Annotated in this window: 43 protein-coding genes and 1 CRISPR repeat array; of the genes, 26 read left to right on the plus strand and 17 right to left on the minus strand. The window is 33.7% G+C overall.

The window, feature by feature from the left end; all coding sequences use genetic code 11:
• Positions 1-184: 184 nt before the first annotated feature.
• Together MV052_RS03670 and MV052_RS03675 are read left to right on the plus strand one after the other, a co-directional pair.
• Positions 185-883 (plus strand): Bax inhibitor-1/YccA family protein, encoded by a 699-nt coding sequence (locus MV052_RS03670; RefSeq protein WP_297441090.1) that lies wholly within the window; start codon positions 185-187, stop codon positions 881-883.
• Positions 873-1,310: a thiamine-phosphate pyrophosphorylase gene (locus tag MV052_RS03675; protein WP_297441092.1), complete on the plus strand. Its 438-nt coding sequence runs from the start codon at positions 873-875 to the stop codon at positions 1,308-1,310. The genes MV052_RS03670 and MV052_RS03675 overlap by 11 nt, the downstream gene beginning before the upstream one ends.
• Here the strand turns inward: MV052_RS03675 and MV052_RS03680 are convergent.
• From MV052_RS03680 to MV052_RS03695, 4 genes are read right to left on the minus strand one after another with little or no spacing between them, the layout of a single operon-like run.
• Complete coding sequence (locus MV052_RS03680) at positions 1,274-1,957, minus strand: methyltransferase domain-containing protein (protein WP_297441094.1); 684 nt, start codon at positions 1,955-1,957, stop codon at positions 1,274-1,276. The genes MV052_RS03675 and MV052_RS03680 overlap by 37 nt on opposite strands.
• Positions 1,954-2,751: a metal ABC transporter permease gene (locus MV052_RS03685; protein WP_297441096.1), complete on the minus strand. Its 798-nt coding sequence runs from the start codon at positions 2,749-2,751 to the stop codon at positions 1,954-1,956. The genes MV052_RS03680 and MV052_RS03685 overlap by 4 nt, the downstream gene beginning before the upstream one ends.
• An 8-nt stretch (positions 2,752-2,759) precedes the next feature.
• Positions 2,760-3,524: a metal ABC transporter ATP-binding protein gene (locus MV052_RS03690; RefSeq protein ID WP_297441098.1), complete on the minus strand. Its 765-nt coding sequence runs from the start codon at positions 3,522-3,524 to the stop codon at positions 2,760-2,762.
• Positions 3,521-4,480 carry a metal ABC transporter substrate-binding protein gene (locus MV052_RS03695; protein ID WP_297441100.1) on the minus strand — a complete coding sequence of 320 codons (960 nt, stop codon included), beginning with the start codon at positions 4,478-4,480 and terminating at the stop codon, positions 3,521-3,523. The genes MV052_RS03690 and MV052_RS03695 overlap by 4 nt, the downstream gene beginning before the upstream one ends.
• Before the next feature lie 85 nt (positions 4,481-4,565).
• Between MV052_RS03695 and secG the strand changes: the two genes are divergently transcribed.
• The 3 genes from secG to pyrE all read left to right on the plus strand — a co-directional run bounded on the left by secG (position 4,566) and on the right by pyrE (position 6,171).
• Positions 4,566-4,892, plus strand: a complete 327-nt coding sequence (gene secG, locus MV052_RS03700; RefSeq protein WP_297441102.1) for a preprotein translocase subunit SecG — start codon at positions 4,566-4,568, stop codon at positions 4,890-4,892.
• A gap of 108 nt (positions 4,893-5,000) precedes the next feature.
• Positions 5,001-5,558 (plus strand): ribosome recycling factor, encoded by a 558-nt coding sequence (gene frr, locus MV052_RS03705; protein ID WP_297441104.1) that lies wholly within the window; start codon positions 5,001-5,003, stop codon positions 5,556-5,558.
• Between the two features lie 4 nt (positions 5,559-5,562).
• Positions 5,563-6,171 (plus strand): orotate phosphoribosyltransferase, encoded by a 609-nt coding sequence (gene pyrE, locus MV052_RS03710; RefSeq protein ID WP_297441106.1) that lies wholly within the window; start codon positions 5,563-5,565, stop codon positions 6,169-6,171.
• A 23-nt stretch (positions 6,172-6,194) separates the two neighbouring features.
• On the opposite strand, the gene MV052_RS03715 is transcribed toward pyrE, so the two are convergent.
• From MV052_RS03715 to MV052_RS03725, 3 genes are read right to left on the minus strand one after another with little or no spacing between them, the layout of a single operon-like run.
• Positions 6,195-7,820 (minus strand): cation:proton antiporter, encoded by a 1,626-nt coding sequence (locus tag MV052_RS03715; protein ID WP_297441108.1) that lies wholly within the window; start codon positions 7,818-7,820, stop codon positions 6,195-6,197.
• A 9-nt stretch (positions 7,821-7,829) separates the two neighbouring features.
• Positions 7,830-8,210 carry a hypothetical protein gene (locus MV052_RS03720; RefSeq protein ID WP_297441110.1) on the minus strand — a complete coding sequence of 127 codons (381 nt, stop codon included), beginning with the start codon at positions 8,208-8,210 and terminating at the stop codon, positions 7,830-7,832.
• 8 nt (positions 8,211-8,218) lie between these two features.
• A complete protein-coding gene (locus tag MV052_RS03725; RefSeq protein WP_297441112.1) occupies positions 8,219-9,577 on the minus strand; it encodes a M6 family metalloprotease domain-containing protein in 1,359 nt (452 codons plus the stop codon).
• Between the two features lie 135 nt (positions 9,578-9,712).
• Between MV052_RS03725 and MV052_RS03730 the strand changes: the two genes are divergently transcribed.
• From MV052_RS03730 to MV052_RS03740, 3 genes are read left to right on the plus strand one after another with little or no spacing between them, the layout of a single operon-like run.
• Complete coding sequence (locus tag MV052_RS03730; protein WP_297441114.1) at positions 9,713-11,332, plus strand: CTP synthase; 1,620 nt, start codon at positions 9,713-9,715, stop codon at positions 11,330-11,332.
• Entirely contained in the window at positions 11,322-12,911 is a 1,590-nt protein-coding gene (gene recJ, locus MV052_RS03735; RefSeq protein ID WP_297441116.1) for a single-stranded-DNA-specific exonuclease RecJ, read from the plus strand. Before MV052_RS03730 ends, recJ begins: the two co-directional genes overlap by 11 nt.
• A 20-nt stretch (positions 12,912-12,931) precedes the next feature.
• Positions 12,932-14,911 (plus strand): WD40 repeat domain-containing protein, encoded by a 1,980-nt coding sequence (locus MV052_RS03740; protein WP_297441118.1) that lies wholly within the window; start codon positions 12,932-12,934, stop codon positions 14,909-14,911.
• On the opposite strand, the gene fliI is transcribed toward MV052_RS03740, so the two are convergent.
• From fliI to MV052_RS03765, 5 genes are all read right to left on the minus strand, one after another.
• Positions 14,905-16,215 (minus strand): flagellar protein export ATPase FliI, encoded by a 1,311-nt coding sequence (gene fliI / locus MV052_RS03745; protein WP_297441120.1) that lies wholly within the window; start codon positions 16,213-16,215, stop codon positions 14,905-14,907. The two genes, MV052_RS03740 and fliI, sit on opposite strands and share 7 nt — an antisense overlap.
• Positions 16,216-16,218: 3 nt before the next feature.
• On the minus strand, positions 16,219-16,803 hold the full coding sequence (gene folE / locus MV052_RS03750; RefSeq protein ID WP_297441122.1) for a GTP cyclohydrolase I FolE: 585 nt from the start codon (positions 16,801-16,803) through the stop codon (positions 16,219-16,221).
• Between the two features lie 102 nt (positions 16,804-16,905).
• Positions 16,906-18,876, minus strand: a complete 1,971-nt coding sequence (locus tag MV052_RS03755) for a ribonuclease J (RefSeq protein ID WP_297441124.1) — start codon at positions 18,874-18,876, stop codon at positions 16,906-16,908.
• On the minus strand, positions 18,815-19,657 hold the full coding sequence (gene rsmA / locus MV052_RS03760) for a 16S rRNA (adenine(1518)-N(6)/adenine(1519)-N(6))-dimethyltransferase RsmA (protein WP_297441126.1): 843 nt from the start codon (positions 19,655-19,657) through the stop codon (positions 18,815-18,817). The genes MV052_RS03755 and rsmA overlap by 62 nt, the downstream gene beginning before the upstream one ends.
• Positions 19,658-19,727: 70 nt before the next feature.
• Positions 19,728-20,201 (minus strand): CZB domain-containing protein, encoded by a 474-nt coding sequence (locus MV052_RS03765; RefSeq protein WP_297441128.1) that lies wholly within the window; start codon positions 20,199-20,201, stop codon positions 19,728-19,730.
• A gap of 150 nt (positions 20,202-20,351) precedes the next feature.
• On the opposite strand from MV052_RS03765, the gene hisF reads away from it, so the two are divergent.
• The 3 genes from hisF to rlmN all read left to right on the plus strand — a co-directional run bounded on the left by hisF (position 20,352) and on the right by rlmN (position 22,799).
• Positions 20,352-21,110 carry an imidazole glycerol phosphate synthase subunit HisF gene (gene hisF / locus MV052_RS03770; protein WP_297441130.1) on the plus strand — a complete coding sequence of 253 codons (759 nt, stop codon included), beginning with the start codon at positions 20,352-20,354 and terminating at the stop codon, positions 21,108-21,110.
• A gap of 67 nt (positions 21,111-21,177) precedes the next feature.
• Entirely contained in the window at positions 21,178-21,720 is a 543-nt protein-coding gene (locus MV052_RS03775) for a purine-nucleoside phosphorylase (protein WP_297441132.1), read from the plus strand.
• Positions 21,717-22,799 (plus strand): 23S rRNA (adenine(2503)-C(2))-methyltransferase RlmN, encoded by a 1,083-nt coding sequence (gene rlmN / locus MV052_RS03780; protein WP_297441134.1) that lies wholly within the window; start codon positions 21,717-21,719, stop codon positions 22,797-22,799. The genes MV052_RS03775 and rlmN overlap by 4 nt, the downstream gene beginning before the upstream one ends.
• Positions 22,800-23,316: 517 nt before the next feature.
• Here the strand turns inward: rlmN and MV052_RS03785 are convergent.
• The gene (locus MV052_RS03785; protein ID WP_297441136.1) at positions 23,317-24,228 is read right to left on the minus strand and encodes an RNA pseudouridine synthase; all 912 of its coding nucleotides are present in this window, start codon (positions 24,226-24,228) and stop codon (positions 23,317-23,319) included.
• A gap of 383 nt (positions 24,229-24,611) precedes the next feature.
• Here MV052_RS03785 and purB point away from each other — a divergent pair, with 383 nt between their 5' ends.
• The 6 genes from purB to MV052_RS03815 all read left to right on the plus strand — a co-directional run bounded on the left by purB (position 24,612) and on the right by MV052_RS03815 (position 33,217).
• Positions 24,612-25,940 (plus strand): adenylosuccinate lyase, encoded by a 1,329-nt coding sequence (gene purB, locus MV052_RS03790; RefSeq protein WP_297441138.1) that lies wholly within the window; start codon positions 24,612-24,614, stop codon positions 25,938-25,940.
• A 207-nt stretch (positions 25,941-26,147) separates the two neighbouring features.
• The gene (locus tag MV052_RS03795) at positions 26,148-28,514 is read left to right on the plus strand and encodes a ribonucleoside-diphosphate reductase subunit alpha (RefSeq protein WP_297441140.1); all 2,367 of its coding nucleotides are present in this window, start codon (positions 26,148-26,150) and stop codon (positions 28,512-28,514) included.
• Positions 28,505-28,846: a hypothetical protein gene (locus MV052_RS03800; protein WP_297441142.1), complete on the plus strand. Its 342-nt coding sequence runs from the start codon at positions 28,505-28,507 to the stop codon at positions 28,844-28,846. Before MV052_RS03795 ends, MV052_RS03800 begins: the two co-directional genes overlap by 10 nt.
• 9 nt (positions 28,847-28,855) lie before the next feature.
• Entirely contained in the window at positions 28,856-29,239 is a 384-nt protein-coding gene (fliW, locus tag MV052_RS03805) for a flagellar assembly protein FliW (RefSeq protein WP_297441145.1), read from the plus strand.
• 84 nt (positions 29,240-29,323) lie between these two features.
• Positions 29,324-29,746, plus strand: coding sequence for a thioredoxin TrxC (gene trxC / locus MV052_RS03810; protein WP_297441147.1), 423 nt, complete (start codon positions 29,324-29,326; stop codon positions 29,744-29,746).
• A 60-nt stretch (positions 29,747-29,806) separates the two neighbouring features.
• Entirely contained in the window at positions 29,807-33,217 is a 3,411-nt protein-coding gene (locus MV052_RS03815) for an FIST N-terminal domain-containing protein (RefSeq protein WP_297441148.1), read from the plus strand.
• Here the strand turns inward: MV052_RS03815 and MV052_RS03820 are convergent.
• Positions 33,214-33,531 carry a pyrimidine/purine nucleoside phosphorylase gene (locus MV052_RS03820; protein WP_297441149.1) on the minus strand — a complete coding sequence of 106 codons (318 nt, stop codon included), beginning with the start codon at positions 33,529-33,531 and terminating at the stop codon, positions 33,214-33,216. The two genes, MV052_RS03815 and MV052_RS03820, sit on opposite strands and share 4 nt — an antisense overlap.
• Positions 33,532-33,534: 3 nt before the next feature.
• A complete protein-coding gene (ruvC, locus tag MV052_RS03825) occupies positions 33,535-34,017 on the minus strand; it encodes a crossover junction endodeoxyribonuclease RuvC (RefSeq protein ID WP_297441150.1) in 483 nt (160 codons plus the stop codon).
• 128 nt (positions 34,018-34,145) lie between these two features.
• On the opposite strand from ruvC, the gene dnaA reads away from it, so the two are divergent.
• The 4 genes from dnaA (at position 34,146) to MV052_RS03845 (ending at position 40,491) form a co-directional block, all read left to right on the plus strand.
• A complete protein-coding gene (gene dnaA, locus MV052_RS03830) occupies positions 34,146-35,453 on the plus strand; it encodes a chromosomal replication initiator protein DnaA (RefSeq protein ID WP_297441151.1) in 1,308 nt (435 codons plus the stop codon).
• A 182-nt stretch (positions 35,454-35,635) separates the two neighbouring features.
• Positions 35,636-36,703: a DNA polymerase III subunit beta gene (gene dnaN / locus MV052_RS03835; protein ID WP_297441152.1), complete on the plus strand. Its 1,068-nt coding sequence runs from the start codon at positions 35,636-35,638 to the stop codon at positions 36,701-36,703.
• Between the two features lie 78 nt (positions 36,704-36,781).
• On the plus strand, positions 36,782-39,103 hold the full coding sequence (gyrB, locus tag MV052_RS03840; protein WP_297441153.1) for a DNA topoisomerase (ATP-hydrolyzing) subunit B: 2,322 nt from the start codon (positions 36,782-36,784) through the stop codon (positions 39,101-39,103).
• A gap of 8 nt (positions 39,104-39,111) precedes the next feature.
• The gene (locus tag MV052_RS03845; protein ID WP_297441154.1) at positions 39,112-40,491 is read left to right on the plus strand and encodes an EAL domain-containing protein; all 1,380 of its coding nucleotides are present in this window, start codon (positions 39,112-39,114) and stop codon (positions 40,489-40,491) included.
• Here the strand turns inward: MV052_RS03845 and MV052_RS03850 are convergent.
• Positions 40,452-41,720, minus strand: coding sequence for a CCA tRNA nucleotidyltransferase (locus MV052_RS03850; protein ID WP_297441155.1), 1,269 nt, complete (start codon positions 41,718-41,720; stop codon positions 40,452-40,454). The genes MV052_RS03845 and MV052_RS03850 overlap by 40 nt on opposite strands.
• A 112-nt stretch (positions 41,721-41,832) precedes the next feature.
• Here MV052_RS03850 and typA point away from each other — a divergent pair, with 112 nt between their 5' ends.
• Positions 41,833-43,635, plus strand: coding sequence for a translational GTPase TypA (gene typA, locus MV052_RS03855; protein ID WP_297441156.1), 1,803 nt, complete (start codon positions 41,833-41,835; stop codon positions 43,633-43,635).
• Between the two features lie 38 nt (positions 43,636-43,673).
• On the opposite strand, the gene MV052_RS03860 is transcribed toward typA, so the two are convergent.
• Positions 43,674-44,648 carry a hydrolase gene (locus MV052_RS03860; RefSeq protein WP_297441157.1) on the minus strand — a complete coding sequence of 325 codons (975 nt, stop codon included), beginning with the start codon at positions 44,646-44,648 and terminating at the stop codon, positions 43,674-43,676.
• 88 nt (positions 44,649-44,736) lie between these two features.
• Between MV052_RS03860 and MV052_RS03865 the strand changes: the two genes are divergently transcribed.
• From MV052_RS03865 to cas2, 4 genes are all read left to right on the plus strand, one after another.
• Positions 44,737-45,759 (plus strand): ribonucleotide-diphosphate reductase subunit beta, encoded by a 1,023-nt coding sequence (locus tag MV052_RS03865; RefSeq protein ID WP_297441158.1) that lies wholly within the window; start codon positions 44,737-44,739, stop codon positions 45,757-45,759.
• A 155-nt stretch (positions 45,760-45,914) separates the two neighbouring features.
• On the plus strand, positions 45,915-48,872 hold the full coding sequence (gene cas9, locus MV052_RS03870) for a type II CRISPR RNA-guided endonuclease Cas9 (protein ID WP_297441159.1): 2,958 nt from the start codon (positions 45,915-45,917) through the stop codon (positions 48,870-48,872).
• Positions 48,873-48,881: 9 nt separating this feature from the next.
• Positions 48,882-49,775: a type II CRISPR-associated endonuclease Cas1 gene (gene cas1, locus MV052_RS03875; protein ID WP_297441160.1), complete on the plus strand. Its 894-nt coding sequence runs from the start codon at positions 48,882-48,884 to the stop codon at positions 49,773-49,775.
• Entirely contained in the window at positions 49,772-50,095 is a 324-nt protein-coding gene (gene cas2 / locus MV052_RS03880; protein ID WP_297441161.1) for a CRISPR-associated endonuclease Cas2, read from the plus strand. The genes cas1 and cas2 overlap by 4 nt, the downstream gene beginning before the upstream one ends.
• A 173-nt stretch (positions 50,096-50,268) precedes the next feature.
• A CRISPR array of direct repeats spans positions 50,269-51,361; the repeat unit is 36 nt; unit sequence AGTATAGCACATCCGAGTGAGAAAGGGGGCTATAAC.
• The last annotated feature ends 23 nt before the right edge of the window (positions 51,362-51,384 follow it).

Genomic DNA, 51,384 nt, shown 5'->3' on the forward strand with positions numbered 1-51,384 from the left:
GGAAATGTTTTGAATTTGTTTATTTCAGAAATAGTACACATTTGTTTTTAAAACTTTTCATTTATATGTAAGCACTGTTTTTCTCACTTGTTACTGTCCATTAACTCTTTATATATAGAATAACTCTTACAAAAATATACCCTAATTACAAAAAATCTATAAGGGTATAAAAAAGGAAATAAATATGGGACTTTATGATCGTGATTACGCAAGAGCTAATACTTTTGCTAGCCAAACAAACAGTCGTAGTGAAGCACAAATAGTCTCTTTTGTTAAAGAGACATATAAGCTTTTTGCTGCATCAATGATGGCGGGTGCTGTAGGTGCTTATGTAGGTGTACCCTTAGCAGGAACAATACAAGCAATGTTTTGGCCTTTATTCTTTGTAGAGATCGGTCTTTTAATCGGTCTTCAATTTGTTAAAAATAAACCAGGCATTAATTTACTTGTAATGTTTGCTTTTGTATTTATGACTGGTCTAATGCTAGCACCTCTTTTATCTGTAACATTAGGTATGAGTGGTGGAGCTAGTATTATCGGGAATGCTTTTGCTATGACTTCAGTTGTTTTTGGAGCCATGAGTTTTTATGCTATCAAAACTACGAAAGATTTTACTGGATATGGAAAACCTTTAATGATTGCGCTTTTTGTAATCATTGGTTTTTCTATTCTTAATATTTTTCTTGGGAATCCAATGATTAATATTATTATTTCTGGAGTTGTTGTTATTTTGTTTAGTATATTAGTTATATTTGATACTCAAAACATCATGAATGGTGCTTATGAAACTCCAATTGATGGCGCGATTGCACTCTATTTAGACTTTTTAAATATTTTTACAGCATTACTTCAACTATTTGGAATATTTGGTAGTGAAGACTAATTCTTTATCACCCGAGCTCTATCGGGTGATAGATGCCAATCTTAACCGCCTCAAAGAGGGCATACGTGTTGTAGAAGATATCCTTCGTTATCGTGATAACAACAAAGCACTTGCAAAACAACTTAAATCACTTCGCCACAAAGCAAAAATCTCGGAAACTAAAGAACTTTTGACCTATCGTGATAGCATTAATGATGTACTCCGTAGTTCTACTAAAAGTGAACAAACGAGAACAGATATCGTAAGTATCTTATCTGCGAATTTTAAACGTTCACAGGAGTCCTCTCGAGTGCTTGAAGAGCTGTTTAAACTTGATAACATACAATACAGTGAAAACTTCAAAACGATACGCTATGAGCTTTATAACCTCGAAAAAGAAGTTATACTTAATTATGAAGAAATAAATGCAACTTCAAACTCTAAATAGTTGTGTGGATACTCTTTCATAACTCTTTTCATCTCTTTATAACTTAAAACATTTCGAGAACCGCTTACTCCACTGCGTTTAATGTAACGGAACATATCTCGTACACTGTCAAACTCCATCTTATAAGTCACTACCTCAAAATTTGCTTTAAAATACCTTCTTTGTAAAGCATCTAGCTGCTCTTTTGATATCAATAAAGCCTCCAAACCTGCAGTTTTATACAATGAAGAAAAAGTTTTTGAAGTGAAAATTGCCAAAGAGATGGGTGCATGAAGTTTTTTAATCTCACTAAAGACTCTCTCTATATCCTCTGCCCATTGCAAAGCTGATGATGAGAGTATATAATCATAGCTATACATCGAAAGATTTTCAAATAGAGTCATGTCATTAAAATTACCATAAATACACTCAATATTTTTAGACTTTGGATGAATCTCAAGCATACCAGGTGCGAAATCAACACCTATAAGTTTTTTATATTTCCAAGCAATCTTGTTTGCCAAAGCTCCATTGCCACAGCCTAAATCTAAAATATACTGAGGTTTTCCCTTCACCAATGAAAGGAGTTTGTTCGCTACTTTGTTTTGAATAAAATTATAAGAATCATAATGATTGGCATATTTAGAAAACTCAGAACTTACTTTCATTTTTTATTTGTCACTAAAGATAAAATAAAAATAGCAATGACACTCAGTACAATCGTAGCACCTGATGGCAAAGAGAAATAGTATGAAAGACTCATTCCAAAAATAACGCTAAAGAGTGCAAAAAAGAGAGAAATAAGCATTGTCCGTAAAAAACCTACCCGAAACTGCAATGCAGCTACTGTAGGGATTACCATAAGTGCTCCAATAAGAAGACTTCCAACTACTCGGATAGAAAGTGCAATAATAATAGCAACAACAGTGACAAGTAAAAAATTCAGAAACTTCACTTTAATACCGCTAGTTTTTGCTACTTCCTCATCGTATGCTATAAAATAAAGCTCTTTTGAAAAGATAAGTAAGAAGAATAAGGCAATACTTCCAAAACCGATAATCGTATAAACATCTTCATTACTTACAGAAAGAATAGAGCCAAACAAATAAGAAAAAAGTGAATTATTAAATGCACCGCCAAGAGAAACAATGATAACCGCTAAAGCGAGTGAACCTGATAACATGATAGAGAGTACAGCATCACTATAGATAGAAAAACTACTACGGAGATATTCGATAAGCCAAGCAGCACCAATAGCAATAATCACTGCTACCCATAAAGGATTGTATCCTGCAACTAAACCGACTGCTACTCCAACAAGAGCAGAGTGGGCTAAGGTTTCAGTCATTAAAGAATATCTTTTCAAAACTATAAATGTACCACTAATTGATGCGAGTATAGCTATGAAAAGCCCCGCTATAAAAGCTCTTTGCATAAAGTCATACTGTAACATTTCAATCATACTAATCCTTAATGCTCATGTTTATGATTATAAAGTGAATGTGCGTTAATGCCATATAGCTCACTCACTTCCTCACAGCTTAGTATCTGCTTTGGATCATTACAGATCGTTGCTTTTTGGTTAATAGTAAAAACTCTTCCTATATCATCTACTATGACACCAATATCATGTGTAATAAAAAGAATAGTGATATTTTCTTCTTTATTGAGTTTTGCCAAGAGTGTATAAAATCTTTGTTGTGAAAGCATATCTACGCCTGTATTTGGCTCATCTAAGATAAGTATCTTTGGAGAAGATGCCAAAGCTCTTGCAATCATAACACGTTGTCTTTGACCACCAGAGAGTGTACCTACCATTCGATTTTTCAAATCAAGAATATCCATCTTTACCATAGCGTCATGCACTTTTGCTCTATCTTCACTACTCGCACCAGCAAACAAACCTCTTTTTGCTATACGTCCCATTTTAACAATATCTTCCACTGTTGCAGGAAAATTTTCATCTACAAGGGTAGCACGCTGAGGAACATAGCCTATCTTGTGCCATTCTTTAAAATTTTTTAGTTTTTGTCCAAATATTTTAATTTCACCCGAGCTTGGTGTTTCAAGACCTAAAAGTAAACGAATAAGCGTTGTTTTTCCTCCACCATTTGGTCCAATAATAGCAATATACTCACCTTCATAAATCTCAAATGTTATATTTTCTAAGATTATTTGATCACGGATTTTAAAACTTAAATTTTTAACATCAAAGATTGGTAGTTTGAAACTCATTGACACTGCAATGCCTTACGTAGTTTTTTTAAATTTTCATACATAATGTCTTCATAACTCTTGCCTGCTTTTGCTTCATCTGCAGTAATGTTGCCTAATGGTTCAAACACATCAAAACTAATTCCAGCATCATGCGCAATACTTTTAATAAGTTTATCATTTACAAAATTTTCAAAAAAGATCGTATCTATACCGTGTTCTTTGATACCATTAAAAACACGATTGATGTCTTGTGCACTCGGCTGGGCTTCTGGAGAGAGTCCAGTAAGTGACTCTACATGAAATCCATACTTATCCGCAATGTAACCTAAGGCATTATGACTTACAACAACAGTATCATTTTTACACCCACTTAGCTGCGTTTGATAGGCTAAGTTTAGCTTATCAAGCTTTTTGATATAGGCATCCCTATTATTCATATAGAGTGCTCTGTTTTGCGGTAATAGCGCTATAAGCTTCTCTGTAATAACTGTAGAGATTATTTTCATATTATTAAAATCAAGCCAATAGTGTGGGTCTATCCCATTATGATGGTGCTGGTGATGTTCATGCTTATCTGCGTGCTCTGAGTGATGCTCTTCTTCATCCTCAGAGTGTTGTTCAAGCTTCCTTAGGTGTACATATTTGCTTAAATCAACAGCCTTCCCTTTAAAATCAAAATTTTGAACCCAAGGCTCAAGCCCTGCTCCGCTGTAAAAGACTAAGGCACTTTTTTCAATATTAACCATAAGTTTTGGAGTTGGCTCAAAACTATGTGGGTCAACACCAAAAGGTAAGATATTGACAACTTTACAAGTCTCACCAGCGATGTATTTTGTTGCATCATAAAGTGCAAAAGTAGTCGCACCAATTATGGGTTTTGTACTAGTTTGTGACTGCTGTTTAGTCGAAATAAATGCAAACAAAATAAGCAACGTGATGAATAAAACAGTTAATATAATCTTTAAATTTTTCATAGTGTAATTATACCCTCTTTTTATTAGTTTGATAATATAAGATTTTTTAGATATAATTCGCCACATTTATTTTAGGAACTTATATATGACTACAAGTCTTTTACTCATTATCCAAATTGTATTAGTTATTATTTTAGTAATAGCAGTACTTTTACAAAAAAGCTCAAGTATCGGTCTTGGTGCTTACAGTGGTTCCAACGAGTCTGTTTTTGGCGCCAAGGGACCAAATAGTTTTCTCGCTAAAGCTACATTTACTATTGGCTTTTTATTTGTTATTAACACAATAACATTAGGCTATATGTATTCACAATCAGCGCAAGCTTCTGTAGTAGACAACATAACTGAAGATACAAACATTGTAGCTCCAGCTGCTACAATACCTCCTATTAGCGAAACAAATACTACAAAATAGTTGCATTATTGCAACTATCCTCTCGCTAAACTTTCTCTTTTTACTCACTCTTAAAATATTTCTTGCTACAATAGCGAAACTTATTTTCATACTATTCAAGGAAATTCAATGCTTAACGAAATATTTAACGAATGTGAAACAAAGATGCAAGGTAGCATCGAACACATGCAAAGAGACTTTAAAACACTTAGAACAGGTAAGGTTGGTACTTCGGTATTAGATAATATAAAGATTGATTATTATGGAACACCTACATCCTTAGACCAAGTTGGCTCTGTAATAGCAACAGATGCTACAACTATAGTCATCAACCCTTGGGAAAAAAATCTCTTAAACGACATTGAAAGTGCTATAAGTGCGGCTAATATTGGTGTAAATCCTAACAATGACGGCGAACAAATCAAACTTTTCTTTCCTCCTATGACAGTTGAACAACGTCAAGAATCTGCTAAAAAAATGAAAGGAATGGGTGAAAATGCAAAAGTTTCTATTAGAAATGATAGACGTGATGCAAATGACAAAATCAAAAAACTTGAAAAAGATAAAGAAATCACACAAGATGAATCTAAATCTGCACAAGACAATATACAAAAAATCACAGACAAATACATAACAAAAGTTGACAGCATCTTAAAAGATAAAGAAGCTGAAATCTTAAAAGTTTAATCATATGGATGTTAAAAAAATATATATGGATGCAGATGCTCTTTTAGAGGGTCATTTTAAACTTAGTTCTGGAAATCATTCCCAGTTTTATCTTCAATCTGCAAAAGTTTTAGAAGACCCTAAAACTGCAAAACTTTTAGCTGATGCACTTGCATCTGAGATTAAAAAAAGTGGACTAAAAATAGACACTGTTTGTGCTCCAGCTCTTGGTGGTCTAATCGCTGGATTTGCTCTTGCTACTGCACTTGATGTAAGAAGTATCTTTGCTGAAAGAGTTGATGGTAAGATGACTATTCGTCGTGGTTTTGAGATAAAACCAGGGGAAAGAGTTTTGATGTGTGAAGATATCATTACAACGGGTGGAAGCGCTATGGAAGCTGCAGCTGTAGTCAAAGAACTCGGTGGTGAAATTGTTGGTGTTGCAGCCCTTGCAAATCGTGGTTTTTGTCATAGAGAAGGAAGTGATATAACTACAAAAGCTAACTGTAAACTTCCTCAAGATATTCCATTTTTTGCTCTTGCAGATTTTACATTTGAGATGTATGCACCTGATGCCTGCCCTCTTTGTAAAGATGGAAGCCAAGCTATCAAACCAGGTTCACGCGGAAATTAATTTTCTGCGTTTATCTTCTTCTTTTATTTATACTGTAACTGACAAGTCATCATTCTCTCAACCAAGACACGAGCAACTTCAACTTTTCCATCAACAATTGTTGTAATGTTTAAATCCTGAAGCATCTCTTTTTCTGCAAGAGAGGTAACTTTTACAATAAGATTTACATCCTTTGAATATTCTAAAACTGCTTCACAAAGAAGACGTTTCTTCTCAGGATTATCAAGAGTAACGATGATAGCAGCAGCTTTTTCTATATGCAATGCTTCAAGGATAGAAGCCTTGGTTGCATCCCCAAGATAGGCTTCAATACCATCATCTAAAGCCTCTTGAACATGCTTATTTGAGTTATCAATCACAACATAAGGTGCATCAATCTCTTCAAGGTGTTTGGTGACGAATTTTCCAACATAACTGTAACCACAAACAATCACATGATCTTCCCTTCTTTGAAGCGAAGACATATCTGTTACAACATCCTTCTCTTTTATTTTTGCATCTACAAAAGAGCTGATTTTAGAGATAAAAAATGGAGTGACAATCATCGAAAAAATAACAACAAGTACTAAAATAGAAGCTGTTCTTTCTTCAATTAACCCACCTGATGATGCCAGTGCAAAAATAACAAAAGAGAATTCTCCGACTTGAGAGAGGGAGAGTGCCGTCTTGAGTGCTGTAGCTGCGTTTGCCTTCGTTAAACGCAGCATAGCAAACATAACAAGAGTTTTAAGAAGAAGAATTGATATAAAAAGCCCTATAATCAAAACAATATTATTCATAAATAAAAGAAGATCTATTTTCATACCAACAACAACAAAAAAAGTTCCCAGTAAAATATCTTTAAAAGGTGAAATTTCAGACTCAACTTTATGATGGTATTTTGTTTCAGCTATAATCATACCAGCTACAAAAGCACCAAGAGAGTAGGTGAAACCCATATAATGAGCAAACAAAGAGGCGCTAATAACTATAAATAAAACAGAACCCATAAAGAGTTCATCCAGTTGACTTGAAGCAGAAAAATGTAACAACCATGAGACAACTTTTTTACCAACAGTAAAAAGGACTGCAATGACAACGACAACACTGAAAAGTGTATGCCCTAAAATCACATAAATACTCTCATGCCCTTCGCTTGTCAAAAAACCTATCAAAATTAAGATAGGAATAACAGCAATATCTTGAAAGATTAATATACCCGTTGCATTTTGTCCATATGGAGTATAGATCTCTTTAGAGCTTTTGAGGTAAGTCAGAACGACCGCTGTTGAAGAGAGGGAAAATGCAAGCGCTACGATGATAGAAGTCTTCTCATCTAAATGAAAAAGAAGATTAGCAAATAAATAAACAAGTAAAGTTGTAAAAGCTATTTGCATAAAACCATTGCCAAATATCTCTTTTTTCATTGAACCCATTTTAGCCAATGATATTTCAAGTCCTATAGTAAACATCAACAGAACAATACCAAATTCGCCAACTGTTTCAAGTTCATGAGAGTGTCCTGCTTCTTGTAATCCAAAGGCATACGATATGACTGTACCCGTTAAGATATAACCAATTATCTGTGAAATACCCAACTTTTTCAGTATGATATTGATAACAAGTGAAAAGCCTAATGCTGTGATGATGTAAAGTAAAATATAATCCATTATCCTACTTTATCTTGGGTAATTACCAGTTTTTGCTTTTTTATACAGTATATAAATATTTCTCTTATCTATTTCAGAAAGTGCCTTTTTAGCACTTTTTACTGCGTTTAAGCCCCTGAGCTCAGTTGTGAGTGCTGAGGGTTTTTCATCTGTCATTATCAAGCCTTTTGTTTTATCAACGATAGCTTTATAGTAATATTTGTCTTTAGGATTGTAGACGATAACATTCCCATCACTCTCTATCCAATGAAAAGAAGCATCTCCTTTGTATTGTCCCTGAAATGTTTCTCCATTAGGCTGTGTAAATGTCACTGTTCTTTTTAGTGCCGGCGAACTAAACGCAGCTACACTTAGTAAAAACATCATCAAAAATATTCTCATCAATTTCATTATCTTTCCTATTTTGTTATCTTAAAAGTCATCGTTCTATTTGTATAATCTTCATCTACAACTTCGACGGCATAGTTTGTAGATGAGCCACCATAAAGGTTTGTTTGAGATGATGAAATCACATCACCTAGAGTATAAACATCATCAAAATCAGCTTCTATACCTTCTGTAGAGGTCATATTTGGTGCTGTATCTTTTTCTACTAAAGCAACTTTATAGTGATTGTATCTTGATTGATATCCATCTTCATTATTTGTGCTTTTGTCTTCATCAACATGATAAAGCATTCCAAAAAGTCTGTTGTCTGTAAACCTATTATCAGCCTGCGCAAAAGAGATGTCAGAATTTTCTTTTTTCGTATCTCTACATTCAAGTAAAAAATATTCATTTGTTTTGGAAGTTTGCAATTTTACTAACTGTTCAGCATCACAAGAAATTGTAAGGACTGTACTCTTACTTACCTCAGTAAGATTTACATCCAGACCTGCGTCAATTTTATTAAATGCTGAGTATTGTGTCGGTGTATCGCCCGCATAGGTGTCACGTAAAGAATACGCCCAAGAACCACCACTCATAATATCGTACCAACCAAGACCCGAACCACCACCGTCATCATAATAGTCATCTAAACTAAAAAGCGCATGTCCAAGTTCATGACAAATAATTCCTATCGTAGCTTTATGCTCATCGTGCTTGGCTCCAAAACGGGTATAAGAGCCTGAAGTAGCATTATCTCCTGTATATTTCATCACTGTCACACCATCTACGCTAGGTGCATTATTACTTGAAAATGACCATTGGTGTGCCCAAATGGAGTGATCTGTAGGATCTCCATAAGACATTTCACCACCAGCAACGATGAAAATTATCTGCAACTCTTTAGCATCTACATTTCCATCATGATTTAAATCTAAGGCTGCAAAATCCATACTATTGACAAGGGCACTACTTGTGATAGCATTTCGTATTTCCGTGTCTCTAAACGCAGTATCATCACTCCCTCCGGGATGATTTTTCCCCATTGACACACTGATAATCCCATCATTAGCTGTCCCTGAAGACTCTTGTACGGGTACAAATTCAATCTCGCCTAAGGTATTCTCATCATACCACCTATTCACAGAGTTAAAAGATGTATTGAAAATCTTATCTTGCCAAACTTTCGGGTCGTTTTCACTATAATCATTCCAATTCATCAGCACAACGAGGGTTGGAACTCTTTGTATATTCGATCTAGACGCAGAAATAGGGTTCTCATTTTGAACTTGCGTATCGTTTGTTGTTTTCTCTTCTGACACTTCACAAGCACTAAAAACTAAACAAACACAGACCAATAACAGTGATTTAACTCTTTTTGTTATAAACATACACTTCCATTTTTCATCTTTAATAATTATATATAATAGTAGCAAAATCTGCTGAAATAAATCTGTAACTTAAATAAGAACTTAAAGGATTTTATATTATAATCGCGGTTAATTATTAACTATGGAGATTTTTATATGACGAAATACATTTTTGTAACTGGTGGGGTTTTAAGCTCCCTTGGAAAAGGGATAACAGCAGCTAGTATTGGTACTTTGCTTAAACACGCAGGCAAAAATGTAGGTATGCTAAAAATCGATCCATACATCAACGTTGACCCTGGAACGATGTCTCCTTTGGAACATGGGGAGGTTTTTGTAACAAAAGATGGGGCAGAAACTGACCTTGATATTGGGAACTATGAAAGATTTTTAGACAAAGCTTTTTTAAAATCAGCCAACTTCACAACAGGGCAGGTTTATTCAAGCGTTATCGAACGTGAACGTGCTGGTGGTTACCTGGGACAAACGATTCAAGTCGTACCACACATCGTAGGTGAAATCGTCAAACGTATCAAAGAAGCAGGTGAGGGGCATGACATCCTCGTTGTTGAGCTTGGTGGAACAGTTGGTGACATTGAAGGACTCCCATTTATGGAAGCTATTCGTCAAATGAAATTTGATGATGACGTATCTCAAACTCTTTTCGTTCATGTAACTTTGATTCCATACATCAAAGCGGCTGGAGAGATGAAGTCAAAACCAACACAACATTCAGTTCAAGAACTTCGTCGTATCGGTATAACACCACAAATGATTATTGCAAGAAGTGAAAATGCACTGCCAAAAACATTTAAGAAAAAGCTTGCAATGAGCTGTGATGTTGCCCCAGAATGTGTCATCGAAGCACTTGACGCTGCATCTATCTATGATGTGCCAATGTCATTTTTAAGACAAAATATTTTAAAACCTATCGCAAAAGAGTTAGATCTTGGTGAAATCGTACCAGATATGGAAGAGTGGGATGCACTTGTAAAGAAAATCGTACAACCTAAAGGTAAAGTAGTCATTGGTTTTGTAGGAAAATATTTAGCACTCAAAGAGTCTTATAAATCTTTAACAGAGGCACTTATCCATGCTGGAGCACACCTTGACACTCGTGTTGAGATATGTTGGGTTGACTCAGAAGAGGTAGAAGAAAGAGGAGCTGAGTCGCTCCTAGGAGACTGTGATGGTATCTTGGTTGCAGGTGGCTTTGGAAACCGTGGTGTTGAGGGTAAAATTCAAGCTATTGAGTATGCTCGTGTGAATAAAGTTCCTTATCTTGGCATCTGTCTTGGTATGCAATTAACACTTGTAGAGTACGCAAGAAATGTCCTTGGACTTGAAAATGCAAACTCAGTAGAGTTTGATGAAAACACAGCACATCCAATGATTTATCTTATCGATAACTTTCTTGACCAAAGCGGAGGAATGCAACTTCGAACACATAAATCACCAATGGGTGGAACACTGCGTTTAGGTGAATACCCATGTGACACAAAAGAGGGATCAATTTTACGAGAAGCATACAATGGTAAAAAAACAATTTTTGAGAGACACCGTCATCGTTATGAAGCAAATCCTGCCTACAGAGAACAACTTGAGAGTGCTGGTATGATTGTTACAGGTGAGTCCAATGGTCTTATTGAAACAGTTGAGATAGAAGGGCATCCATGGTTTTTAGGTGTTCAATTTCATCCAGAATTCACATCTCGCCTACAAACACCAAATCCTTCAATACTTGCCTTTGTAAATGCTAGTGTGAATGCTGAATAACACACAAGAACTTAGCAAATCAAATCTTTTTGAACTCCTTTCACAAAGGTTTGATTCTGAAGACAAAAAACTCTCACAGATTCCAAATCCTGCACTCTTACTAAATGCAACAAAAGCAGCACAAAAAATTGCTGAAGCAATTCAATCGAAAAAACGTATAACACTTGTTGGTGACTATGATGTTGATGGGGTGAGTTCAACCGCTATCATGGTTGATTTTTTTCGACAAATTCCTTATCCTCTTGAAGCTATCATTCCTAACAGGTTTCGTGATGGTTATGGTGTGAGTCCTAATGTCTTAGAGCGTATAGATGTAGACTTAGTCATCACAGTTGATAATGGTATATCAGCCATTGAAGCTGCTAAAATTTGCAAAGAGAGAGGCATTGAGCTTATCATCACAGATCATCACACACCCTCAGATGTTTTACCAGAAGCTTTTGCCATAGTTGATCCAAAACTACCAGATGACACGTATCCTTTCACTGAGATATGTGGAGCCGAGGTCGCATGGCTACTTTTAGCGCTTGTCAAAAAAGAGCTGCGTTTAAACATTGATATGAAACAGTTTTTAGATATTTTAGCCATTGCAATTATCGCTGATATTATGCCACTCGTCAACATCAACCGTACACTTGTCAAAGAGGGTTTAAAACTGATGATGACATCTAAGAGACCCTCTTCAGTTATTATCCGAGATTTTTTAAATAAATCAAAAATCACAAGTGAAGATATTGCTTTTCAAATTGCACCTAGAATAAACTCAGCTGGACGACTTGAAGATGCTTCTATCGCCTTGGAGTTTTTTACAGCCAAAGACAATCATGCTGCATATAAACAGTTTGAACTCTTAGGCAAGCTCAATGAACTTCGTAAAGAAACAGAGATACAAACAACACAAGAAGCTATCAAATCAGTAGATGCAGATGACCTTGTCATAGTTGTAGCAGGAGAGGGCTGGCATGAGGGTGTAGTAGGTATTGTAGCTGCACGTTTAGTTGATAAATTTGGGCGTCCGGCTATTGTTCTGAGTGTAGAAAACGGTAATGCAAAAGGGAGTGCAAGAAGTATTGGCGATGTCAATATTTATGAGCTTATCAAAGCAAATGAACACTTGTTAACTAAGTTTGGTGGACATAAAATGGCCGCTGGATTAGGGCTTTTAGAAGAAAACATTGCTGCCTTTAAAAAAGCTATCAACGAGACTGCAAAAAATATTCCTGATGAAGATTTTATCCCAAAAGAGCAGGTGAGTGGCATACTTTGCACTGATGATATCGACACAGAACTTTTAGGACTTTTAGAACAGTTTGAACCTTTTGGTGAGGCAAATCCCCGACCTACATTTTTAATAAAAGATGCTGAAGTAGTGAGCATAAAACTTATGGGCGCAGATAAATCTCACTCCAGGATTGAGATACGACAATACCCACATCAAAGAAAAACTATAGAAGTTATTGCCTTTAGAAAAGTTTTTGAAATGCCAGAAGATAAAAAGATAACTTGTAGCTATAGTGTTGCAAAAAATGAATTTAATGGTAAAATATCTGCACAACTTCTTGTAAACAAGATTTTTTAAAAATTAACGGAGATAACCCAATGTATAGCCTAGAACAGCTTACAAGCAATCTTACTGCGTTTAATACCACACAAAAACTACTCGCTATAGCTAATGATGAGCAAATAGATATCTATTCACAAGATAATCAACTCCTTAAAAGCATCCAAACGGATGAGGGTAGCATAGAAAAGATATACTTCATACCAGATACAGCCTATCTTTTATGCAGCACAAAAACCGGTAGAGTGATGATTTATAATTACAAAAACAAACCTTTTGGTTCTCGTCTGTACTCTTTTGTCAAACAGTATAAAACACAAAAACAAAAAAAGATGACTTGTGCTGCGTTTAAAGATAGACGTATTGCCATAGCTAGTTCTGAGGGCATTATTATGCTCATAGGTCTCTATTCTCAGGAAGTACAGCAAAAATTCAAACCAACACATTCCACAATTTCTGCTATGACATTTACTAACGCTAACAAACTTATCAGTGCAGAAGTACAGGGTGATATTTTTATTCATAAGCTTGACAACTCTCAGGCAATGCAGACAATACACACTGCCTTGTATGCCATCAAACAACTACTTTCAATCCCAAATACAGACTTTATAATCGTCTATACAGGGACAAATAAACTTGCACTTTTGGATATTAAAAGTGCAAAGGTCGTTGATTTTAACTATTTTAATTTTGCTCAGGATATCGCTTATATTGAACTAACACCAGAAGATAACCTGTTAGTTATTTTAGCCAATAAAGAGACAAAAGAGATTCAACTCCAACAAGCAAAAGAGATTCATTCTCTTATCTTGCATAATATGATTATAGAAGCCTATCAATTAGTTGAAAAAGAACCATGGCTCAAAAATACTCAAGAGTATAATGCTTTAGAGAAAATTTATTTTACACAATATCTTAGCGCAACAAAAGCACTCATCAATGCAGATGTGCAACAAGCACACAATATCATGGACGCATATCTACTCACACAAAGTAAAAAAGATGATGTGACCCTTCTTTTTAATGCTTACAAAGAGTATGAACGCTTTAAAGTACTCAGCAATGAACGTAAATATGCACCTGCTTATGCTTTAAGTGATCGCTATGCTCCTTTAAAATATTCTCCCCAATATAAAAGTATGGAAGCCGATTTCAAACATGCATATATGCTTGCACAAAGGGCAATTGTTAAAGGAAAATATACTTTAGCCAAAGAGCATCTCTCTCCCTATCTTACAGTCCTTTCTAAAAAAGAGATACTCAATCTTATTTTAAAATATAACAAAGATTTTTTAGACTTCTTAGCCTATATTAAAGAAGAAGATTATGAAAATATCAGTAAACTTTTAAACAAGTATCCTGTTTTTTACGAAATTCCTCCCTACATAACGCTTCAAGAACAAGCAAAATCTTCGCTTTTAGAGATTAAAGAGCTAATAAACGCAGCTGACACGACAAAAGCCCTGCAAAAAATAAACAGACTCCAGTATATTCCAACACTGCGTTTAGAACTTGAGCAACTCCGTACAGATGCCATAGCAGTAGAGCAATTACTTAAAAACTATGAAGAAAATAATTTTCGCCGTTGTTATGAAATTTTGGATGAACAAAACCATATCTTTACAAATCTTGAGTTAAATAAGCTCTTAGAAAATCATTGGAAGAATCTCATGCAACAATGCGAACAACATGCACTGCAAGGAAACGTTAAAGCCATAAAAAGTACCTTACGTGGACTTATTACTGTTAAAACGCGTTCTAAGCAGATAGGGGATTTACTCAGACTAGGCTTTCGTGTCGAAATAGCTAAAAAAATACAAAATCTAGAATATTCAAGTGCCGAGGCCCTTATATACTCTTATATAGATATTTTTGGAATTGATAAAGAACTACAAAACTTAATGAAAAAATATGAAAAAGATTCCTATAAAACTCTCGCACTTACAACACATAAAATGCACAGATTACCAAGAGATGCTTGGCTTCATAATGAACTTATAGTTGCTAATCACTGAGATAGCATAAGCGATGTCAACTCTTCTCTTGTCTCTTCAAAAGCAACATAGAAACTTGCACCTTGAGAGATAAAACGCTCCATTTTTTCCTTTTTATCTATCGCCTCATCAAGCTCAGCATCACTCCCTTTGACATATGCTCCGATACGTATAAGCATTTCATTCTCTTTTAACAATGTATAGAGTCTTCTAAACTTTATAGCAGCTTTAAAATGTTCTTGACTTATAATATCATTCATAACCCTTGATGCAGAATTTAGAATGTGAATAGGGGGATAGATACCAAAATCTGTCATCTCCCGAGAGAGTACAATGTGACCATCTAAAATAGATCGTGACTGATCTGCAATTGGGTCACTCATATCATCACCCTCAATTAAAACCGTAAAAAAAGCAGTAATAGAGCCTTTTCCCTCTTCCTTTCCTGCACGTTCCATAAGTTGTGGTAAAAGAGTTAAAGAAGATGGAGGATACCCCTTAGAAGTTGGTGGTTCACCAAGAGCAAGCCCAATTTCACGCTGTGCCATAGCAAAACGTGTAACAGAATCCATAATAAAAAGAACATCTTCATTTTTATCTTTAAAATATTCAGCAACACTCATCGCAGCAAAAGCACCATACTTACGCATCAAAGGAGAATCATCTGATGTTGCTACGATAATAACAGTATTTGTCAAATCACCACCAAGGTTTTTTTCTATAAACTCAGGCACTTCACGACCACGCTCACCAATCAGTGCAACTATTTTTATAGGCGCATCTGCACCACGGACTATCATTCCCATCAGTGTAGATTTTCCAACACCACTTCCTGCAAAGATACCGAGCTTTTGACCTTTTCCACAAGTTAAAAGTCCATCAATAGACTTTACTCCAACGCTAAAAACTTCATCTATCATACCACGATTCATTGCAGCAATAGGGGCTTTTATAATGGGGGAGAGTTCTGAGTCGTTTATAGTGCCCCTCCCGTCAATTGGGCGCATAAATGGATCAACAACACGACCAAGCAGGGAAGGACCAACTGGGATATTTAATCCAGTAGAGTCTAAAAAAACCTTATCATTTGAACGAAAACCCTCAACAAAACTAAATGGGGTGATATAAAAGCTATTACCATCAATCTCTGTCACCATGCCAACAGTCTCTTTCTCTGTTTCATTGGAGACAATTTTTACCATATCACTTATGCTTACATTTAATCCTTTTGCTGTAATAACAGTTGCATTAATCTTAACAACCGTTCCAAAAGATACAGAATAGTTTTTATTTGCAAGTCTCTCTTTAAGTGATGAAAGTGGCATTTATTAGTATCTGCTACCAGTAGGAGAATTTATAAGTGAGAAAAACTCACTTCTTGTTTTTTCATCTTTTTTAAACAAACCTCGAAGCGCTGAAGATGTTGTCGTAGAGTTAATCTTCTCAACACCACGCATCTCCATACACATATGACGTGCCTGAATTACAACTGCTACCCCTTTAGGTGTAATTGCATTCATAATAGCATCGGCAATCTGCTCTGTGAGTTGTTCTTGTATCTGCATACGTCGAGCGAATACATTGACAACGCGTGGAATTTTTGAGAGTCCAACTACCTTACCATCAGGAATATAAGCAACATGCACGCGTCCAATAATTGGAAGTAAGTGATGCTCACAAGTAGAATAAAATTCTATATCTTTTACTAAAACCATCTCATCATTTGAACTCGTAAAAAGCGCTTTTTTTAAAATATCGTCTGGGTTCTCTTTATAGCCACCATAGATAAATTCAAAAGATTTTCTCACGCGAGCAGGAGTATCTAGGAGTCCTTCTCGTTTGGGATCTTCTCCTACATGAGTCATCATTACTTTTACTGCATTTTCAAATGCTTCATTTTTATTGTCTGACAAGATTATGCCTTTAAGAGTTTTTATTTTGATAGGGTAGCAAGAGTTTGCTGAAAAGATGATGTAATGAGTTCTTCCCTCGGACAAAGTCCTTAGGAAATAACTTTAGTGAATAAGAATATGTGGAACAATAAGAGGATATTTTTTCATTTTACGGTAAATATGCTTTCTTACAACCTGACGTAGATCACCCTCAAGTGTTCTATGACTTGCTATAAGTCCCGGTTTCATATTTATCAGAAAGTTTTCTATGATATCTTCCATCTCTTTAGCAAATTGTTTGTCTTTTTTATCTGCAACTATACCAAAAGTAGTTACTTTAGGCTTGTCTATCATTTTTGCAGTTTGTTCACTTATTTGAGCAACTATCATAACAACACCATCTGTTGCAAGTTTTTGACGATCAAGAACGATGTCATCTTCAATTTCATGATTGTTTTGGTTGTCAATATATGTTTTTCCTGTTTTAACAGTTTTTACTTTTCTCATATATTTTGGCGCGATTTCAATCTGCTCACCATCTGTCATAAGAAGAATATTTCTCTCAGGAACACCACACATGATACCTGTCTCTTTATGCTTCATAACATGGTTATACTCTCCATGAATAGGCAAGAAAAATTTAGGATTCACTAAACGAAGCATAAGTTTTTGTTCTTCCATCGAAGCATGACCTGAAACATGCAAGTCTCTTTCATTGGCGACTTTAGCACCACATTTTTGTAAATGATTGAGCATTTGAGAAATTGAGCCCTCATTTCCTGGAATAGCACGAGAAGAAAGAACAATCAAATCAGATGGTTTAATTTTGATATGTCTGTGCTCCCCAATCGACATTCTAAAGAGTGCCGAGTTCCCTTCCCCTTGTGAACCTGTTGTCACAATAAGAATATCTTTATCATTCATATGTGCCACTTCGTCTGGTTCTACAAAAATATTTTTTGGAAGTTTAATATAGTCATATTGCATAGTAACTTCAAGGTTTCTCTCCATAGATCTACCGATAACACACACTTTACGTCCATATTTCATCGCATATTGTATTGCTTGATAGACACGATGAATATTTGAGCTAAATGTAGAAAGTATTACACGTCCTTCTGCTTTGCTAAATACACGATCAAGTGCAGGTGCAACAGTTAGTTCTGATGGTGTTGGAGTAGGATTATGTGAATTTGTTGAATCACTCATCAAACATAAAACACCTTTATCACCATAATATGCTAATCTATGTAAATCCGCAGGATAACCATCAACTGGTGTATGATCTATTTTAAAGTCACCAGTATGGATAACTGTTCCCGCCTCTGTCGTAATAGCGATTGATGAAGCATCAATAATAGAGTGTGTCATATGCATCCACTCTATTTCAAAATCATTTCCAATTTTATACACTTTACGCTTTTCAATAGGATTAAAATATTTTCTATGTTCTTTTAAATGATGTTCATCAAATTTATTTCCAATCATAGCTAAAGGAAGCGGTGTTCCATAAAGTGGAAATTGCATCTCTTTAAAAAGATAAGGAACTGCACCAATATGATCTTCATGAGCATGAGTAATAATTATCCCAACAATTTTATCTTTGATTTCTCTAATATATGAAAAGTCAGGGATTAAAATATCAACACCATGCATCTCTTCATCTGGAAAGCTCATACCAACATCCACAAGGATTGCTTCATTCTCAGTTTCAAAAACTGCTATATTTCCACCAATTTCCCCTAAACCACCAAGTGGAGTCACACGGACTTTTGCTTTAGAGTTAAGATCAAGTTTATAATGAGGATTTAATCTTTGTTTATGTGAGTCTTGATTTTTTGAAACAAAAGCTTTTAGTTTTTCATCTATTGGGGAAGCTCCTCTTTTATGACGACCTCTACTTTTGTTTTTGTTGTTGTTATTTCTTGCATTCGGCTTTGCATTGTTATTTGACTTAGCATTTGCATTATTCTCACCAGCTGGCTTGTTTTGATTGCCATTTGGTCTACGATTATTATTTTGTCTTCTGTTGTTATTTGGTTTGTTTTGCGTTTGAGGTTTGCTTGTCGCTACCTCTTGTGTCTCTTCTGCCATCCAAACTCCTTGTTAATTTATAGAGTTGGTGATAGTCGTTAGTGTCAACCTGATGAGGACGAATCGTTAATGTAAGTTCTAATGTTTCAAAAACTTCTTGAAGAATTTTCTTATCGTATTTTGCAGAGAGATTTTTTATCAAAGTTTTTCGAGGTTGCGAAAATGCAACTCTTAGCATCTCCTCGAACTCTTTATCTGATCTATCAGCACTTTTTTGTATAAGAAAAACAGCAGAATCTACTTTGGGCTGAGGGTCAAACGCAGTCGGTGGAACTTTAGTGACGATACTCGCCTTTCCTACACTTTGAGCTATTATGCCCAAAGAACCAAATACTTTTTCACCTGAGGATGCACAAAACTTTTCTGCTACTTCAAGTTGAACCATTACAAGTATATTTTTACACATTGGATCTGCGAGCGCTTTGAGTATAATGTTCGTAGCTATATAGTATGGCAAATTAGCCACCAAGTCATACGGCTCATCTACTAAAGTACTCTTCCAAGCTTGTAAAACATCTCCACAATTAAGGTGGAGTCGCTTGGTAGTAATCTCTTCTTTAAATATATTTTGCAACAGTTTACATAAATCGGTATCTACCTCAAAAGCTTCTACACTTTTGACATCAACTAAAAATTTAGTTAAATCACCTAAGCCAGGTCCAATCTCAACAACTTTATGGTCATTTTTGGGCATCGCTTCGACGATTTTTCTTAAAACTGATTGGTCTTTTAGAAAGTTTTGTCCAAACTTCTTCTTTGCTACAACGCTTTCTTTATTCATTCTCTTAGTCTATCTCATTTTTTCTTACAAAAAGGTAATACTATTAAAAATAATACCTTTAAATCAATTTTTATACTAAAGCTTTTATTTTTTCTTCAGAAACAGCAATAAGTCTTCTTTCTAGTCTACTTATTTCTTCAAGCAATTTTTTTGATATCTTTTCCATTTCATTATAATACTGTTTCGCATTAAAAATCTCATCTTCATTTAACTCTTTCTTTTTAGTAAAACCAAAAAGTTTAGCAAAAAAACCTTGTTTCTTATTTTCTGAAAAATATATATTAAAAATACTAAGATATTTGTCATGCAGATCAAAATGTAATGATTCTATAGTATTCATACACTCCATGGGATTATTTGACAAACTATTCAAGATTTGTCCATCACTATAAAACCATTTTCCAAATTTACATTCGGTTGAATCGATTGGGATTGCGTCTTCTTGAACTTCTATTCCGTTTATTAACAGTTTTGCTTTTTGTACCCATTTAATATGGGCTGCTTTTGCAGCTCTTAAATGTTCTAAAACATCTTCTTTTCCCATAACATATCCATATATTATTTTTATTTATGATTGTAGCGTAATATATTAAACCGATTAAAAGAATACAATATTTGTTTCACGTGGAACAAATCAATCATTAAGCCAAAGATTGTATAATTTCAATATATAATAAAAGGTACAAACTCTCCCATGAACTATTTTGCAAAAAGAATTATTCCCTGTTTAGATGTAAAAGATGGACGCGTTGTTAAAGGCGTAAATTTTGTTGGGCTAAAAGATGCAGGAGACCCTGTTGAAGTAGCTAAACGCTACAATGAAGAGGGTGCTGATGAGCTCACTTTTTTAGATATTACAGCTTCATCTGACAACAGAGACACCATTGTAGATATAGTAGCCCAAGTTGCACGCGAGATATTTATCCCTCTCACTGTCGGTGGAGGTATACGAAAACTTGAAGACATTTACAAACTACTAAATGTAGGTTGTGATAAAGTAAGTGTAAACTCTGCTGCTATTAAACGTCCAGAACTGATAGATGAGGGTGCCAAACGTTTTGGTTCTCAATGCATAGTCACTGCCATAGATGTCAAACGCAGTGGTGATAAATATAATGTATTTTTAAATGGTGGACGAGTAGATACAGGAATAGATGCTGTTGCATGGGCAAAAGAAGTTGTTGAGAGAGGAAGTGGAGAAATTTTACTTACTTCTATGGACGCAGATGGAACCAAAACAGGATTTGAGCTCAACATTACTGAACAAATCAGTCGTGCAGTTAATGTCCCTGTCATTGCTAGTGGAGGAGCTGGAACTATGCAGCACATAAAAGAGGCCTTTGAACATGGTGCTGATGCAGCCCTTGCAGCTTCAATTTTTCACTATAAAGAGATAGATATAATGGACTTAAAACATTATCTTCACGAAAACAACATCCCAGTAAGGTTATGAAGCAACTAGTTGCGAGAGCTCTCTGCCCAAGAGAACGCAGCGTTATAAAATAAATTGAAGGAATGAAATGATAATCTGTGCCGGAAATAATGAAAATTTTTCATTTGCTACACCAATGGGTGTAGGTCTAGTAGAAACTGCCATGAATATAACACGTTTGTGTTTGTTTGACAAACCTGAGTTTTTACTTTTTGTAGGGACTGCTGGTAGTTATGGAGATAAAAAAATCTTTGATATTGTTGAGAGTAAAACAGCTTCAAATATCGAACTTGCTTTTTTAAGTAACGATGCTTATACGCCACTTGATAATGTTGTTACTACAAACACAACAAATGTAAAAGACATAGTAGTCAACTCTTCTAACTATATTTCTACAAACGAAGAACTAACAAAAAACTTTTTAAAGTTTGGTGTAGGTATAGAAAATATGGAATTTTTTTCCGTATTAAGAATAGCTCAAGAGTTTAATATTCCAGCAGGTGGAGTTTTTTGTGTTACTAACTATACTAACAAAAATGCGCATGAAGATTTCTTGAAGAACCAAGACAGAGCAAAAACAATGCTAGAAGAACATGTAAGAAATAGAATTAAGGAACTAACAGCAAAATGAGTGAACCAAAACCGTCCTTATTAGACTTCACACAAAAAGAACTAACTGAGTTAGTGAAACCTAGCTTCCGTGCTAAACAAATATTTGGTTGGATGTATCACCAATATGCCCAAGACTTTGATGAAATGAAAAATATTCCAAAGAGTATGAAAGAAGATTTGGCTCAAAAATATATAGTCAATCCAATGAAAATAGTACGCAAAGAAGAGTCAACAGATGGAACAATAAAATATCTTTTTGAGCTACAAGATGGAAAAACAGTTGAAGCTGTGTGGCTAAAAATGAAGGATACGCAATATGATGATAATGGCGAAATCATACAAGAAGCAAAATTTACTATCTGTGTTTCAACGCAAGTTGGATGTAAAGTCGGTTGCTCATTTTGTTTAACAGCAAAAGGTGGCTTTACTAGGGATTTGACAGCAGGTGAGATAGTAGCACAGGTCGTTAACCTCAAACGTGATAATAACCACAAACATAACAGAAAGATAAATATAGTCTATATGGGTATGGGTGAACCACTTGATAATCTTGATAATCTAGCCAAAGCTATAGAGATTTTCAAAGAAGAAGAGGGCTTAGCTATATCTGCAAAAAGACAAACAGTTAGTACAAGTGGACTAAGCAATAAGATAGATAAGCTTGGCCAAATGGATTTAGGCGTTCACATTGCTATATCCCTTCATGCTGTAGATGATGAACTCAGAACTGAGCTTATACCAATGAATAAAGCACACAATATTAATTCTATCATAGAAGCCGTCAAACGCTTTCCTATAGACACACGCAAACGTGTTATGTTTGAGTATCTTGTGATTAAAAATAAAAATGATGATTTGGGCTCCGCAAAAAAACTTGTCAAGCTTCTAACGGGTATAAAAGCAAAAGTCAATCTCATCTATTTCAATCCATATCCAGGAACTCCGTATGAGCGTCCTACACGTCAAGATATGGTGAACTTCCAAGAGTACCTAATCAAGCATGGCTTACTCTCTACTATCCGTGACTCAAAAGGTATTGACATCAGTGCTGCCTGTGGTCAACTAAAAGAGAAAGATAAATCAGAGATTAACGATTAAATAACAAAGCTAGGAGTATAATACGCTTCTATCAAAAATCAAGGAAAATTATGAGCGGTGTAGACATATCGGAAATTATTTTGTTAGTTATTGTATTTGTAGTTGGTGTTGGTGGTTTTATCTGGGCTGCCACTAAAGAAGAAAACTAGAGTCAAGACGATCAACACACCAGGGAGATCGTCTATGAATGAAATAATACCCTACTAATCTTAAAAAAATATATTTATCCTCAAATAATTCCAATCACAAATAAACTACAAGTAATCTAAATATCTCTCCATAAATACTTACTATTCACACATTGTTCTAAAGTGTGAATATACTTTCAATACTAAGACAATAAATTATTAAATTTATTTAAATTTTAAGAAATTTTTAATATAAATATAGACTTAAAAATAAATTATATTTTACTTAAAGCCCTATATTCAGGGCTTTCATCGACTATTCACTTTTTATTCACAATTCTTAAAATAAAAAATTATCAAATTTAAAAGTTATTCACATATGTGTCTAACTATATAGCTAAAGATGAAAAACAAACTTTTTCAAAATCAACTTTACTTTTAATATTGTAAGTATGCCCATAAAGTTCAAACTCTAGTTCACTAGCATGTAACAATAATCTTTTAGCACCGGAGAATTCTATCCTCTCCTGTGGCGTTAAAGACTTATCTAAAAAACGAATCATCTTCTCTTCGCTTTGTCCATAAATAGGGTCACCAACTATAGGATGTTTCACGTGGAACAAATGTACCCTTATCTGATGTTGTCTTCCAGTGTGAGGAGAACACTCTATAAGACTCATATCTAACTCAGGAAAATATTTTAGCGGTTTGAAGTCTGTTTTAGAGGATTTCCCTCTTTGATCCACTTTCACAACCATACGAACAACTGCACTATCATCTTGTGCTCTCAAAATAGGCTCATCCACACACAAGTCATTTTCAAATTTTCCGTGAACGAATGCAAGATATTTTTTTTTCATTTCACGTTCTTGAAACATCATTTTGATATCTCTTTCACTTTTTTTATTTTTAGCACATAAGACTAAGCCACTTGTTTCTTGATCAATTCTATGTGCAATGTTTGCATCACGTCCAAATTGAAACTTCAGCTCATCAATCAAAGAGTAGGGTGTACGTTTTGTTTGAGGATGAATCAACACACCACTAGGTTTATCAAATACAACAAATTCTTCTTCTATAAATGTAGGCTCTAAACCTTTCGTAATTGGCTCAAAAAATATAAACTCAAACTCACCCTCAACTTCACCAGCGGTCTTGAGCATCTTCTCGCCATTTACAAGGACTCTTCCTTTTGATATGAAACGTTGGGCTTCTTTTTGCGTATACCCTAACTCGTTTATAAAATATATAAAAGCTTTCTGTCTCTTTTGTACAAACATTTTTTTTATTACAAATGGCAAATTAGAATCCTCTTTTAATCAGTTATTTATCATAAATTCTGTAAAATAACTAACTTTAATATTAGACTTCTTGCATACCCTAGATATATCTCAGAGAAGTAAAAAGTAGTGAGATAGTGCAAAATAAATTTTTATGCCTAGCCATAGCTAAGGATAAAATATTTTTTTGTGCTAGATTGCTACTTTTTACTTCTCCCTTTAGGCATTATAGAGAGAGCTTTACTCTGCGTTAGATAACCTTCACTGTAGCTACGGCTACACTGAAGAACATCTGCCTTGATTAAAACTCTCTCTAAATTGCTGAGCTATATCTAAGGTATGCAAGAAGTCTATTTCAAATTCTAGCATAAAATATAAGATATTACTCACAAGGAACCCACACAATGGTAGATAGATATTCACGAGAAGAGATGGCATCAAAATGGACTTACCAAGCAAAATATCAAGCTTGGTTAGATGTAGAAAAAGCAGTTGTAAAAGCTTGGGCTAAACTTGGAAAGATTCCACAAGAAGATGCTGATAAGATTGTTACAAACGGAGCTTTTGATATAAAAAGAATTGATGAAATTGAAGCGGTAACACGCCATGACCTTATTGCGTTTACAACATCTGTTTCTGAATCACTCGGCGAAGAGAGTAGATGGTTTCACTATGGGATGACATCTTCTGATACAATCGATACTGCAGTTGCCTTACAAATGAAAGATTCTCTTTCTTTAATCATTGAAGATGTGAAAATGATTATGGAATCTATCAAAAAACGTGCGATGGAACATAAAATGACTTTAATGGTTGGACGTTCACATGGTATACACGGTGAACCTATTACATTTGGTCTTGTACTCGCTGTTTGGTATGATGAAATGGCACGTCATTTAAAAAACCTTGAGGAGACTATGGAAGTTATCTCTGTTGGTCAAGTAAGTGGAGCAATGGGTAACTTTGCTCATGCACCGCTAGAACTTGAAGAGTACACCTGTGAAGAGCTAGGTCTTAAGCCTGCACCTGTTTCAAATCAAGTCATACAAAGAGATAGATACGCAAGACTAGCTACATCTTTAGCACTAATGGCTAGCTCTATAGAAAAATTTGCAGTACAAGTTCGTCACTGGCAACGTACAGAAGTGTATGAATGTGAAGAGTATTTTGCAAAAGGGCAAAAAGGTTCTTCTGCAATGCCACACAAACGTAACCCAATCCTTACAGAAAACATCACAGGTCTTGCAAGAATGATACGTGCTTACGCAGCTCCTGCTATGGAAAATGTTGCACTATGGCATGAGCGTGACATCTCTCACTCTTCTACTGAGCGTTTTTGGCTTCCTGATACTTTTGTAACATCAGACTTTATGTTACACCGTATGAATAACGTTATAGCAAACTTAACAGTTTATCCTGAAAATATGATGCGTAACCTCAATCTAACAGGTGGACTTGTTTTCTCTCAACGTGTTTTACTTGAACTTCCCCTTCAAGGTGTAAGCCGAGAAGATGCGTACAGAATTGTACAAAGAAATGCTATGAAAGTTTGGGAAGAGATTCAAAAAGGTAAACCAACTGTCAATGACAAAGGTGAGAGTCTTTATCTCAACCACCTCTTAGCTGATGAGGAACTTAGAAGTAAACTGAGTGAAGAACAAATTCGTGAATGTTTTAACTATGATTACTATACTAAAAATGTAGATAATATTTTTAAAAGAGTTTTTAAATAGTGAGAAAGAAGTGACTTTTTTTATACCAATAAAAGTCACTTCTTCCAATGAACAAAACAATAAACAAATATCAAAATTTAGACAATTTTTCAATTAACACTTAATAAACTTTGGATAAAATCAAAAACTTTATATCTAAATTTTCATATATATATTGGCATAATATTTATATGAAAATTTAATACTTTCAAAGCAGGAACAGATTATATGATAACAGTTATAAAAAGAAATGGACGAACAGAACCTTTAGATATATCAAAAATTCAAAAATATACTTCGGCTGCAGTAAAAGGCTTAGCAAATGTAAGTCAAAGTGAGTTAGAAGTTGATGCACAAATTCACTTTCGTGATGGCATCACATCAAAAGAGATTCAAGAAACACTTATCAAAACTGCAGTTGATAAAATAGACATAGATGCACCTAACTGGACTTTTGTAGCATCACGTCTGTTTCTTTTTAACCTTTATCATCAAGTAAATGGTTTTACAGGTTACTGCTCACTTGAAAAATATTTTGAAAAGGGTGAGAAAGAGGGACGTATACTTTTAGGTTTAAAAGAGATGTACGACCTTGAAGAACTAGAAAAGCACATAGAACCAGAACGTGACTTGCAGTTTAATTATCTTGGGATAAAAACACTTTACGATCGATATCTCATAAAAGATAGAAATTCTAATCCTATAGAATTACCACAACATATGTTTATGGCAATTGCGATGTTTTTAGCACAACGTGAAGAGAAACGTCAAGAGTGGGCAATAAAATTTTATAACATGATTAGTAAATTTGAAGTGATGTTAGCAACACCAACTCTCTCAAATGCAAGAACACCAAGACACCAGCTTAGCTCGTGTTATATTGGTTCAACACCAGATAACATTGAAGGTATATTTGATGCCTACAAAGAGATGGCAATGCTTTCAAAATTTGGTGGAGGAATTGGTTGGGATTGGACACAAGTTCGTTCAATGGGTTCTTTTATCGATGGACATAAAAATGCTGCAGGTGGAACAGTTCCCTTTTTAAAAATAACAAACGACATTGCCATAGCAGTTGATCAATTAGGTACTAGAAAAGGAGCCATAGCTGTTTATCTTGAGCCTTGGCATATTGATGTTAATGACTTCTTGGACTTGAAGAAAAACTCAGGTGAAGAGCGTCGTCGTGCTCATGATTTATTTCCTGCTATGTGGCTCAATGACCTTTTTATGCAAAGAGTTCAAGAAGATGGAATATGGACACTTTTTGATCCTTATGATGTTAGAGAACTCTCAAATACCTATGGAGAAGAGTTTAACAAACTTTATTTAGAACTAGAACAAGATGAAGGTCTTATCAAAGAAAAAATAAAAGCTAAAGATTTATGGAAAAAAATTCTGACTTCTTACTTTGAAACAGGTTCTCCTTTCCTTTGTTTTAAAGATAATGCAAACCGTGCAAACCCGAATGACCACTACGGAATTATTAGAAGTTCAAACCTTTGTACAGAGATTTTTCAAAATACACAGCCAAACCATTATAAGATCAAATTTATTTTTGAAAGTGGTGATAGTGTTAGTTATGAAGAAGAAGAGATGGTAACAGTTGATAGTGGCATAACAAAACCAGCTAAAAAAGTTACAGCACTTGATTCTCTTGGAGGTTTACCTATCTTCGTAGTGGAAAAAGAAAAAATTGATGGAGCAACTGCAGTTTGTAACCTTGCTTCTATCAACCTCTCACGTATCAACACAAAAGAGGACATAGACCGTATCGTTCCAACGGCTGTGAGATGTTTAGATAATGTTATTGACCTAAACTTTTATCCTGTTGAAAAAGTAAAACGTACTAACATGAAAAGTCGTTCTATCGGTCTTGGTGTTATGGGTGAAGCACAGATGCTCGCAGAGGCTGGAATCATGTGGGGAAGTCAAGAACACTTCGATAAGATAGATGAAGTTATGGAGTCTGTTTGTTATAACGCTATTGCGGCATCATCAGATTTAGCTCTTGAAAAAGGGGCTTATCCTGAATTTGAGGGTAGTAAATGGAGTCGTGGAATTTTCCCTCAAGACCATGCAAATGCGGAAGTTGTCAATTTAGTTGACCGTGGTGGTCTTTTCGCTTCAAAATATGAGTGGGATGAACTTCGTACACGTGTAAAAAAACAGGGAATGAGAAATGGTTACCTTATGGCAGTTGCACCAACTTCTTCTATTTCTATTCTTACTGGAACGACGCAGGCTATTGAGCCGGTATTTAAACGTAAATGGTCTGAAGAGAACTTAAGTGGGCTTATTCCGGTAGTTGTACCAAACTTATCACCTGATAATTGGAGTTATTATATTCCTGCTTATGATCTCAACCAGACTCTGCTTATAAAAGCTGCAGCTATTCGTCAAAAATGGATAGATCAAGGACAATCACTAAATATTTTTATAACACTTGATAAAGCAAGTGGTAGATATCTTAATGAAATATATATGCTTGCATGGAGACTCGGACTCAAATCAACGTATTACCTACGTTCACAATCACCTGAAGTACATAATGATGTAGAAGACAGATCTATGGAGTGTGTAGGTTGTCAATAGACCTCGATAGATTTGACAACTTCAAAGATGCCCAACTGCGTTTAGTCGAAGTTGTCTCTCCCAGTCACATCAAAGTCACTCTTGGAGTTCAAGATAAAGCAAGGGATTTTGACTGGATAAGCCTCACATTAGAGTTTACTGGCATAGTAGATGCTAGACTTCCCAAAGAAAATCAATTAGAGTTTATAGATATGAGTGATGGCGTAAGTATACTCAAAGATGATAATAAATTTGTATTTGCTATTGGGGCGTGCTATAATATATCAACCATAAAAAATTCTATATTTTATATAATATCTACAGACCTCAAATCATATGAGAGTCCATTTTAAAGGATAAACATGCGTTATAAAGTAAGTGCCCAAATACTTGGATTTGCAGATACCAAAGAAGTTGAAATACAAGAGATAGATGATTTTTTCTCACGAATGATAGATACACAAAACAATAATATTTCTTTTATCTTGGTAAATCCTTATCTTTTAAGAGAATACTCTTTTGATGTTCCAGTAGATATTAAAAATATTTTAGAGATAAAAGATGATAGTAAACTAAGTGTTCACAATGTCCTAGTTATCCAAAAGCCCTTAGAAAAATCTACTGTTAACTTTTTAGCTCCCATAATTATCAATCATGATAACAACAGACTTGCCCAAATTGTACTTGACCCAAAACAAAATCCTGATTTTGGAATGGCAGAACGTATAGAGTCCTTTAAAAAATAAACATCTAAACGCAGTGAAATGAAACTAAAGTAGCATTTCATCCTTCGTGTGTTAGTGTATAATCAAAATAAAAAAGGAGAGAGTATGCGAGTAGTATGTCCTCACTGTTTAGCAGTTAATAATGTTCCCAAAAAAGAGAGTTATAAAAAAGCAAATTGTGGTAAGTGTAAACAATCACTCTTAGATACAAAACCAATAGAATTAACACAGGCAGCTTTTGATGAAGTTATTGTCAATAGTGATATTCCTGTTATTGTAGATTTTTGGGCACCTTGGTGTGGACCATGTAAAATGATGGCACCAAACTTTGAAAAAGCAGCGAAAAAATTTCCACTCAAAGTTCTATTTGCTAAAGTAAATACTGAAAATGAACAAAATCTTGGTGCAAGATTTGGTATTAGAAGTATTCCTACTTTGATGATATTTAAAAATGGACAAGAAGTTCACCGTGTTAGTGGTGCGTTAGATGAAAATAGCTTATCACAACTTGTTTCACAATTTATCTAATATACACTTTTAAGCAGATATACCCTAGAATACACAATCTACTCTAGGGTTGTCAAATATATGAAGCATTATACTTTTACTTTAAAAAATACACACTCTTATTTGAAAGCTTCTAAAGAGGCAAAAAAACAAAAATATACTGCCCAACTTATTCAAATATTTTCATCCCTAACAAACAAAACAACTATACAAAACCTTTTAGATAAAATCGCTCATGATTTTCCTCAGGCTCAAGTTATAGGAACAACAACTGCAGGAGAGATTTCTCATGCAAAAATATACGAAAATGAAACCATAATTAGTTGTTCACTTTTTAAAACAAGCAAACTAAAAACTGCCTACATCAAAGAGATTACAAAAAAATCTGGAAAAAAACTCTCAAAAAAAATAGATACAAAAAATACAAAAGCAGCCATTGTTCTTAGTGAAGGTTTAAAAGGAAAAGATTATGAAGGTTTTATCCATGCTATACATAAACAAAACCCCGAGCTTGTTGTAGCTGGAGGACTAGCCGGAGATAATTTCAGACTCAAAAATACTTTTATATTTTTAAATCAAAAAATTTATACACAAGGGAGTGTCGCTGTATCTTTTAGTGGCAAAAAACTCTTTGCTTCAAATGAGTACAATCTAAACTGGGCACCCATAGGGAAAGAGTTTACAATAAGCTCTGTCAAAAATAATAAAATATATGAAATAGATAATAAAAATGCCCTAAAAGTCTTTAAACACTATCTTGGCAGTGAACTGTTTAAAAACAATGAAGTATCTCTTCCAGATATACAACTTCTCTATCAAGAGGGTGAAACTGTTGTTTCTAGGACACCAATGACTGTTGATAAAGATGCCATCGTTTTAGCAGCACCAATCAAAGAGGGACAAAAAGTAAAGTTTGGTTTTTCAAACGCAGCATCTGTCATCTTAGGAGCAAATGAGATAAAAAACAAACTTGCTAACAAACCTGCAGAAGCTATTTATATCTACTCTTGTATAGCGAGAAAAACACTCTTAGGAAAAAGACTTGAGCGAGAGTTTAAATATTTTGAAGATATTGCCCCAACAAGTGGTTTTTTCACCTATGGTGAGTATTACAGCACAAACAAAACAAATGCTCTTCTTAACTGTACAACAACCATTTTAGTTCTCTCTGAATCTAAACAAACAAATAAAACACACAAACAAACAATGCCAAAAAACCTTGAAAATACGACCTTTCAAGCTTTGACCCATTTTATAAAACAAACCGCAAACGAGTTAGACAAAAATACCAAACTCCTACAAGAATATAAAAATGTTGTAGATGAAAGCTCTCTTATTTCTAAAAGTGATATAAATGGAACTATCACCTATGTAAATAAAAACTTCTGTGATGTTAGTAAGTATAGTAAAGATGAGCTCATTGGTGCAAACCATAATATTATTCGTAATCCAAAGATGCCAAAGAGTACCTTTAAAAATATGTGGAAAATACTCCGTGAAAAAAAAGTTTATAAAGGAATACTCTCAAATAAAGCCAAAGATGGTTCACTCTATTATGTTGATGCAACCATCATGCCTATTCTTGATAAAGAAGGAAAAATTGAAGAGTTTATCTCTATCAGAAAAAATATCACTAAAGAGATAGAATCAAAACTACGAATAAAAGAGAAAGAAAAACTCATCAAAGCTATCTTTGATAATCAAGATAGTATCGTCATACTCGCATCTAAAGATAAAGGTATCCAAAAAGTGAATAAAAAACTTTTTGAATATCTTGAGTATAAAGACTTTGAAGACTTTAAAAAGCAACATAACTCTGTCTGCGAGCTTTTTATTCGAGAAAAGGGTTATATAAATATTATCGATAATCCCAATATTTTTGAATATGTTGCTCTAAACGCAGTAAATACTAATAAAGTCAAAATGAAAATCAAAGATGGCACTATACACACTTTTAAAATTGCTGTTAAACCCATAAATTATCAATATATTATCAATCTTTATGACATCACTGATTTTGAAGATGCACTACTAAAAGCAAATCTTTCTGAAAAAGCAAAAGCAACATTTTTAGCAAATATGTCGCATGAAATACGTACACCATTGAATGGTATCATAGGTTTTACAGATATTTTAAGAAAAAAGAAACTTGATCAAGAGTCGCAAAAATATGTTCAAATTGTTCATAACAACAGTGAAACACTCTTAAATATTGTCAATAATATTCTAGATTTTTCAAAAATTGAAGATGGAAAATTTACGCTAAATAATACAGTATGTAACTTTAAACAAAATATTCAAAATGCACTTGAAACATTTGAATCTTTAGCATATAAAAAAAATATATTTTATAATGTAAAAATTGACAAAAATATACCGACACAATTACAATGTGATATACAAAGACTCAAACAAGTAATAAACAACCTTATAAGTAATGCCATAAAGTTTACTCCAGAGAATGGAAAAATAGATGTACAAATCAAACTTCAAAATATAACAAACAATAGCGCAAAAATATATTTTTCTGTAAGTGATAATGGCATTGGTATAGCAAAAGATAAAATAAGTTCTATATTTGAATCATTTTCACAAGCTGATAATTCTATCAGTAAAAAGTATGGGGGAACAGGTTTAGGTTTAGCTATAAGTAATCAGTATATCAAACTTATGAACTCTAACATAGAAGTTCAAACACAAGAGAACAAAGGGAGTACATTTTACTTTTCACTGCAACTCCCAATAGTAAAACTTCCAAACGCAGTAGATATACAAAAAACAGTATCCAATAAATATGAAGGAAAAGTTTTAATTGTAGAAGATAATACTACAAATCAATTACTTCTAAGTCTGTTGTTAGAACAAAAAAATATATCTTGTGATATAGCTAACAATGGAAAAGAAGCGCTTGAACTTATAGAAAAAAACAAAAAGTATGCTCTTCTTTTTATGGATATCAATATGCCAATATTAGATGGAATTACAACGACAAAAATTCTACGTGAAAAAAATTATACACAGCCTATTGTTTCACTCTCTGCCAATGTTATAAAAAAAGATAAAGAAAAATTTAGAAAAGCCGGTATGGATGCAAACTTAAATAAACCCATTATTCTTAGTGAACTCGAAACTATCTTAGATACATATATGCAAGTAGATAAGCCTAATACTGCGTTTGATATTATACATCCAAAAACTATTTTTGAAAAAATGTTTATTACAGATGAAAAAATGATACACAGCCTCTTAAATACCTTCGCAACAAGTGCGACAAAAATGCTTCATGAATTACAAACGAAAGGTTTGGATGAAAAACTTATTCACACTATTAAGGGAGTTTCTGGGAATCTTCGTTTTGAACATCTATATCAATTGTCAGTGCAGGTTGAAAAAGAGTTGTCAAATATGAGTGAAAAAGAAAAACAAGAGAATGAAACCCTACTCATCTCTCATTTAACGAAGTTAATAGCTCAAGTAAAAGAGTTAAATTAACTCTCTTTGATGTATGAGCAACAGTAATCTGTTACCGAATTTATTTTGATATCAAATGAAGCATTTGCTTCAACTTCAAATGATTCTGGAACATTTAGTGTTTTCCACTCTTCACCTGGTAGCTTTATACTAACATCACCACTGAGTATCTCCATGATCTCTTTATCAGCAGTATTAAAAGTATATTCACCCTCAAGCATAATTCCTAATGATTTCACACTACCGTCTTGAAATTCCACTGTACGACTTGTTACTTTTCCATCATAGTAGATATTTGCTTCTTTTATTACTGTTACATTTTCAAATTTTGCCATATTTTAATCCTTCTTTTTTAATTTTACTCGTTGTGAATGCGTAATAGCCACTGCCATAGCATCAGAGATATCCAAAGGTTTTATCTCTTTTTTTATATTTAAAAGCCTTTTTACCATAAAAGCAACTTGTTCTTTTTGCGCTTTTGCTTTTCCAGTAAGAGCCTTTTTCACCTGCAAGGCAGTGTATTCGTGAAATTGACCAAACTCTTGAAGTAATTTTAACATAATTGCCCCACGAAATTGGGCAAGTTTTATTGTCGTTGCTGGATTATGTGCATAAAAAATATCTTCCATTGCCACCTCATCAATTGTATGTTTTTCAAAAATTCTACCTAGTCCTTCAACCATTTGTGGTATCTGAAACTGTAAATTTTCGGCTTTCATTTTGATAAGTCCAGCCTCTATTAATGCTATTTTTCCGTTTTCTAATGAAATAAGTGCATAACCCATATTTCTTGTACCCGGATCTATTCCTAGTATTGTCATTTGCGAATTATAACACAATAAAAAAAGTTATTCACATATGTGACAAGGGAGTTATTCACATATTTTTAACCCTATCTTATGGTTATTCAGTGTATTATTCACATATAATTTAAAAAATAAGGTTTTATGTGAATATAGGTCAAGAAGTTTTACAAGCGCTCAAAGATGAAATAACTGAACTCGAATATAACAGATATATCAAGTATCTCACTTACGACGCGAAAAAATCAACAAGTGACAGAGCAATATTTTATGCACCCAATGCTTTAGTGGTAAATTGGATTAAAAATAAGTACAATGATAAACTAGCACACCTTTTTGAAATTAAAAGCGGTTCAAAAGTTTCCATACTTATAACACTCAAAAACAAAGTGGAAACAAAAAAAGCGAAAAAAGTCACAGAGATCAAACAAACAAGCTCACTCTTAAATCCATCACACTCATTTGACAACTTTATGGTAGGTGGATCAAATCAATTTGCTTATGCAGCAGTGAAAAGTGTCAGTGAAAATGCAGGAAAAGTTTATAATCCTCTTTTTATTTATGGAGGTGTTGGACTTGGTAAAACACACCTTATGCAAGCTGCTGGAAATGTTTTTCAAAATGAAGGTAAAGTAGTTATCTACACCTCTGTTGAACAATTTTTAAATGATTTCATTCGTCATGTTCGTAACAAAACAATGGAACGCTTTCAAGAAAAATATCGTAAGTGTGATGTTTTACTTATTGATGATATTCAATTTTTAAGTAATAAAGAGGGGATTCAAGAAGAATTTTTCCATACTTTTGAAGCACTCAAAGGTGCTGGAAAACAGATTATACTTACAGCAGATAAACATCCTAAAAAAATAGGTGGTCTTGAAGCACGCCTGCAAAGTCGCTTTGAGTGGGGTCTTGTTGCCGATATTCAACCACCCGAACTTGAAACAAAAATAGCCATCATCAAGAAAAAATGTGAAATAAATAAAGTAAGATTAAATGAAGACATTGTAAATTACATCGCAACCGTTATAGACTCTAATGTTCGTGAAATAGAAGGAATTCTCTCAAAACTTCATGCTTATTCCCAACTTATGCATGTTGACATTGACCTTGAGTTTACAAAAAATGTTCTTAAAGATCAAATGAATGAAAATAGAGCCAATCTCACAATGGAAATCATCACAGAAGTGGTCGCAAAAGATTTAAATATCAAACCAAGTGAGATCCGTTCAAAAGGACGTAGTAAAAATATCGTTTATGCTAGACGTATATGCATCTATATTTGTCGTGAATTAACGCAAAATACAATGCCACAACTTGCACAATACTTCGGTATGAAAGACCATACAGCAATTTCACATACTATTAAAAAAATAAATAATCTTATAAAAGATGATGAAGACTTTAGAGTAAAAATCGAAGAATTGACAAACAAAATAAGTTCGAGTTCTTAGTTTCTTCTAAAAAAATTAAAAAAAAAGATATAATTGTGAAAGTGAATAGATGTGAATGAAAGCAAAAGAGTTCATCACATCAATACAAGAGCTAGTCTAGGGCATTTAAAGAATATTTTCACTTATTCACATGCACCTACTACTACTTACTAAAATTATATAAATATATAGGGATTTAAAAGATGAAAATTACGATATCAAAATCGATATTAGAAAACATACTTATTCATTCAGGACCTTTTCTAGAAAAAAAAGATACTTCACAAATTACATCGCATGTATATTTAAACGCAGCTAATGGAAACTTAACAGTTAAAGCTACTGATTATGAGATAGGTTTTTTAGTTACTACTGATACACTAACTATTCATGAAGAAGGAAGTATCACTGCTAATGGTAAAAAATTTCTTGACATAGTAAGAATACTAAAAGATGGAGAAATTAATTTAGAAGTTAAAAATGATAATCTTTTAATTTCTCAATCACATTCAAACTTTAAACTACCAACATTTTCATATAATGAGTTTCCAGAATTTCCATCATATGAAGGTAAAGCTAGAATTTCCATTGAATCACATACACTTATAGAATCATTAAAAAAAATCACACCAGCTATAGATACAAATAATCCAAAATTTGAACTCAATGGTGCCTTAATCGACATTAAAAAAGATGCTATTAATTTTGCTTCCACTGATACAAGAAGATTAGCAGTTGTTACTTTACATAATCAAAGCGAAAATGAACTATCAATTATTATCCCTAAAAAAGCAATTGTAGAAATTCAAAAACTTTTCTTTGACAATATAGAACTTTATTATGATGAAACAAATCTTATTATTCATTCACAACAATACACTTTCTTTACAAAACTTATTAATGGAAAATTTCCTGAATATTCAAGAATAATTCCAAAAGAAACAACACATAATTTAGTACTTCCTAAAGCGATGATGATTGATTCCATCAAACAAATCACTACAATCTCAACAGATGTAAAAATTACTTTTTTAAATGAGACTATATCTTTTGAATCACTTAGTGATGATAATATTGAAGCAAAAACTGAAATAACATTTCAAACAGGTTTTAGTGAACCCTTTGCTATTGCTATTAACTCCAAATATCTATTAGATTTTTTAAATTCTATTAACTCACCAGAGTTTCATATAGGTTTAAATGAAGGAAATCTTCCTTTCATTTTAAAAGATGAAAACTTCATTACAGTTGTTATGCCTATAGTCATTTAAGCAATAAATACCCATAAAAACTTCTTTTTAGCTATTTTTAGATAAAATAGCTCTAATAATGGCAATTGGAGTTATTTTATGGAACAAAATTACGGTGCAAGTAATATCAAAGTCCTTAAAGGTCTTGAGGCAGTTCGTAAACGTCCTGGTATGTATATCGGTGACACAGGACATCGTGGTCTTCATCATTTAGTTTATGAAGTTATTGACAACTCAATAGATGAGGCGATGGCTGGTTATTGTGACACAATCACAATAACACTTACAAAACGCGGTACTTGTATCGTTAGTGATAATGGTCGTGGTATTCCTACAGATATGCACCCTACAGAGGGAATGAGTGCAGCTACTGTAGTTTTAACTGTACTTCATGCTGGTGGTAAGTTTGATAAAGATACTTACAAAGTCTCTGGTGGACTTCATGGTGTTGGTGTTTCAGTTGTAAATGCATTATCATCTGACTTGCATATGACAATTTACCGTGATGGTAAAATTCATGAACAAGATTTTAAGATGGGTATTCCTCAAGAACCTCTTGCTGTCACTGGTTCTACTCGCAAAACAGGTACTACGATAGAGTTTAGTGCTGATCCTTCTATATTTACAGAAACAGTGACTTTTGAATATGATTATCTTGCTAAAAGATTTAAAGAACTTGCATACTTAAATCCATTTATTACTATAAAATTTAATGATGAGAGAACAAGTAAAAAAGAAGTCTATCATTTTGAGGGTGGAATTGCTCAATACGTCACTGATATGAATAAAAAAGAAGTTGTAGCAAATGTGTATAGCTTTAGTGGTAAAGCAGATGACATTGAATTTGATATAGCTATCATGTATAACGATTCTTATGAAGAAAAACTTGCTTCATTTGTAAATAATATCCGTACTCCAAATGGTGGAACACACGAAGCAGGTTTTCGTGCTGGACTTACCCGAGTAATTTCAAATTATAATTCTAAAAATGGTGCTGTAAAAGAAAAAGATGTAAAAATATCTGGAGATGATGTAAAAGAAGGTCTTATTGCTATCGTTTCAGCTCGTGTTCCTGAACCTCAATTTGAGGGACAAACAAAAGGAAAACTGGGAAATACTTATGTTCGCCCACTTATTCAAAAAGCAACAGGTGAAGCTCTAAGTAAATATTTCGAAGAAAATCCGATCGAAGCAAAAGCCATAGTTTCAAAAGCATTGATGGCAGCACGTGGTCGCGAGGCAGCAAAAAAAGCAAGAGAATTAACACGTAGAAAAGATTCTATGAGTGTTGGAACACTTCCAGGAAAACTTGCAGATTGTCAAAGTAAAGATGCTAGTATTTGTGAACTCTATCTTGTGGAAGGGGATTCAGCGGGTGGTTCTGCAAAAATGGGACGTGATCGTGTATTTCAAGCAATTTTACCACTCAAAGGTAAGATTTTAAATGTTGAAAAAGCACGTTTGGAAAAAATTCTCAAATCTGATGAAATTACCAATATGATTACAGCTATGGGTTGTGGAATTGGTGAAGAGTATAACGAAGAAAAATTGCGTTATCATAAAATTATCATCATGACGGATGCCGATGTTGATGGTTCCCATATACAGACCTTGCTCCTTACTTTCTTTTTTAGATATTTCCGTGATATTGTTGAAAAAGGTTATCTCTATCTTGCACAACCACCATTGTATCGTTACTCAAAAGGTAAGAAAAAAGAGATATATTTTAAAGATGACAGAGCAATGAATGATTATCTTATTGACAATGGTATTGAATCTTTAGAAGTTGATGGAATTGGTCATGATGATTTGGTAGCTTACTTTAAAATGGTTGACCATTATGCTTCTTCCCTTGAAGCCTTAGAGCGTCGTTATTCCCTTGTGAAACTTATTCGTCATTTTATAGAAAATCCAGACTTAATTGCTTTACCTGCTAAAGAAATATTCCAAGAGAGTAAAAAATATTTAGAATCTATTAACAATAATATTTTAACCTATTCAATAGATGAAGAAAATAATGAAGTTCATCTTTTTGTACAAACTGAAGGTGGAATGGAAGAGTTACTTATCAATGATGATTTGTTTGCTGCACCACATTTTAATGAAGCAAGTTTTGTTTTTAAGAAGATTCAAGAGTGGGATATAAAACTTCCAAAAGACATCATTGAAGAGTTAAATGATGTCAAAGAGTATGCTAAAAAAGGTGCTTATATTCAACGTTACAAAGGTTTAGGTGAAATGAATCCTGAACAACTTTGGGAAACAACAATGACACCTGAAAATCGTGTTCTTTTACAAATAAATATTGAAGATGCTGAAGTTGCTTCTGATGCCTTTACACTTTTTATGGGTGATGAAGTTGAACCTCGTCGTAATTATATAGAAACACACGCAAAAGATGTTAAACATTTGGATGTTTAACACTTAGTATGCTACTTCCCCAAACAAAAGAGAGAGAGTACCGTTTTAGGTTGGCACTTAGAATGGGACTTCCTATTTTTGCACTCATTATTGCATTTACTTCTCATACATTAGTTAGTAATTACAACACACTTAACACCTCTTTTTATATTGAAGCAATTGCATTGCTTTTTGTCAGTGTATATTTTATTTTATATCTTATTTATGCAGGTTTTAATGTCAAGATTACTGATGATGTGACAAAAACATTTAGTCGAGAATATCTTTATAATTATCTCAATAAAGAAATAAAAAATAAAAAAGAGTACACTTTAATACTTTTGAATATAGATAATCTTCATGACATTAACAAAATGTACGGTATTAAAAATGGAGATAAAGTCCTTAAAAAAGTAGTGGAATGGATTAACTCTTATATGAAAAATGAAGGCATAGAAAACTTTCCGCTTGGGCATATTAAAGGAGGAGATTTTATATTAGGACTTGAAGGTTCAAAAGATAAATATAGTACTATATTGGACTTGATGTGTTTAAAATCAAATGAATTAAAAGTTGATGATATAGAGATTAAGTTTTCTGGTGCGATTACTGATACGAACTACTCACAGGATCTTGATTATCTTATTGAACATCTTTTTGAATTACAAAGCAAGAAAAAAAATCTGAAAAATGAAGATATTATTAACCCAAATGAACTTGAAAAAATTGTGATAGACTCTTTGTCTAAACGCAGTTTTACTTTGATGGAGCAGGATGTTTATGAAGGAAATAAGAGTGTATTTAAAGAAGCTTTTATAAGGCTAAACGCAGCTAATGGCAAAATAATTCATCCAAAATCATATAGAAAAGTCTTAAATAAACTCTCTTTAGGAGTGGATTTTGATTTAATGGTTATTGAAGAAATTATTACAAAGTATGCGGACAAACAGCGCTATGCAATTAATATATTTCCTACATCTTTGAGAAACGATAAATTTTTAACGAAATTAAAAGAGTTACTAAAAGAATATAACAATTCTAAAATAATACTTATCTTATCAGAAATGGAATATTACAGTTTTATAAAAAGATATAACAGTATTATAGATTCATTACGAAAGATGGATGTTTGGATTGCTATAGATAGATTAGGTTCTATTCATACAAGCTTTTTATATCTTCGTGAACTTGAGATTGATATAGTTCGTTTTGATACCTATTATTCAAATGATAAAAAATTACAAAAAAACTTGAGTATTATTGAGGGATTTCAAACTATGGCACAAGAAAAAGGTGTAAAGACCTGGATGAAAAATATTGAAAACAAAGAAAGCCTTGCTATGGCTCAAAAGATAGGTATTAATTATATTCAGGGTAAAGTTTTATCAAATTTAGAACTTGAGAGATAATTTTTTAGCCATATAATTGCCTCTTGTTTATCTTTAAACTCCTCTCTCATTTGTGCTTCATATGCTGCGTTTAAAATAATTCCAAACTCTTTGGAAGCCTTTAAACCCTCTGCTTGTAAGTCTCTGCCAAGTATTAGTGGTTTCGCTTTTTGATTATAAATGTGTAAAGCTTTTGCTGTTTTGGATATTTTATGAATCAAATCATTTTTTTTATTGTGATGCAATGCTTTTAGATATCTAAGATAGAGAGAAATATTTACTTTACAAGCAAGTTTATACAAGGTGTAATTATTATAATTTTCTAAGGATAACTGCGTTTGAGTGAGTAGTAAAACACTTTTAATCAACTCTTTGTCATTTGTTATTTTACTAAGAAAGCTTTGTGTCTGTGAATAAGTAAATTTTGAACTTAGAAGAGAAAAGAAGATGATAAGATTTGTTTTTTCATCTTTGCTTGATTGTTTACTATATACATCTAAGCTTTGTAGTATTAAATTGTACTTTTCATCACTCAAATTCTTAAACTCTTGAAAAAATATAAAACCATCAATCTCTTTTAAAAGTCTGAAACCTAAAGAAGGTTTAGGAGATTTTAAAAGTATTTTTTTTATTTCATCAAAAATTCGTTCACGTGGGAGTTGAAGAAGTACATTGTCATGCATCATCATTTTGCACTTTTGAAAAAGTAGTGCATCAAGATGTAGATTAAAACGAGAAGCAAACATGATAGCCCGTAAAACACGAAGAGGATCCTCATCAAATTTTTTCAGGTCTACAGCTCTTAAGAGATGGTTTTTCAAATCTTCTAAACCAGAAAAAGGATCTAGAAGTTCTTTTTTTTGTACATCATAACCCATAGCATTTATGGTAAAATCTCGCCTAGAAGAAGCATCTCTAAAGTTAAGTGAAGTATCTATACTCACCTCAAAGCCTTGATGTCCTTGTGCAATTTTATTGTCTTTTCTTGGGAGTGAAAAATCAAGATCAAGAGTATGAAATATAAGCTTACAAATACCAAAATTTTTCCCCACACTGTTAACTTTTGCAAATTTTGCTAAAATCTTTTCAACTTCTTGTAGTGAATTAATACCATACAGTTCTATATCAATGTCAGCAGAAGGGATATTGAGCAAAGCATCACGAACAAATCCCCCAACTATGATAGGTTTTATCCCTTTTTTATGTAGCTCATCAAAGATAATATCAAGTACTTTGGGATATTGAAGCATTTAGGTTTCCTACACAAAAAAATATTTATTGACAAGTATAACACTAATTTTACGAGGATGTAATATTTATTTAGGTATAATCGCGAAAATTTTCCAAATAAAGGAAACCCTTATGCAAAAAATAAGAAATATTGCCGTTATCGCTCACGTTGACCACGGTAAAACTACACTAGTTGATGGACTACTAGAACAATCTGGTACATTCACTGCACATGAACAACACGATGAAAGAGCTATGGATAGTAATGACATAGAAAAAGAGCGTGGTATCACAATTCTTTCTAAAAATACAGCTATTCGTTATAAAGATTACAAGATTAACATTATTGATACTCCGGGCCATGCCGATTTTGGTGGTGAAGTTGAACGTGTTCTTAAAATGGTTGATGGTGTTTTAGTTCTTGTTGATGCGTATGAGGGTGTAATGCCTCAAACAAAATTTGTTGTAAAGAAAATGTTAGCACTTGGTAAAATGCCAATTGTTGTAATCAATAAAATTGACAAACCTTCTGCTGAGCCAGATCGTGTTGTTGATGAGATGTTTGACCTTTTTGCAGACATGGATGCAACAGATGAACAACAAGATTTTCCAGTTATCTATGCAGCTGCACGTGATGGTATAGCTAAAACAGATATGGCTGACCCTGATGGTAACTTTGAGTGTATTTTTGAAGCAATTATCAACGAAGTTCCACAGCCAGAAGGTTCTCCTGAAAACCCACTTCAAGCACAAGTATTTACACTTGATTATGACAACTATGTTGGTAAAATCGGTATTAGCCGTATCTTTAATGGTACTGTAAATAAGGGTGATAACATTATGCTTGCAAAAGCTGATGGTGAAATGGTTAAAGGGAAAATTTCTAAACTTATCGGTTTTCATGGTCTCAATCGTATGGAGATTGATCAAGCAGAAGCTGGTGATATTGTAGCATTTGCTGGAATGGAAACTGTTGATGTTGGAGATACTGTTTGTGATCCAACTAATCCTGTTGCACTTGATCCTATGCATGTTGAAGAGCCAACTTTGACAGTTGTATTTGCTGTAAATGATTCTCCTTTGGCTGGAAAAGAGGGGAAACATGTTACTTCAAACAAACTACGCGAACGTTTAGAATTTGAGATGAATACAAATGTTGCAATGCGTCTTGAAGTTGTTGGTGAGGGTAAATTTAAAGTTTCAGGTCGTGGTGAACTTCAAATTACTGTTCTTGCAGAAAATATGCGTCGTGAAGATTTTGAGTTTAGTATTTCTCGTCCAGAAGTTATTACAAAAGAGATTAATGGTGTGAAATGTGAACCATTTGAGCATTTAGTGATTGATGTTCCTGAAGATTTATCTGGTGGTGTTATTGAAAGACTTGGTAAACGTAAAGCTGAAATGAAGTCAATGTTACCAATGGGTCAAGGTTTCCAAAGAATCGAGTTTGAAATTCCTGCTCGTGCATTAATTGGTTTCCGTGGACAATTTTTAACAGATACAAAAGGAGAGGGTGTTATGAACCACTCTTTCTTAGAGTTCCGTCCATATAGTGGAAATGTTGAATCAAGAAGTTATGGTGCACTTATCTCTATGACAAATGGTTCTACTTTAGCATTTTCACTTTTTGGTATTCAAGATCGTGGAACACTTTTCATCGGTGTTCAAACAGAAGTATATGAGGGTATGATTATTGGTGAGCATTCTCGTCAAAATGACCTTGTTGTTAATCCTATCAAAGGAAAAGCACAGTCAAATGTACGTTCAAGTGGAGCTGATGAAGCTATTAAACTTGTTCCATACAGAGATATGTCACTAGAGCGTGCTTTAGAGTGGATTGAAGATGATGAACTTCTTGAAGTTACTCCTAAAAGTATTCGTATTCGTAAAAAATTTCTTACAGAAAACGAAAGAAAACGTAACTCACGTAAGTAAAACTTACATTTTGGGCTTTTGCCCAAAATTTTTCTTCTTTAATTAAATTTCTTAAAAAATTCTACTACTCTTTTTTCCATCCAATATTGCGGTTTTAAAAAACTTCCTGAAATAAATCCCACATGTCCACCGTGTTCACTGACTTCTAAAGAGATACTCTCTGAGAGTTCTACTGCGTTTGGCAATACTTCTGGTGTCATAAAAGGGTCATCTTTGGCATGGATGATAAGCGTAGGAATATGTATCTGTTTTAGATACTGTCTTGCGCTTGATTTTTCATAATACTCTTTTGCAGAGCCAAATCCATGAACAGGTGCAGTATAGGCATCATCAAACTTCCAAAAAGTATCAAGAGTGCTAACTTCTTGTTCTTTAAGATGCAGTAGTTTTTGCATATCAAATTTTTTATATTTTTTAAGGAGAGCTGCGTTTAGATCTTTGAGTAGATGGGCTTGATAAATTTTGGCAAAACCACTGTTCATATGTGTCGCACAGATATCTAAACGCAGTGGAGGTGAAACGCCAACTGCTGCGTTTAGGATGCACTGTTCTTTTTTCTCTCCAAGGAGTTTTAGGAGCATATTAGCCCCAAGTGAGTAACCAACGGCAAAGAGTTTAGCTTTTGGGTATCTTTTTTTGACACTTTGGATAAATTCAAAAGCATCTTGGGTATCTCCACTATGATAGGAGCGGGCTTTTGCATTTTCTTCATCCCCACAACCACGAAAATGCATCAAAACACTACTAAATCCAGCATTTTGTAGTTCTTGCATAGTCCCTTGAATATAAGGAGATTTGTAAGAACCGGCTAGTCCATGAAAAAGAGTAACGATAGGCGTGTTGTCTTGATGATTTTGAATTTTATGCCAAAAACACTCTACAAAATCCCCATCACTGAGTATGAATTTTTCTCTTTCAAAATGTATAGCTGAGAGTTTTCTAAAAAAAGTGGCATAGATAGTCTGTAAATGCCCATTTTTTAATCCTAATGCTGGTTTAAACTGCTTATTCATTTCTAACCTTTATTGAGTAAGGCATCTTATCAAAATTTTATGTATAGATGGATATAATCTCTTACTTAAATCAATCGGAGAAGCCACTATGCAAAGAAAAGAAATATATAATCCTGACTCAACAGAAAGTGTAAATGATAGGAGAGTATTTGGTGGTAATCCGACAGGTATATTTGAACTCAACAAGATTAAATACCAATGGGCATATAACCTTTGGGAGATGATGTTAAACAACACATGGTTCCCTAAAGAAGTAGATATGACTAGAGATGTGAATGACTATAAACAACTCACAGATGCTGAAAAAACAGCCTATGATAAAGCGCTTTCACAACTTATCTTTATGGACTCATTGCAAACAAATAACTTAATTGACAATGTAAATCCTTATGTAACAGCTCCAGAGATCAACCTAATCTTGGTTCGCCAATCTTTTGAAGAAGCCCTACATTCACAAAGTTATGCTGTTATGGTGGACTCTATCTCAACAAATTCTGATGAGATTTATGACCTGTGGCGTCGAGATATGATGCTAAAACATAAGAATGATGCCATCGCTGGCGTGTATCAAGAACTTGCAAAAAATCCAACAGATACGAACTTCGTAAAAGCTTGTTTTGCAAACCAAATTTTAGAAGGTATCTATTTTTACAGTGGTTTTACATACATCTACACGCTTGCACGTTCTGGAAAGATGCTTGGTTCTGCACAGATGATTCGCTTTATTCAAAGAGATGAAGTGACACACTTGGTACTTTTTCAAAATCTTATCAATACACTAAGAAAAGAGCGTGCTGAGCTTTTTACGGATGAACTGAGAGCTGAAGTCATTGAGATGTTTAAAGAAGCGGTGAAACTCGAAACAGAATGGGGAAAATATATCACACAGGGTCAAATTCTTGGTCTTACAAATGACATCGTTGAACAATACATACAATATCTTGCAGATGATAGATTAAACTCAGTAGGTTTTGATAAAATTTACAACGTAAAAAATCCTATCAAATGGGTAGATGACTTCGCAAAATTTAATGACCAAAAAACAAACTTCTTTGAAGGAAATGTAACGAACTACTCAAAAGGTAGTTTGACATTTGATGATGATTTTTAGAAAGTGCGGCATTTTTGTAGGATGAGCAATGCTCAGTTAAGTCTTAAGACAGCCTTGCAGAGGGAACCGCAACCTCTTTATTATAGCCCACTCGTTTCTCACTCGGATAAACTATCGTTGTTATGATATAATTGTTTCCATTAAAGGAAATTGAAATGTCAAAAATAGTTTTAGGATTAGACTTAGGAATAACTTCAATAGGTTGGGCTTTAGTTGATATTGATGAAAAAAATCTTCAAAATAATAAGATTATAGATAGTGGTGTAAGAATTTTTACAATTGCTGAACACCCAAAAGATGGTAAATCTTTAGCCCTTCCAAGACGTGAAGCTAGAAGTGCAAGACGAACTACAAAACGAAAAGCTCAAAAACTTCGAGCTATCAAAAGACTCCTTATAAAAAATAAAATTATTTCCCAAGAGGAACTAGATAATCTTTTTCTAGGTAATAAAGGGCAAAAAGACGTTTGGGATTTGAGAAAAGAAGCACTTTATAGAGAGTTAAACAACAAAGAGCTCTCACGTATCATGATACACCTTGCAAAGCATAGAGGTTATTTCTCAAATCGTAAAAGTGAACAACCTGATAAATCAGATAAAGAAGCTAAGGCTGTTTTAGGTGGGATCGAAAAAAATAAAGATATTATAAATTCTCAAAATTACTTGACTATTGGTGAATACATATCTACAAAACCTAAAAAACGAAATGGTAAAGATAAAGAGGGAAAATTAAATTATGAAAACTCTGTAGAGAGATATATGCTTATTGATGAAATAGATACTATATTTGATAAACAAAAGCACTTTGGCAGCTCTTTAGTTAATGATGACGTACTTCAAACGTATAAAAAGATAGCCTTTGAACAGAGGCCTTTAAAGTCAGTTGCCCATATGGTTGGGAAATGCCCATTTGAAACAGATGAACTTAGAGCATCTAAAAGCTCCTATACTTTTGAATACTTTAGAGCTTTGCAAAAACTAAAAAATTTAAGAGTGATAAATGAAGATGGCTATGAAATGCCACTTATATTTGAGCAGATTGAACAAATAATAAGAGAGGCTAAAAAGACTAAAAACTTTACTTACAAGTCCTTTAAAAAACTTTTTCCACAGTATAGAGATATGAAAATTAAAGGGCTTATATATCATGATCATAAAACAGGAGAGATAAAAGATTCTGAAAAAGTTAAGTTTTTGGACTTTAGTGCATTTCAAGCAATGCAAAAAAATATACAAGGGGTAGATAACCTTTACTGGAATACTATAGAAAATGATAGTGATGTTTTAGATGTAATTGCAACAATTTTGACAACTGAGAAAAATGATGCAGAGGCGATGAAACAGCTTCAAGGAATAATAGAACATCAAGAAGTTTGTGATGCTTTGCTCTCTTTATCGTTTTCTAAATTTGGGCATCTGAGCAACAAAGCTTTACGGAAAATCATTCCAGAACTTGAAAAAGGGTTTGATTACGATGTAGCTTGCAAAAATGCAGGTTATGACTTTCAAGCTATATTTAAAGGGGATAAATCTCTTCTTTTGCCATCTCTTTCAAAACAAGAAAACTTGGAAATGACAAACCCTGTTGTTAAAAGAGCTATGGCACAGATGCGTTTAGTTTATAATGCAATTGCTAGAAAATATGGAGCAATAGATGCTGTTCATATAGAGTTGACCAGAGAAATAAAAAATTCACATGATGATAGAAAAAAAATAGAAAAAGCTCAAGGGGAGTTCAGAGAAACAAAAGAGAGAGCACGAGAACAGGCTAGTGATAAGTTAGGTAAAGAGCCAAATGCAAAAGAACTTTTGAAATTTCGTCTTTGGGAAGAACAAGGTGGACACTGTATTTACAGCGGTAAATATATAAACCCAGATATTTTACTTGACCCTTACACTACAGAAATTGACCATATTCTTCCATATAGTCGTTCTCTTGATGATAGTTTAAATAATAAAGTTCTTTGTTTAACAAAAGAGAATCAAGAAAAGGGAAATAAAACGCCCTTTGAGTATATTGACGAGGATAAATGGAATGAATTTGCAGGGAGAGTTGAGGGGCTTAAAAATCTTAAATATGCTAAAAAAAGTAGACTTTTAAAGAAAAATTTTGATGAGAACAGTGAACTTGCTTTTAAAGAGAGAAATAAAAATGATACTTCTTATATATCTATCTTTATTAAAAATTATATAGAAGCTCATATAGAGTTTAAAAAATCACATATGAAACGTCATGTATTTACTATGAATGGAATGCTTACCTCACAACTTCGTTATAAATGGGGTGTAGGTGATAAAAATAGAGATACGCATCTTCATCATGCAGAAGATGCAATCATTTTGGCATTTGCAACACAAAGTATGGTCAAAAAGCTTTCTGATGTCTCCTCACGAAGAGAGAGTGAGGGCTTTAAATATAAAACAAAAGAAGAAAAAGCAAAATATTTAAGATTTGTAGCTCCTATGGAAGATTTTCATAAAAAAGTACAAGAGAGTGTGGGGGATATATTTGTTTCTCATATGCCTAGAAGAAAAATTAGTGGGGCTGCTCATAAGGCTACAATCTATAGTAACAAAACACTAAGTATGAAAAAAGAAAATGGTAAAATTGATCTCCTTAAAGGTGGAAGCATACAAAACAATGTAAAGTTAAAACATGGACTTGCTTTGAATGATTCAATGCCAAGAGTTGATTTATTTCAGAATAAAAAAACAAAAAAATATTATTTGGTTCCAATTTACATTAGTGATTTTGTAAAAGATAAATTACCAAACAAAGCAATTGTTGCAGCAAATAAACCTTGGATAGAGATGGATGATGAGTATGAATTTAAATTTTCTTTTTATAAGAGGGATTTGATAGAGCTTAAGAGCAAAAAAACTGCTAAAAAGGAAGAAATTCAAGTTCTTGGCTATTACGATTCGACACATAGTGGAACAGCTAATATTTCTATTTTATCTCATGATGGAAAGCAAGAATATAACTTTGGTTCACAAAATTTAGTTTTTATAAAAAAATATCAAGTAGACGCATTAGGCAACTATATTGAAGTAAAGAGTGAAAAACGACAAGGAACTATTAAAGAGGGTAGAGCAAAACGTAAAGCAAGCTAGGAGAAGATTATGAGTGCATGGCGAACGATACTCGTTACTAAACCTTGTAGGCTTAGTATGAAAAATAAGCAACTTGTTTATGAACCTCAAAGTCAAGAGAAGATAACGGTAGCATTGGAAGATATAACAGTTATAGTCATTGAAACTAATCAAGCCATCTTAACAACTGCACTACTTAGTGAATGTGCGGAAAAAAATATAGTGCTATTTAGCTGTGATAACTATCATATGCCAAATGGATGCTTTACTCCTTTTCATCAACACTCAAGACTCTCTCAAGTAGCCCATATTCAAAGAGATATAAAATTACCACTTAAAAAACAAATTTGGCAAAAAATCATAACACAAAAAATCATAAATCAATCACAGCTTTTAAGTTACTTTAAAAAAGACAACATACAACTTGAACTTCTTACAAACAAGGTAAAATCAGGTGATAGTGAAAATTTGGAAGCTTTGGCGGCAAGAAGGTATTGGCAGTTACTTTTTCATGATTTTACACGAGATCAAAAAAAAGGAGATCCTAGAAATATAGCACTTAATTACGGCTATGCCATCATTCGTGGTGCAGTGGCTCGTTCTTTAGTATCTTATGGATTGTTACCGACATTTGGAGTTTTTCATAATTCGCAACTTAATGCGTATAATTTAGCAGATGATATGATAGAGCCACTTAGACCAATGGTAGATATGGTTGTTAAAAAGCTAGAGATTGAAGATGAACTTGATGTTAATTTGGGTACAAGTGTAAAATCTGCTCTCTTAAATGTGTTAGTTATGCAGATGAAGCTAAATGGTGAAAATATCACTGTATTAAGTATTTGTGACATAATGGCACATACTTTTGTAAAAGCAATCAAATATAATGATGTTGGTATGTTAAAGCTACCATCAATAGTATGAGTGAGTCTAAGTATATGTGGATTTTTGTATTTTTCGATTTACCTACAAAAACAAAAAAAGAGCGTAAAACGTATACAAGTTTTAGAAAATTTTTACTCAAAGATGGTTTTATAATGATGCAGTTTTCTGTTTACGCGAGAATCTGTAAAGGTGATGACAGCATAGAAACTCACAAAAAAAGAGTTAAAGAGCATATACCATCTAAGGGACATATACGAATGCTTTCTATTACAGATTTGCAATATTCAAAGATGGAAACGCTTATAGGTGTAAAAAAAGAGGAAGAAAAATTAGGGAAACAACAACTTTTACTTTTTTAGTAAATAGTGTAGAAATGAAACAGATTTTAGTTAACTCTAAGGAAAATATAGTTTTTTTAAGGCGAATAACTTTGAAAAAATAACCTAAATAGAAAATAATTTAAATTATTTTGGTGTTTTTTTTAAGAAAAATAAGCCATAAACCCATCAGTATAAGGGGTTTGTAGGCTTCTAGTATAGCACATCCGAGTGAGAAAGGGGGCTATAACAACTTTTTATAGATAGCCAAGGTCGCTGTCAGTATAGCACATCCGAGTGAGAAAGGGGGCTATAACATTCGTCAGGAATAGAAATATCAATAAGCTAGTATAGCACATCCGAGTGAGAAAGGGGGCTATAACAGTGGAGGGATTGCTTGAAGATGATGGCAAAGTATAGCACATCCGAGTGAGAAAGGGGGCTATAACCTTGTTATCAATACCATCAAGTGAACCCTGAGTATAGCACATCCGAGTGAGAAAGGGGGCTATAACTGGACACTACTACAAAAAAAGTAATTCTAAAGTATAGCACATCCGAGTGAGAAAGGGGGCTATAACTGTATATTTAATCACGCAAAGCCTTTCTCTAGTATAGCACATCCGAGTGAGAAAGGGGGCTATAACGTTTTATGCTCTGCAATATTATTAATTTCAAGTATAGCACATCCGAGTGAGAAAGGGGGCTATAACGCAATAGAACATTTTGATTTGGAAATTATTAGTATAGCACATCCGAGTGAGAAAGGGGGCTATAACTGTTTTTTTAATGATAGTTTAGATTTTTTAAGTATAGCACATCCGAGTGAGAAAGGGGGCTATAACTTCCACTTCACATAATATAATTTCTTCAACAGTATAGCACATCCGAGTGAGAAAGGGGGCTATAACAGGAGCAGGATATAAACGCTCTAAAGCTATAGTATAGCACATCCGAGTGAGAAAGGGGGCTATAACTAATAATGTTGAAAAGATTGTTAAAGCTTTAAGTATAGCACATCCGAGTGAGAAAGGGGGCTATAACCAATTGACAGGCTTAGGCGTATAAAGTGTAAGTATAGCACATCCGAGTGAGAAAGGGGGCTATAACTTTAAATGCTAGCGGTACTCCTAAACTTAGAGTATAGCACATCCGAGTGAGAAAGGTGGCTATAACCTCCAGCTGTTGGTGCTTGTGTAGACCCTCAGTATAGCACATCCGAGTGAGAAAGGGGGCTATAACTTAAAGTTAAACATAGAGGGGCAACACATTAGTATAGCACATCCGAGTGAGAAAGGGGGCTATAACACTGTTAATGTTTTTAAGTCAAA

Origin of the sequence: Sulfurimonas sp. (genome assembly GCF_026988655.1) — a bacterium.
GTDB lineage: Bacteria > Campylobacterota > Campylobacteria > Campylobacterales > Sulfurimonadaceae > Sulfurimonas.

Bases quoted from the DNA above. Each gene is read 5' to 3' on its own strand.
- MV052_RS03670 (WP_297441090.1), top strand. From the start codon at position 185: ATGGGACTTTATGATCGTGATTACGCAAGAGCTAATACTTTTGCTAGC.
- MV052_RS03680 (WP_297441094.1), bottom strand. From the start codon at position 1,957: ATGAAAGTAAGTTCTGAGTTTTCTAAATATGCCAATCATTATGATTCT.
- MV052_RS03685 (WP_297441096.1), bottom strand. From the start codon at position 2,751: ATGATTGAAATGTTACAGTATGACTTTATGCAAAGAGCTTTTATAGCG.
- MV052_RS03690 (WP_297441098.1), bottom strand. From the start codon at position 3,524: ATGAGTTTCAAACTACCAATCTTTGATGTTAAAAATTTAAGTTTTAAA.
- MV052_RS03695 (WP_297441100.1), bottom strand. From the start codon at position 4,480: ATGAAAAATTTAAAGATTATATTAACTGTTTTATTCATCACGTTGCTT.
- secG (WP_297441102.1), top strand. From the start codon at position 4,566: ATGACTACAAGTCTTTTACTCATTATCCAAATTGTATTAGTTATTATT.
- frr (WP_297441104.1), top strand. From the start codon at position 5,001: ATGCTTAACGAAATATTTAACGAATGTGAAACAAAGATGCAAGGTAGC.
- pyrE (WP_297441106.1), top strand. From the start codon at position 5,563: ATGGATGTTAAAAAAATATATATGGATGCAGATGCTCTTTTAGAGGGT.
- MV052_RS03715 (WP_297441108.1), bottom strand. From the start codon at position 7,820: ATGGATTATATTTTACTTTACATCATCACAGCATTAGGCTTTTCACTT.
- MV052_RS03720 (WP_297441110.1), bottom strand. From the start codon at position 8,210: ATGAAATTGATGAGAATATTTTTGATGATGTTTTTACTAAGTGTAGCT.
- MV052_RS03725 (WP_297441112.1), bottom strand. From the start codon at position 9,577: ATGTTTATAACAAAAAGAGTTAAATCACTGTTATTGGTCTGTGTTTGT.
- MV052_RS03730 (WP_297441114.1), top strand. From the start codon at position 9,713: ATGACGAAATACATTTTTGTAACTGGTGGGGTTTTAAGCTCCCTTGGA.
- recJ (WP_297441116.1), top strand. From the start codon at position 11,322: ATGCTGAATAACACACAAGAACTTAGCAAATCAAATCTTTTTGAACTC.
- MV052_RS03740 (WP_297441118.1), top strand. From the start codon at position 12,932: ATGTATAGCCTAGAACAGCTTACAAGCAATCTTACTGCGTTTAATACC.
- fliI (WP_297441120.1), bottom strand. From the start codon at position 16,215: ATGCCACTTTCATCACTTAAAGAGAGACTTGCAAATAAAAACTATTCT.
- MV052_RS03755 (WP_297441124.1), bottom strand. From the start codon at position 18,876: ATGGCAGAAGAGACACAAGAGGTAGCGACAAGCAAACCTCAAACGCAA.
- rsmA (WP_297441126.1), bottom strand. From the start codon at position 19,657: ATGAATAAAGAAAGCGTTGTAGCAAAGAAGAAGTTTGGACAAAACTTT.
- MV052_RS03765 (WP_297441128.1), bottom strand. From the start codon at position 20,201: ATGGGAAAAGAAGATGTTTTAGAACATTTAAGAGCTGCAAAAGCAGCC.
- hisF (WP_297441130.1), top strand. From the start codon at position 20,352: ATGAACTATTTTGCAAAAAGAATTATTCCCTGTTTAGATGTAAAAGAT.
- MV052_RS03775 (WP_297441132.1), top strand. From the start codon at position 21,178: ATGATAATCTGTGCCGGAAATAATGAAAATTTTTCATTTGCTACACCA.
- rlmN (WP_297441134.1), top strand. From the start codon at position 21,717: ATGAGTGAACCAAAACCGTCCTTATTAGACTTCACACAAAAAGAACTA.
- purB (WP_297441138.1), top strand. From the start codon at position 24,612: ATGGTAGATAGATATTCACGAGAAGAGATGGCATCAAAATGGACTTAC.
- MV052_RS03795 (WP_297441140.1), top strand. From the start codon at position 26,148: ATGATAACAGTTATAAAAAGAAATGGACGAACAGAACCTTTAGATATA.
- fliW (WP_297441145.1), top strand. From the start codon at position 28,856: ATGCGTTATAAAGTAAGTGCCCAAATACTTGGATTTGCAGATACCAAA.
- trxC (WP_297441147.1), top strand. From the start codon at position 29,324: ATGCGAGTAGTATGTCCTCACTGTTTAGCAGTTAATAATGTTCCCAAA.
- MV052_RS03815 (WP_297441148.1), top strand. From the start codon at position 29,807: ATGAAGCATTATACTTTTACTTTAAAAAATACACACTCTTATTTGAAA.
- MV052_RS03820 (WP_297441149.1), bottom strand. From the start codon at position 33,531: ATGGCAAAATTTGAAAATGTAACAGTAATAAAAGAAGCAAATATCTAC.
- ruvC (WP_297441150.1), bottom strand. From the start codon at position 34,017: ATGACAATACTAGGAATAGATCCGGGTACAAGAAATATGGGTTATGCA.
- dnaN (WP_297441152.1), top strand. From the start codon at position 35,636: ATGAAAATTACGATATCAAAATCGATATTAGAAAACATACTTATTCAT.
- gyrB (WP_297441153.1), top strand. From the start codon at position 36,782: ATGGAACAAAATTACGGTGCAAGTAATATCAAAGTCCTTAAAGGTCTT.
- MV052_RS03845 (WP_297441154.1), top strand. From the start codon at position 39,112: ATGCTACTTCCCCAAACAAAAGAGAGAGAGTACCGTTTTAGGTTGGCA.
- MV052_RS03850 (WP_297441155.1), bottom strand. From the start codon at position 41,720: ATGCTTCAATATCCCAAAGTACTTGATATTATCTTTGATGAGCTACAT.
- typA (WP_297441156.1), top strand. From the start codon at position 41,833: ATGCAAAAAATAAGAAATATTGCCGTTATCGCTCACGTTGACCACGGT.
- MV052_RS03860 (WP_297441157.1), bottom strand. From the start codon at position 44,648: ATGAATAAGCAGTTTAAACCAGCATTAGGATTAAAAAATGGGCATTTA.
- MV052_RS03865 (WP_297441158.1), top strand. From the start codon at position 44,737: ATGCAAAGAAAAGAAATATATAATCCTGACTCAACAGAAAGTGTAAAT.
- cas9 (WP_297441159.1), top strand. From the start codon at position 45,915: ATGTCAAAAATAGTTTTAGGATTAGACTTAGGAATAACTTCAATAGGT.
- cas1 (WP_297441160.1), top strand. From the start codon at position 48,882: ATGAGTGCATGGCGAACGATACTCGTTACTAAACCTTGTAGGCTTAGT.
- cas2 (WP_297441161.1), top strand. From the start codon at position 49,772: ATGAGTGAGTCTAAGTATATGTGGATTTTTGTATTTTTCGATTTACCT.